Below are 57,671 nucleotides of genomic sequence, written 5' to 3'. Positions count from 1 at the left end.
TTTTGAATCTGGAGAAGAACGGGCAAAAATCAGCAAATTGAAAAGACAGCAAAATATTGAACTTATCTCTAAACTTTCATTACAAAAGCCTTGGGATTAAGAGTAAAAGGAGAGATTTATATGCTGATCGCATCAAGCATTAATGAACTGCAAAGTGCAAAAGGGGCGATCGAAACATTAAAATCGACACAGCCGGCACTATTTCAAAAGTTTATGAATTCCATTCGTTTAACACATCAATTACAGTTTGGATTTCAATATATGGGCTGCCTCATTACAGAGGAAGACTCTAGCAGCTTCCGTCCAGCGTCTCAGGATGAGTATGTGCTATCTGTCTATCAGAGAGAAATTAAAGAATTAAAGGCAGACAGTAAATTTCACGACTTGAAGCAGCTGCTAGCAAGCTATAAACAAATCAGCTACGCAAATATTTGTAAGCTGGCAATGGGAACTGACCCGAAAACATTAGTTGGGCCGACTTATATTCGGTAAAGTCGTTATAGATATAGGCATTAATTTGCAAAAAAAGCTGTCATTACACAGACATAGCTCATGTGTGATGACAGCTTTTTTTTAGTTTAAAAGTCAAAGTTATCTGGATCTGGACCAACTCGGTGATTTTGATTTAAATTATTTATTTGTTCCATATCTTCTTTTGTTAGTTCAAAATCAAATAGCATTGAGTTTTCAACAATTCGATGTTCCTTTGTAGATTTCGGAATGGTAACAACTCCATTTTGCAGATCCCATCTTAAGATGATTTGTGCAGTTGATTTGTTATACTTCCTTGCCATGTTCTCTAGAACGGGGTGATCTAATAATTGACCTTGCATTAATGCCAGATATTACACAGAAAATGTTGACTCAACAATTACGAGAGCTAGAAGCTGACGGAGTAATAAAGCGAATTGTCTATAATCAAGTTCCTCCAAAAGTAGAGAATGAGCTTAGTGAATACGGCTGGAGCTTGAAAGGAATATTAGACTCGCTATGTGCATGGGGAGAAAAACATATTACAAAAGTATACGGAGCTGCAACGGAGGAACAATTGGCATCAATACAAGAAATTACTGCTTCCTCTGCGGCGTTGGTTAAAATGGCTGAGGAACTGCAGAATATTGTTGTGCGGTTTAAAATTTAAATAGTTGAAGGATAGGCAAAACGAGATATTTTACCTATTTTTTATATTATAATAAGTTTTTCTTATCGGTTTTAATAAAAACTATTAAATTTATTTATGTTTATTGCAGGAATATACTTTTGATAAGGGGGCGTCAATATGGAGTATGTTGTTATTTTCTTTATTGGTATATGTGCAACAACCGTTGGTACGCTAGCAGGTGGTGGGGGTCTAATCAGTCTGCCGGCCATGCTGCTTATGGGAATACCTGTCCACTCAGCGATCGGTGCCAACAAAGTGTCGAATACGGTTAGTTCCTTTTCGAGTTTTTTACATCTATATAAAAAAGGTGATCTTTCACTTAAAGAATCATTATGGATCATCCCCGTAAGTGTTTGCGGCGGAATAAGCGGCGGGTTTATGGCATCAAGAATTGCAGAAGAAAATATGTATATCGTGGCGATTATCTTACTTATTTTTGCTTTTATTACTTCATTTATCGGAAAAAAGGATTTTACTGGTGATGCTCAGCTGAAAATGAATAAAATAAGTATACCAGGTCTTTATGGAATTGGTATGTACGATGGTCTTTTCGGTCCGGGTCAAGGGACATTGATGCTTTATTTATTTGGGTATTTAAATATTTCTTATATTCGAGCGGTTGGCTTGGTTCGTCTTGCTACCTTTTCAAGCTGTTTTGGCGCAGCAATCACTTATATTGCAACAGGTAAAATCATTTGGCCCTTAACACTTGCACTTCTTTTCGGTTCTGTAGCAGGTGCTCAAATTGGCGTACGCATTGCTAAAAAGCTAAAGCCGAAGTATGTAAAACCCATTTTGAGAATAGTTACCATCGCTCTTATTGTTCAAATAGTTGTAAACAATGTTTTTTAGGGGCAAAGGGAAAAAAGAAAGAGCATTTGATATTTAAAAATAGAAGATGCTCTTTCTTTTTAATTAATTTTACCAGTAAATAATTTTGCACTCATTTTCTATTCTATTAAACTGAAGAATTCTATCCTGAAAATATACTTGACGGTAAAAATCAACTATATGGCCGATAATCTACTTCGATCTTGTCTTTCTCCTGGAAGGGAGAAAGCATAAATGCAGCTTTGAAGTCTGTTGTGCCTTTGTTTATGAGATAGTGAACTTTTTTTGGTTCGACATGGATCAGGTCGCCTTTTTTGCAATGGAATATTTCGTTTTCAATATGGATTTCGAGTTCTCCTTCGAGAATGAAAAAGTTTTCCTCCATTATATTGTGATAATGAGCAGGGAAATCTTGGCCGGGTTTTAAGACGACTACGCCGAAGTTCATGCGTGGTCCGCGTAATAAATATTTGGGACCATGGTCTCCGAATCGATATTCTCTTTCTTTCTCGTTCACAATTGTCATGAGCTTCACTCCGTATCAATTATTTTAAACCAGGGGCAATCCACATATTGTCTGTAAGTTTGTTGTCTGCTAACTCGAGTTGCTTTTTATAGACTTCCTTCCATTTCAAAAACAACTCTTCATACACTTCATTATTCTCTGGGGATGGATAATACGTTTTTTCAAATGTAATTACTTTTGAGATGGCGTCATTGAAGTTTTGATAGATTTTGGCACCGACTCCTGCACAGATAGCAGCACCTAGAGCGGTTGATTCTCTTATGACTGGGATTTTTAGTGGGGTGTTTAGGACGTCGCAAACGATCTGGCACCAGAGTTCGCTTTTGGATGCGCCGCCAGCAAAGACAATGGAATCTGGAGCAGTATTTGTAATGCTATTGACCAATTCAATATTTCCTTTTGTAACAAAGGCGGCATTTTCCATAATTGCTCTATAGAAGCTTGCTTTGTTAAATTTATCGGGGTCTAGTTTAAAGTTGATAAAGCTTGGAGCTGCATGCTTCCAAGATTTATAATTCATGATGTCAGAAAATGTACAAAGCATACCATAGCTACCGACAGGGATGTTGCGCGCGCGTTTTTCCATTTGGGAATAAATGCTCTCGCCAGTTTGAGTCTGGATGTATTGTTCAAGATCACAAAAGCTATCTCGAAACCATCTCATGACTAAGCCGGGGAAGAAGGAGATGGCTTCATATTGCCATGTATTCGGGACGGCGTGGCAGTTAATTCTAACCCTGCATTCTTCATCCATTCGAACATGATTGGTTGTGTATTCATATTGCCAGAAGCTTCCCCCGAATACAGCAGCATCCCCCTCATTGATCACACCAGCGCCAATACAGCCGAGTTGGGCATCACCACCACCAGCAACAACTAATGTATTAGTACTTAGTCCTGTAAGCGCTGACATTTGTGCGGTGACATTCCCGATTACTGTCCCACTTTCATGGACAACTGGAAAAATATTATTTCTAAGATTTACTTGGTTTGCGATGTTAGTGTCCCAAACTCTTTGCTTCAGATCGAAAAGGCCCGTTGTACATCCGTTTGAAGGCTCTACTGACAACACACCAGATAAACGGTACGTAATCCAGTCATTCAGCATTGAGACATATTTAATTTGACGATAGGTCTCAGGGAGATTGTTTTTTACCCAGAGGATTCTTGGGATCGCTCCTAAGGAAAAGGTTTGACCGGAAATTTTATAAAGATTCGCTTCTAATGTGTCACTAATAAGATATAAGTTATTAACCTCATTATTGGAACGTGAATCGACGTTCGCGCATGCCCATAATTCATTACCGTTTGCATTGTATAAAACAATGGCTTCTCGCATGCTCGTAGTAGATAAGGCAATGATTTCTTTCGGATCAATATTACTAGTTGCAATCAATTCTTTAATTAAATCTGTAATGATGGTAATATTTTGAACAATGTCGAAATCCATTGAACCAGGATATCTCGGATCCTCTTTATGTGTCCATTCAGATTGCGTTACACCTAATTCCTGCCCCAAAGTATTAAATAAAATTACTCTTACACTGCCGGTTCCGGCATCAATAGCCATTAGGTATTTATCCATCATTCTCTACCCTTCGTATATTTATTTTTAAGTATAGGGGCAAAATTAACACAATATAGCGGACAGGCAAAATGATTGGTATGCAAAACTAGGGGCGTAAGTAGTGCACATGTCCGGTTGTGTTAATCATCCCTATCATAAACGAAAAGCTATTAAATCAAATTTTGAGCAACTAATTCATCTGTAATCAAGACATCGATGTATCCCCCTTTTAGCGCACCGATTATAGCATCCTTTTTGGCTAAACCTCCTGCTACGGCGACAACATTCTGTAGTGATTTTAGTACATCTATTTCTGTACTAATTAGCATACTATGAAAATCAAAATCTAGAATATTCCCATTAATGTCGTAAAACTGGCTTAATAAGTCCCCGACAGCGCCCTTTGATTTTAAAATCTCAAAATCATTGGTGTCCATGTAGCCTTCCTTAATTAATGTTGCTCGGTCATTTAAGGCGCCAATTCCGATAACGGTAATATTGGAATAGGGAATCATATCTAATATTTTTTTAACTTGCTTCTCCTCTAGTAGGTGACTGGCAATTTCTTTCGAAGATACAAGTAATGGAGAAGGTACTATGTAATGATTGTAATTTGGATTTGTATAATAGTCTGATCTTGTATCGATAGCAGTAGGCATGTAGAATTTCACACCTCCAGATAAGGATACGAATGTAACGTTATATTTAGTGGAAATTCGCAAGTGTCCTAGAGTCTTCGATACGGCTTCTCCGTAACCAATGCTAATCATTGTGTCACTTGTAATGCGATCTTCAATGTATTGAGCAGCAGCAATGGGAAGAGAGTCTGCATTGGTATCATGGGAAGTTGGGACAATGTAAATATCCTTCAAGTTGTATTTTTCTTTAATTTTATTTTGAAGCTCAATATTATCGAGGTTTTCTAAGTTGATTTTAAATTGAATGACATTATTAGTTTTTGCCTTTTCAAGGTATTTAATAACCTTCATTCTTGAAAGATTTAAAGACTCAGAGATTTCATTTTGCGTCTTTCCTTCAATATAATACTGCCACGCAATTTTTACGATTAAATCATTTTCATACATCATCATAATCACTCTTTTTATTTTATTTGTTTAACAAAATATTAATCTTAAAACATTTGTTGTTTATTAACTTTAATATATCAACAAATGTTTTGTTCGTCAATATTTGTATTTTGTAAATTCAATTAATTGAAAAAACAACGTAAATGCATGAGTAATAAGCGTTATCTTCTATTAATATATTTATATTATGTACTTAATATGAGGAAAATAAAATTGTTATAAGAATAATTAAAATATTTAAAATAAAAATAAAATGATGCTTGATTAATAAAATGTTTTAAATTATACTTTTTGTAACGTGGAGAAAGCGGTTTCAAAAATGCTGCATACATAGACAAAGTATGGAGGGTATTTTATGGGGGAAACGAAACGGTTAGTCAAATTGGATCATATTCAAAAGACATTCAACCAAAATAAGGTGTTAAAAGGTGTCTCGCTGGAAATTAACCAGTCAGAAGTTATCTCGATTATTGGTGGCAATGGAGCTGGGAAAAGTACGCTGATGAAAATACTTACAGGCGTTTATAAAGCAGATGAAGGCAGCATCGAAATCAATGGAGATAAACTAACAAATTATAATCCTTCCATCGCTCATGACAAAGGCATTTATCTCGTCCCTCAAGAACCTTTGCTATTCCCTAATATGACGATCGAACAAAACTTAACGATTGGCTTTCATAAGAAGAAGCAAGAAGTCAGAGAAGCAGCGAAAAAATTAATTGAACAATTAGGCTGGAATTTTGATTTAAGTCGATATGCCATTTCATTATCGATCGCTGAGCAGCAACAAGTTGAAATTATTAAAGGACTTTTAAGAGATTCGAAGGTTTTGATTCTAGATGAACCTACTTCTTCCTTAACCTTTGCTGAAACAGAGTCCTTATTTAAGTTAATAGAGCAGTTAAAGAATGCTGGCGTTGGAATCATCTATATTACTCATCGATTAGATGAAGTGTTTCAAATTTCAACACATGCAGTGATTTTACGAGATGGGAAAGTCACGTTGAAAGGCAAAATTAATGAATTTACAAAGGAAATGCTGATTCAAGGATTATTACCGATGGATAGTGAGAAAGATGGCAGTCATTCGTATGAGAAGTGTTCCGTCGATCGAATGAAAGAAGAAAAGATATTACGGGTGCAAGATTTGTGTGGGGACGGCTTCAAGAATATTAGCTTTGATGTATTTAAAGGAGAGGTTGTTGGGGTAGCGGGCCTCCTAGGAGCAGGGAGAACAGAAATTGCAGAGGCTATATACGGGATTACTCAAGTAAAGAGCGGAAAAGTCATTTTGAATGGGAAAGATATCACTCACTTTCGTGTTAAGGAAACAATTGAAAGTGGTATAGCCTATATTCCCGAGGATCGGTTTTTGAATGGGATTTTTTCGATCAGCTCAATCAGTAGTAATATGACGGCTCAGGTCATTAAGAAACAAAAATATTTTATTGATAAACAATTTGAAAAAAAGATTACAGATGAATATGTTAGCAGGCTAAGTATTAAAATTGGCAGCCAAGATGATGAGATTCGATCATTGTCTGGGGGAAATCAGCAGAAAGTTGTGATTGCAAGAATATTATCAATGAATCCGCAGCTGATAATTATGGATGAACCTACTAGAGGAATTGATGCTGCAGCTCGAAGTGATATTTATAACATAATTACTCAATTAAAGGAACAAGGATATTCGATATTACTTATTTCATCAGACTTAGAAGAAATTGAGCGTATAAGCGATCGAATCTATGTGATTTATCGTGGAACCTGTAATGTTTGTCTTGATTTGGAAGAGATTAATGCAACCAATGTGATGAGAGCAGCCTTTGGCACCTATAAAGGAAGTGAAAATTATGTCTAGGCTCATTAGTCTTGCAAAGCATCGGGAAATTAGAACGGTTATATTCTTAATTTTGCTATTTCTAATTGTAGGAATAGTTAATCCTGATTTTGTAACCGTAGCCAATATTGAGAATGCTGTAAAAAATAGCTTGCTATATATCGTGCTGGCTGCAGGAATAACATTTGTCTTACTAACAGGTGAGATTGATATCTCGGTTGGAGGGATATTAGGTCTGAGTGCTGCGGTTAGTGGAATGTTTTTGCGGGATGGTGGAAGTATTTTTCTAGCTATTCTCATAGCGATTGTGATTGGTGGGGTTATTGGGCTAATCAATGGCTTAGGGGTCACAAAGTTAAGAATCTCTTCCTTTATTATGACTTTAGGGATGCTGGAGATTGCTAGGGTTGTTCAAGTCATTTATACAAATGGGAAATGGGTTGAGAATCTCCCGAAAACATTTAAGGAAATATCACAGAGTAGTATTTTAGGCATTAATACACTTGGAGTCATTGTGATTATTGCTGTTATTCTCATTCACTTTTTCTTGGTAAATAGTAGAAAGGGGCGGTATTTCGCTGCTATTGGTGATAACCAGGATGGAGCAGTATTAATCGGAATACCTGTGAAGAGATACAAGGTTTTTGCTTTTGTTATTTCGGGGATTTGTGCCGCTGTTGCAGGACTGATCTTTGCGAGTCAAATTGGATTTATTTCTACAACTGCTGGCATAGGTATTGAGATGACTGTCATCGCAGCAGCAGTTCTCGGGGGAGTTTCCTTAAGTGGAGGAATCGGTTCCGTAATCGGGGCATCCGTTGGAGCAATTATTATGAGTTCGATTAATTCGGCTCTTGTATTTTTAAAGGTTCCCGCATTTTGGAATTCAGCTATTTCAGGCTTGCTCTTAATTCTGATCGTTGTGGCGGATGTCCTGATTGTACGTCGTGCGAATAAAAAGGCAAATAAAGAACGGCTAAATGCAAGAGTCTTGAACTATCAGGAGGGGGCGTAAGATAAGTATGTTGAAAAAAATACCCAAATGGAATCTCGTTCTCTTCCTTATCTTAATTGCGGAAATGATTATTTTTGGTTTAATGAATCCTAGATTTTGGAACATAAATGTTCTATTAAATAGTTTTAATGATTTCATCGGTATTGCCATTATTGCCTTTTTCGTTACATTCGTCATTATAACAGGCGGAATTGATATATCTGGTGGAGCGATTATTGGATTAACCTCTGTTGTCGTGGGGATTTTGTCACAGGTGGCAGGTTTAAATATTTGGGTTGCTGTCTTTTTAGCGATAGTAGTAGGTGGATTATGTGGTCTGTTAAATGGAATACTCATTGCCTATGCAAAAGTGCAAGCGATGGTTATTACTCTTGGAGGTATGCTTCTATACAGTGGTGTTGCACTCGTTTTGGTTGGGGTGTCAGGCGCAAGTACGTATGAAGGGATTTCAGGTTTTTCGCAAGGGTTTATTAATCTAGCGAATGGGAAGCTTTTCGGAATTCCGCATTCTGTTTTCATCTTCTTTGCCTTGTTGCTATTTGCATATATTCTGCTCCACCGGACGAGGTATGGAAGATATATCTATTTAACTGGGATTAACCAGAATTCAGCTGAGTACTCGGGGATTGATACAAGGAAAATCATTACGAGTACGTATGTATTATCAGGGCTGAGTGCAGGGGTTGCTGGGGTGATTCTTACCTCTTATTTAGGAAGTGCACGTGCGGATTTTGGCGCAGAATATTTAATGCCAATCCTCACTGCTGTTGTATTAGGAGGAACATTAATAACAGGTGGTAAAGGGGGTGTTATCGGTACTGCTCTTGCAAGCATCATCGTTGGTTTTTTAAAGCTCGGATTACAAATGGGGGGCATACAAACGCAATATATCGGATTAGCTACAGGGTTACTTTTGATTATCTCCGTTGCATTCTTAGGAGTTCCAGAATTTAAGTCCAATGTGAAACGATTAGTTACGATTAAAAAGGATAGAGGGGGCAAACTAAATGCGTAAATCAAAGTTTTTCAAAATATTAACCGGTGTGGCTCTTTCAACTCTTGTTTTAGCAGCTTGTAATAGTGAGGATGCTGGAAGCAATGCTAAAAAAGATCCTAGTGATATTGAAGTAGTATTTATCCCCAAGATGACGGGCAATGCTTTTTTCGAGTCTGGAAATGATGGTGCACAAGAAATGGCCGAAAAAGTCGGGTTTAAGGTGAAATATGATGGGGCACCTGAAGGAACCGTTGCCAACCAAGTGCAAATCATTAATAGTGCTGTAAATAGTGGGGCAGATGCGATTGCTGTTTCTTCAGTATCTTCGGACGGTCTAAATCAAGCTTTACAAAAAGCATTGGATGCGGGTATTAAAGTTGTTACATGGGATTCAGATGTGGATCCGAAATATCGAACTGTATATATAAACCAAGGGACACCAGATATTTTAGGTGCGATGCTCGTTGACATGGCTGCAGGTCAGCTTGCTAATCCGGATGATGCGCAAAAGGTTGCTTGGTTCTACTCAAGTCCAACGGTTCCTGACCAAAATTCATGGGTTGAATATGCAAACGAGTATATGAAAGAAAAATATCCAAAATGGGAAGTTGTGACAACACAATTTGGTGAAGGCAATGAGCAAAAGTCGTTACAAGTAGGGGAAAGTATTCTTGATACGTATCAAGACATTGATGTCATTATTTGTCCAGACTCTACCGCTCTTCCAGCAATGGCACAAGCAGCACAAAATAAAGGCTTAGATAAAAATGATGTCGCTATTACGGGATTTGCTTCTCCGAATTCAATGAGGCAATATATTGAAAACGATACAATCGAAAACCACGGTTTATGGGATGTAAAGGATCAAGGTGCCCTAGCGGTATATATAGCCTACCATTTAGCATTAGGCAAGGAACTGAAGGTTGGCGGCAGTGTAGAAGTGCCTGATCTTGGTGAAGTGAAGGTAGAGCCAAACTCTGTTCAGGGCTATGACTACGATGCGGAGGACTCAGGAATTATCGTACTGCCTGAACGAATTGTATTCACGAAAGCAAATACAGGAGAATATGATTTCTGATGATTATTATCTCGTTTTATTAATTTTAAAGTTTACTAGATAACTAGCGAGGAAAGGAAGATAAAAATGGCGGATAATATCGGTAACAAAGCAGCAAAAAACTTTGCAGAGAATGTCCCTTTTACGAATAATGGTAACTTCCACGTAAAGGGAGCTGCAAATTTAGATTGGGGAATGAAAGACAGATTATCGAGGATTTTTAACCCGAAAAGCGGAAAGACGGTCATGCTTGCATTTGATCATGGCTATTTTATGGGACCTACGTCTGGGCTAGAGCGCTTAGATATATTAATTCCTAAGCTAGCAAAATATGCGGATTGCTTAATGGGGACTCGCGGTGCAATTCGAAGCAGTGTACCGCCAAGCTTTAATAAATCGATTGCACTTAGAGCTTCTTCAGGTTCAAGTATATTACAAGACGATTTAAGTCGTGAATCAATGGTTGTTGATATAGAGGATGCCATTCGCATGAATGCAAGTGCAATCGCCATCCAAACATTTATTGGTGCTGCTGGACAGAAAGAAACAATTGAGCAATTAAATAAGGCGGTAAACCTTGGAACAAGATATTCAATTCCAACAATGGGTGTTGTAGCGGTAGGGAAGGAAATGGAACGTACAACTCAATTCTTCCTGTTAGCAACAAGAATGCTAGCTGAATTCGGAGCCTCCATCGTCAAAACATACTATTGTGACGATTTCGAAAAAGTTGTTTCAGCCTGTCCGGTGCCGTTAGTAGTGGCAGGAGGAAAGAAGATTCATGAAAAAGATGCGTTAACGCTAGCATATAGATCTATTCAAGGAGGCGCGGCAGGTGTAGATATGGGACGTAACATCTTCCAGTCAGAATATCCTGAAGAAATGATTCAAGCCGTAACAAAAGTCGTACACGAAGGCTTCACAGACTTAGAAGCATATGAGTATTTCTTAGATCTAACAAATGTAGGGACAGGTTCCTTGTCCCACAATTCATAATGCTGAACTAATTCATTCTAATAAAGCTTCTACTGAAATAAGGTAGAAGCTTCCCTTTTTTTAGTCTCGCAAAATTCATATTATTTAATGGAGGTATTCAAAATGGCAAAAGTTGCTTTCTTGTTAGCACCTGATTTTGAGGATTCCGAAATGAAAAATCCGTATGATGAAGTGAAAAAAGCAGGGCATGAGACGGTCATTATCGGCAATGCAAGGGGAGTGGAATGTGCTGGTAAGAAAAGAACCGTGACGTATGTAACTGAAATAGCTGCTTCTGAAGCAAATGCAGATGAGTTAGACGCTATTGTTATCCCAGGTGGGAGTGCGCCTGAAGAACTAAGAGTAAATCTGGATACCGTTCAACTTGTGAAACGTTTAAATGAAAAATCAAAGGTAATTGCAGGAATCTGCCACGGCCCACAAGTTATGATCAGTGCAGACATACTTAAAGGAAAAGAAAGCACGAGCTATATTGGTATTCGTGATGATGTTATCAATAGTGGAGCGGAATTTCTTGATGAAGAAGTCGTTGTTAGTGGGAATATCATCACATCCAGAACGCCAAAGGATGAGCCTGCTTTTATTCGAGAAATATTGAATAAATTACGTTAGGGGAGAGGACAGTGGGGACAGGTTCATTGTCCTACAACTGTCCCTTAATCTGTTAAATAGTTGTCTAGTGCCAAGCATCATCAGCACTCGGTCTAAGCTAATCCGTCTATAAGATTAACAAGCACAACTCTACAGTCGGTTCTATTTGGCCAATAGAACGGCGTCTTGTGCTTTTTTTGAATGGAGGTAACGATAAAGTGGAATTAGTTACAATGAAAGAGATGTTACACAAAGCTTTAAAGGAAGGTTATGCGGTTGGTCATTTTGACATTCATAATCTTGAGTGGACTCAAGCTGCTTTAAGTGCTGCTAAAGATGAAAACTCACCTATTATACTTGGAGTAACGGAAGAGGCAGTACGCTATTTCGGTGGATTTTCTGTAGCTGTCGCAATGGTGAGGGCATTACTATATGAAATGAATATAACTATTCCGGTTGCGCTTCACTTAGATCACGGTTCTAGCTTTGAAAACTGTAAAGCAGCTATTGATGCTGGGTTTACTTCGGTGATGATTGATGCATCCCACCATCCATTTGAAGAAAATGTAAAGATGACACAAATGGTCGTTGAATACGCTCATGAACGAGAAGTAACGGTTGAAGCTGAATTAGGCAGTATCGGAGGTTGTGAGGCAGGTGTTTCTGTTGTCTCAAAAAATTCAATTTATGCCAATTTAAATGAATGTGTGGAATTAGTAAAGCTAACGGGAATTGACGCTTTGGCTCCAGCGCTGGGTTCAGCCCATGGCCCCTACAAAGGTGACCCCAAATTAGGAATTCAAGAAATGATAGCGATTAGTGAAGCAACCCATATTCCGCTAGTTCTGCATGGCGGTTCTGGTCTTCCTGTTGAACAAATTAAGCAATCGATTGCCTCAGGTACAGCAAAAATTAATGTCAATGCAGATAACCATCTCGCGTTTACAAATACAATCCGAGATATTTTTAATCAAGATGCAGATATTTACTATTCTGACAATTATATAGCACTTGGTCGTGAAAAAGTAAAAGAAACGATCAAAAAGAAAATACACTTGTTTGGATCGGCTGGGAAGGCTTAGACGAAAAAATAAAAAGAGCATCTAATTATTAATAATAGCCAGATGCTCTTTTGAGCTGAAAAGTTATATCATAATAATTTATTATTAAATTTCTTTGCTAATTAATTCTTTAAAGAATACGATGTTTTCATCAAAATTTGGTATGGTTTTTCCATCTTCTGCTTGTTTGACTAAGCTTACGACTAAATCATTGAATGGAGTGCGTACGCTAAATTCTTTCCCTTTTGCAGATACAACGCCATTGATATAATCAATTTCAGTCTTTCTTTGCTTTTCGAGGTCTTGCAGCATGCTTGCTTTTAGAAGGGCTTGCGGCTCAAAAATTTTCTTAGCTAACCCGATGACATTTGATAGGTTGCTTTTGTCCTCATTTACTTTAAATACACCAACATGAATACCAGCTAGCTCTGTGAATTCAACACCTGATGCACTTCCTGCCTGTAATGTTTCATCAGCCAGCATTACGGCACTAGTTACAGCTGTCTCGTTTTTTAAAATGTCCCCATATGTACAGCCTAGGGCAGCTGACATGCCGCTCATTGCCACATTAACGAGTAATTTTGACCATTTGGTTCCTACTAGATTAGTAGAAATGACAGTGCCTCCAACTAAATTTAATACTTCTTTAATGTTGTGGATCCGATCCGTAATTGTTCCGTCTAATTCACCAATTTGAAAGGCATTGTTTTTAAAAGATTCCATAGCCGTTGTTAATTCAGATACACCAGGTTTTACCCAAGTCGCGCCAAATTCAACTGACCCGCCAATCACACGGTTTTTTCCTAATGAAGATACTAGTGATTCTTCTGGAACCCCGTTTTGCAGCGAAAGGACTATGCTATCCTCTGTTAAAAAGGGTTTTAAGTTAGCTAATACGTCTTTATTAAAAACTTGTTTGGTTAATAATAAAACAAGGTCGTATGCTCCGGTCATTTCTTTAGGCGTTATCGCCTGTACTGGAACATTTTCTTTAATTGTTCCAATGACGGAAGCGCCAGTTTCGTTTAGTGCCTTTACATGCTCCTCGTTTACATCGATTAATTCTACATGTTCTTTCCCTTTAGAAAGAAATGCACCAATGATTGTTCCTAAAGATCCAGCTCCCATAATTGCGATTCTCATAATTAAGTATCCTTTCTTATAAAACCTTCATTGATTATTTGTGATAATAGTACTTTTGTAATAAAAATTATATAGAAATAGAAATTATTATTTAAACAAATATTCCCTATATAGGAAATTTATATTAATATTAGATCAATACTACTATATTTTTCCTGAAAAATTGAGAGGGAGATCCTAATGAAACAACAAGATACCTATAATACACAAAGGGTGCATAAAGTAAATTTAGTGCTGTTAACAGCTCTAGTTTTTCTTATCGTCGTTCCGATTATTTTTGAAAGAGGCGTTGCTGATAGTGTAGGGATCATTATTGCAGGGGCTCTTGTTTTAATTTTATCGGCTGTAAACTACTTCTTACCAACACCTGAATATTTGAAGGGGCTTTTCTTTGCCCTGCTGCCGAACTTAGTTGTGGTAGCTCTATTTAACTTAGATGGTTTTGCTCTCAATAAGCATTATTTAATTTTATTAACGATTGCGATGGTCACTCTTTATTTAAAAAAGGAATTAATTCTTATATTTAGTTTAATCGTAAACGCAGCCTATATTTCCATGTGCATTTTCAATCCATCAGGGCTATTAGGAAGTGAACAGGGATTAAAGGCATTTATTACCGTATTTTTTATTATCAATGGAATTTTGTGTGCTTTCTTTTACATAACAAAATGGGGAAGAGAACTTATAGAGGAATCCTATAAAAAGGAACTTGAGGCAAAAAAATTATTAGAAAAATTAAAAGTTACGTTTTCTTCCATAGAAGAAGGTACAATAACATTAGAAGGCAATATCAATCATTTTAAGACAAATATAACAACGATTTATGATTCTAGTCATCATATTCTTGACTCTGTTCAGGAAATGGCTGCAGGGATTCAAGAGGAAGCGAACAATATCATTCATGTGAATGAATGGATGGGAACTTCGCTGTAAAGAGTTAATCATACGATTTCCATTTCCCAAGGGATTGTGGAAAAGTCAGATGAGATGAATGAGAAAGTCCAGGATGGCTGGAATAAGATCAGCCAAGTAACAGACCATATGGAAACAGTCAATTCTGCCATTAGCACGACTGCTTTAACAGTTACAGAACTGCAAGCAAGCCTTGAAACAGTGAATTCATTATTAGAAGGCATTAAACAGATTGCAGATCAGACCAATTTATTAGCACTCAACGCAGCCATTGAATCTGCTCGTGCAGGAGAACATGGAAAGGGCTTTGCGGTAGTAGCAGATGAGGTGCGCAAACTAGCGGAGCAAAGTGCAAATATTACTGTATCTATATCAGAAGTGACAAATACACTCTTCCATAAGTCCGAGGAAGCACAAGTAAAGTCTATTGAAGGGGAAAATGCAGTCGTGGAAGGGCAGCATTTATTACATGAGGTTTCATCCTTCTTTACTGAGATAAAAGATTCGTTCCAAGAGACAAATGCCGAACTTTCTAAGGGAATGGAAGAAATTAAATTAGCGACAGATAATTTTACCCATATTCAAGAACAAATTGAAAATACCGCTAATATTTCAGAAGAAAATTCGGCTTCCACTCAGGAAATAGTGGCAACACTAGAAGATGAACATCATCTAATTACTTCAATTAATGAAGTAGTAACCGGATTAAATCATGTAAGCTTACAATTAAAAGATATGGTAAATGGGGACAAAGGTTTTTCGGGCAATCAGTCAGGACAGTAAACTTGTCCCCTTATCCGAGAAAGGTGGATTTTGGTGGCAAAAACAATTGTAGAAAAACTAAACCTGCAAAAGTATAAAAAGGCAGCTATTTTAAATTTGCCAGAAGGAGCGGATTACTTAGCGGAATTAGCAGATTATGACAAAGAGCTTACTGATACATATGATCTTATCTTTGCATTTGTGCTGGATATGGAGTCTTTGCAGGAAGTTGTATACGACGTCATTAAAAACAATTACTTGAATAAAAATGGGTACATCTTCTTGGCTTATCCGAAAAAGGGCAATAAAGTATACCCAACCTATATCCATCGTGATGATTTGCTAGCAGGGTTAGGGGCAGATGAAGATGGCTATGTGGGCACAAGCAACATTAAATTTGCCCGTATGGTCGGGTTGGATGATGTCTTTACGGTTGTCGGCTTAAAAGAAGATTCCAAGGGTAAAAACAGTGTATCAACAAAAGCAAGCCAATGTGTGGACGATTATATTGAAATGATTCCTGAAGTAGAAAAGGATTTGCAAGATCATCCAGATTTACTTGCCTTCTATCAGTCACTCACCCCAGGATATCGAAAAGACTGGGCTCGCTATGTATATAGTGCGAAACAAGACGCAACCAAAGAAAAACGCCGTGAGGAAATGAAGCAAATTCTAGGAAAAGGCTTTAAGAGCAGGGAGTTGTATCGAGCAAATCAAAAGTAACCTACAGTTGAATAGCTTATGGAAATTACACAAAATGCTGCAAACATTAGCGGAAAGCAAATATGTCCGTTATTGTTTGCAGCTTTTTCAATTAGTAAGAACTAAAATTTATATACATAGATTCCAGAATGTGTATAATGTTACTAATTAAATATTTTTATTTTTCTAAAAATAAGGAGGGTCATATGAAAAATCAAAAGTGGATGGTATGGATTGTACTATTAATAGTGTTCTTTCTTAGTGCTTGTAATTCGAAAGAAAGTGGTTCCCAGGCAGTAGGGAGTGAAGAGGGAACAGAAAAAAATAGTCAAGAGCAAGTGCTGAAGGTAAATAATTTTACAGAGCCATCCTCTCTCAATCCTAGTTTGGCTACAGATGTTTGGTCATCCAACATCCTTCTGCAAACGTTTGAAGGGCTAACCCGTATTAACCAAAAGGGTGTGCCTGAAAATGCGATGGCAGAAGAAATTGCTGTATCTGATGATCTTCTGACATATACATTTACATTAAGAGATGATGCAAAGTGGTCAAACGGGGACCTGTTAACGATGCAAGATTTTGAATATGCTTGGAAATGGGTGTTAAATCCAGAGAATCTGTCACAATATGCTTATCAATTATTTTATATAAAAAATGCGGAGGCAGCCAATAAAGGTGAAGTATCTCTTGATGAGGTAGGAGTAAAAGCGATTGATGAAAAGACATTGGAAGTTACACTGGAAAATCCGACACCATTCTTTTTAGAGCTTACGGCTTTCTATACGTATTTTCCAGTTAACAGTAAAATCGCTGAAGGGAATCCAGATTGGGCTAAAGAGGCAAGTAAGAGTTATACCTCAAATGGACCCTTTAAGATGATGAAGTGGGAACATCAAAATCAAGTCATTCTTGAAAAAAATGAACATTATTGGGATAAGGAAAGTGTCAAATTAGAAAAAATCGAAATGGTGATGTTAAATGATTCGAATACGGAGCTTAACATGTTTAATTCTGATGAATTACATTGGGCGGGTGCTCCGACTGGCAGTTTGCCGCTTGAAGCCATCCCTGCCTTGCAGCAAGAGGGAGCTCTAGAGGCTGCACCTACAGCTGGTACGTATTGGTATGAATTTAACTTAAAGAAAAAACCCTTTAATAACGTGAAAATTAGAAAAGCGCTGTCTTATGCGATTGATCGCCAGTCTATTGTTGATAATATTACACAAAGCGCAGAAATCCCTGCAACCGCGATTGTTCCAAATTCAATGATTCCGGAAAATGAAACGGGCTATTTCAAGGATGGGGATATTGAACAAGCAAAAGCGCTTCTAGAAGAAGGGCTAAAAGAAGAAGGATATTCCGGTGTGGAGGAATTACCAGTCATTACTCTTTCTTATAATACGGATCCAGCCCAAGCCAAGATAGCGCAAGCCGTTCAAGATATGTGGAAAACAAATTTGGGAATAAATGTAGAGCTTAGTAATAAAGAATGGGCAGTTTATTATGAAGGAATCATCAATGGCGATTTCGAAGTAGCTCGAATGGGTTGGACAGGGGACTTTAATGATCCAATCAACTTCTTAGAAATATTTAAAACGGATGCTGGGAATAACCATACCGGTTGGATGAATAAAGAATATGCTTCTTTGCTAGATCAGTCGGCTCTTGAAACAGATCCAAGTAAACGAAAAGAAATATTCAAGCAAGCTGAAGCGATTATCATGGATGAAATGCCCGTTATTCCATTTTACTTCAAAACAAGTGTGTATGTGAAAAAGGATAATTTAAAGGGCGTATATGTCTCGGGATTAGGGAACGTCCAGTATAAGTGGGCATACTTTGAATAATGATCGATAAACGTTAGTTAAACATGAAAGCTGTCAGTTTGAGGGAATCCTTATTCCACTAAAGTTGGCGGCTTTTATTTATATAAAATAGGGGGTGCAAATTTGCATCCATATCATTTCAATGCGATTTCCCAACTGTAATTGCTTGGTATTTCCACAAGATATCTTCTATGAATGAAAGTTGACTTTTGGCACATTGAATGATGACGGCAACTTCAGGTATTTTTTTCGTTTTCTTCGATTGAGCTTTGCTTTTATTTGGAAAATAATATAAGGCATATCCAATGGTGAATCCAATAAGTGCACCAAGAAGACCGCAAATAATTGGTCCTAAATACAATGTAAATCCGACACTGGCACCAATAACTGCACACCCTGTAGCGCTTGCCATGCCAATTTCAAACGCATTGGAGTGGATATTTTGTGTTCTTCCTGAGATCTGAATGGGTGAAGGCTTATCGTCCATAAATACGACAAGGATTTGATCCCTAGAAATAGAGCTATTCTCTAATACAGTTAATGCTTGCTCTAATTCAATCGATTGTTCAAACATTCCAATAATGATCATAAGAATTACACCTGCTTATGGAAGATAAGAAAATCATCTTTCCTGTAACGATTTTTAAGATACTGACGTTGTGCGATACGATAAAGTTTATTGTGTTCAATCGTTGTAGTATAAGCATGAAAGATGGCTCCGCCCATTACAGAAGGCATAAATAATAACCAATGTTGCTGCAGAATTAAGTTTGATGCTTGGAGATTCCCAAGCATTAATTGTAAAAGAGACTCGTGAAGCTTTGAAAAGTATAGATAAATCCACCACCAAATCATTGCATAAAATGCTAATCCAAACCGGTGAATATATAGCTGCCCTAATCCCGGAAATAGAAAAGAATAAACAGCGCCAACGATTGGTTTTTTCCTATCTAAAAATTGAATTTCCAAAGGGAAAATGCCTATACGAGAGATTTGTTCATTTTTTAAGCAAGTTAAATCAAATACTTTATTTTGGTAAATGGCCAGGCGGTAACTATCCCAAATGGTTATCATATAAATAATCAGATAGCCAAATGCCCATTTAGGCTGAACAACTGATTGTGCAAGTTCAAACTTCCCGCAAAAGGAGTAAATCATTGCATCATTAATGTGAGCAAACGTATTAATAAAAACCTCAGATAATGATAGTAAGGTTGCTCTTATGTAGTGGTTAAGAAAATAATGCCCAAAACCAGGAAAGACAGCAGACCACCAAGCAATCATAAGGGGACTTTGCTTTTGAAGATGCGTGATTCCAAATACACTCATTCTTGCAAGAGAAGGATCGTGTTCATTTATCATTATCAGAGCACCTCTTACGGAAATTACTTTACGCAGGTATACATAACATTTTTCAATTATTTACATTTTATTCAAGATAGGATCTCATGAATAATCTTTTATTAATCAGACTCGTAAGCAGAACCAGCAATAAGGACAAACCAATATAATATAAATGATCCCACCAAACAAGGCTTTGAAGGATTCCTGCAGTTAATAGCACCTGATTGACTATAAACATCAGGAAACCTGTTAAAGCATATTTTATCCACTTTGTTTTCCAGTTGATATGAATAATTAGGCAGTAATAAAGAGAATCGATTAAAAAGAATATGTCTGCAAAAGCAACGGTATCACGTTCCAGATATTCAAACCATCCAGGATTGTATATTCGATTTGAGAAAAAAATAATTGGCAGAATGTGGGCACTGCACGAAATAGAAACAATGGCTAAATAAAGAATCAAGTTCTGTTTAAATCTCCTTGGATGATTCAAAATCCATTGATAAATAATCTTTGCAGTAGCAAAGTAGAATGGCAATCCAAGCCCTGTAAATGCTAACCGCCACCAATTATGTGAATAGATTTGCAATTCTAGAAATAACCACTCAATACCGACAAATAAACCGGCAAAAAGGAAAATCCAAATCCAATTTAGATGAAAGGTTGCAATGAAGGTTGCAATAACTGGCAAAGCAAATGCATTTGAGGCAAAGGCGCCTAAGTTACTGTCATAAAAGGGATGACCTTTAACGAATTTAGGATAATATTCATAGCTTCCTAAAAAAGTAAAGATGACCGTTTCAATTATAAAGCCGAGTCCAATCATAGCTAATAAAAGGAACAGGGTTCCTGTATTTCTTTTTTTTAAAAGATTAAAAATAAAAATGGAAATACTAAAAACAATGAGAGCTAGAAACCAATATGAATTATACACACTGATCACTCCGATAAATCGAGAATATATATAATTTGTACAAATGCCTGAATAATATTCGGCATCGGAAACTGAATGCATATTAAGTTTGCAATAGATAGTAGAGTTACAGTATGAAGTATACATAGAGATGAGGGGTTAAGAGGATGGCAAGAGAAATAACAGAACGAGTAGATATGTGTGATGAGAATGGCCGATTAGCCGAAAACAGCATCGGCTGGGCAAGGCAGCCGCTGTTTAATTGCAATGTGTCGGGAAGTTTCCTGCGGAAGAAAAAATGGAATTATTGGTGTGTAACAAGCCCAGAGTTCTTGTTTTCAGTCACAATTTCTCATTTGGATTATGCTGCTGTTTTATTTGTGTATGCGCTAGATTTACAGAGTCTTAGTTTTCAGGAGCAGACAGCCATTGTTCCATTTGGATTCGGCTGTAAAATGCCTGAAGAGGTGAATGCCTCCGTGAAATTTGAGGGAAAGCAAATGGCTATTTCATTTGAAGAAAAGGGAGATTCCACAAGTATACGTGTTCATTGTCCGCATTTTAGCGAAAAAAATCACCCGTTAGTTGCAGAAGTACAAGTTGAACGTCCACGCGGGCATGAATCGATTAATGTCGTTGTGCCGTGGAGTGAAACACGATTTCAGTTTACGTCAAAACAAACAGCACTTCCTGCAGCTGGAACAGTTCATTGGAATGGGAAGGAATACATCTTTAATAACGAAAATGCCTTTGGATGCTTGGATTTTGGCAGGGGAGTCTGGCCCTATCATTCGACATGGAATTGGGCGCAAGCTGCGGGGATTGTCAATGGAAGATCAGTTGGCCTAAATTTCGGTGGTCAATGGACGGATGGAACTGGACAGACTGAGAATGGAATTGTGGTCGGCAGAAAGCTAAGCAAAATCAATGAAGACATCAGTTGGGAATATGATAACAGTAATTATATGAAGCCTTGGACATTGAAAACAACTGAAACGGATCAAGTGTCTCTAACGTTTCAGCCATTGTTTGAGCGAAAAGCAGCAACGAATGCATGGATTATTCGTTCTGCCGTTCACCAAATGATTGGTACATTTAACGGTTATATTAGAACGAATGAAGGGGAAAAGTTAATGATTGAATCCCTTGTAGGGTGGGCAGAGGATCATAAGGCAAGCTGGTGAGTTCAACGAATCTAGTTCTTTGGTAGCAAGTGCCAATTTTGATGAGTTGACAGAATAGGCTTACTACTGTAGGATAATGAATATAATTTAATAAGACCTCATCTTTGCTGATGAGGTAGAGGCGCGGTATTTAATAGTCTGTAGTGGAGCTTGAGAAGCTAGGATGCTAGAGAGAAGGAAATATCGCCGAAGCTTGTAATATTCTCAGTATTGCTTGCTGGGTCTGCAGTTAAGAACTGCAGGACTGTCTCAATGAACTTACCCGGTTTGTTGAGTTGTGCTATCTCATTTAGGGAAAGAAGAGGGATTTTGGGGCAAACTATAAACGTTGCGACCTGAGTTCATCTCAGGTCGCTTTTTGTTTTTAGTAAAATGCCTAAAGGCAAGAGGTCAAGCATATATTAGACTATTAAATCAAATAAATAGGGGGAAAATAGCATGAAGAAAAAACTATCATTATTTTTAGCGATATCTCTTTCAGCCATTATTCTATTAGCAGGCTGTGGAACAAGCGGTGATTCAGATAAGAAGACAGAAGGATCAGGATCATCATCAGAAAAAGATACCTTTAAAGTAGGACTTGAAGCTGGCTATGCACCATTCAATTGGACACAAATGGATGATTCAAACGGTGGCGTTAAAATCGATGGCAATGCAGAATACGCAGGCGGATATGATGTAGAAATCGCTAAGAAAATTGCTGAAGGGTTAGGCAAAGAGCTAGTGATTGTGAAAACAGAATGGGATGGACTTGTACCATCGCTAACTTCAGGAAAAATCGATGCGATTATTGCTGGGATGTCACCGACAGCAGAACGTAAAGAAACCATTGATTTCTCAGTTAACTACTACAAATCGGATTTAATCATGGTTGTCAAAAAAGGCGGAAAGTATGAAGGTGCAACTTCGATCCAAGATTTCAAAGGAGCAAAGGTAACGGCACAGTTAAATACATTCCACTATTCAGTTATTGATCAAATTGATGGAGTGGAAAAAAAGCCAGCAATGGATAACTTTCCGGCTATGAGGGTAGCGCTTGAATCGGGTGTTATTGACGGATATGTTTCTGAACGTCCAGAGGGAGTTAGTGCATCAGCTGCAAATGATAACTTCGCGATGGTTGAATTCTCTGAAGGATTTAAGACGTCTGAGGATGATACGGCTATCGCAGTTGGGATTGCAAAGGATAGTGAGCTAACAGCAAAAATTAACGAAATATTAGCTGGTATTTCTGAGGAAGAACGCATCAGTATTATGGATGCTGCAATTAAAAATCAGCCAGCGGCAGAATAATGGTTTGTGAAGCCGGCTGCATCAGCACAATGTAGTCGGCTTCCACGTTTAAGGGGAGGATACGAATGGATTTAAGTTTTGAATGGATTATAAAAATTATTGAAACAAACTGGCCGATGTTTCTGCGCGGAGCTGGCGTAACCCTCTTGATTGCATTGATCGGAACTATTTTTGGGGCATTGATCGGGTTATTGGCAGGCATCATCCGCACCATTCCAATACCTGAAAGAGGAGCGAAGAAAGGCTTCTTAAAATTCATTAACATCATCCTATCCGTGTATATAGAATTTTTCCGTGGCACACCGATGATTGTACAGGCAATGGTTATCTATTATGGTTCTGCTGCAGCATTTGGCTGGCAAATGAACCCGATTATTGCAGGGGTCGTTATTGTAGCAATCAACACAGGTGCATATATGGCTGAAATTGTCCGTGGGGGAATTATTTCAGTTGATACTGGACAATATGAAGCAGCCCAAGCCATTGGAATGAATCATGTTCAAACAATGACTCATGTAGTGATGCCACAGGTTATTCGCAATATTTTACCAGCAACAGGCAATCAATTTATCATTAATATAAAAGATACAGCGGTCCTAAGTGTCATTTCTGTTACTGAGTTATTCTTCCAAACGAAAACGGTGGCAGGCAATAACTTTAGATATTTCGAAGCATTCTTTATCGTATGTATCATTTATTTCATTTTGACATATGCAGTCACTTTAATTCTGCGCTACTTTGAAAGAAAGCTTGATGGTCCGGATAATTATATAGTCGTAGGCAATCAGGCTCAGATTGAAGCTGGAGAACATAAAGGGATCGGGCAATAATGGGGAAGGAGGAGAATGGTATGGAGACAGTCATTGATATTCAGCGTTTAAGTAAATCCTTTGGAAACCATGAAGTATTAAAAGATATTCATTTCTCAGTGAATAAAGGAGAAGTCGTCTGCATCATTGGTTCCTCAGGTTCAGGGAAATCCACACTTCTTCGCTGTGTCAATCTATTAGAAAAACCGAGCGGCGGAAAAATTATTTATCATGGTGAAAATATTCTCGATGATAAGCATGATATTCATGCCTATCGAAGAAGATTAGGAATGGTATTTCAGCAATTTAACTTATTTAATAATCATAACGTACTTGGCAATTGTGTAATCGGCCAAATGAAGGTATTAAAGCGCTCGAAGGAAGAAGCGGAAAAGGTAGCGCTGAAATACTTGAAAGTGGTTGGGATGGACAGGTTTGTGAATGCGAAGCCCAGACAGCTGTCTGGGGGGCAAAAGCAGCGGGTTGCTATCGCTAGAGCCCTTTCGATGGAACCAGATGTGCTGCTGTTCGATGAACCAACTTCTGCGCTTGATCCAGAGATGGTAGGAGAAGTTCTTAAGGTCATGAAAGAGCTTGCTGAGACAGGTCTGACGATGCTAATCGTTACGCATGAAATGGAATTTGCCAAAGAAGTATCTGACAGAGTGGTCTTTATGGACAAAGGGGTTATAGCAGAAGAAGGAAGCCCTGACCAGATTTTTAATCACCCAACTGGGGAACGTACGAGGGAGTTTTTAAAACGTACTTTGAGGGCAATCTAGGTTTTTAATAAAACTTATCAAACTATGTCAAATAATGTCGATATTAGGAGAAGAAAAATCATTCAGAAATGATGATTTTTCTTCTTTTTTTAATCTAGGAGAATGGTGGGAATGAGAAAAGTCATAGTATAGTAGAATGAATTGCGGTAAGATTTAGTAAAATCTTAAACCAAGTCTATAAAAATAGGTGATTGAGTTGAAAAAATTAAAATTAGGCATGAAGATCAATATGATGGTTCTGGCTATTATACTTTCGTTATCAACGATTATAGGAGTAGTTGTTAATCAAGAAATAACAAAGGGAATTAAGGGATTTGCGCTAGAAAAGGCAAAAGCGGATCTTACTTTAGCATATAAATATATAGATGTTAAATATCCGGGAGAATGGACAATTAAGAATGGACAGCTTTACAAGGGAAAAACCCTAATAAATGAAAATGATGATATGGTCGATGAAATCGGTGGCGATACTGAAGATACAGTGACGATTTTTCTAGGCGACACACGTGTATCAACTAATGTCATTAAAGATGGGAAACGTGCAATTGGAACACAAGTATCAAAAGAGGTCTCAGATGTTGTACTAAAAAACGGGGAACATTTCTATGGTGAAGCAAATGCTGCAGGACATATTTATCAGTCAGCTTATATGCCAATTAAAGATACTAACGGTGAGATTATAGGTATTTTTTACGTGGGTGCCTCACAAAATATTATTGACAGCATCCTATCTAGTTTCTTAGTCAAATTTATTACTATTCTTTGTTTAGTCATCGTTGTGTCAGCTTTTGTTACCTATTGGTTTACAAAAAGGATGAAAAAAAGGTTAGCCAAGATCACGTCGGCTCTTGAATTAGCAAGGGATGGGGATTTCACCTCTCAAATCAAGGATCATACGGGAGATGAATTAAACGATCTTTCTACTAGTTTCAATAGAATGGCTGACAACCTTAGACAAATGATGAATGAAGTGAATATGGCTTCCGAACAGGTTGCGGCTTCTTCTGACGAGTTAACGGCTAGTGCAGAGCAAACGAGCCAGGCAACGGAACTAATTACTGACACCATACAACATGTTGCGCAAGGAGCAGAACATTCAACAATAAGTGTACAAGAAAGCGCAGTAGCTTTGGAAGAGGTTTCAAAAGGGGTGCAATCTATGGCAGAAACAGCCTCTATTATATCTGAAGCTAGTTCTCAGGCGACACAAAAAGCGAAGGACGGCGGAGTGTATGTGAACAGAACTGTTCAACAGATTAATGCAATCAGCCATTCAGTAAACGAAAGTGGAGAAGTCTTTCAATCGTTGGATCAGCGCTCAAAAGAAATTGGTGAGATTACAAAAGTCATTTCAGGCATTGCTGACCAGACAAACTTGTTGGCACTAAATGCGGCAATTGAAGCTGCTAGAGCAGGAGAACATGGAAAAGGGTTTGCTGTCGTTGCTGATGAGGTTCGGAAATTAGCAGAGCAATCGCAGCAATCGTCCGCCCAAATTTCAGGCTTAATTGTTGAAATTCAACAGGACATGCTGCAATCCAACAAATCTATTGAGCAAGTAACGATGGATGTTAAGGCTGGGCTTGAGATTGTTGGACAAACAGAGGGTAGCTTTAAAGAAATTCTGCATTTTATGGACAGTCTTGCAGCGAAGATACATGATTTGGCAGCTACCGCAGAACAGGTCTCTGCAAGTGTTGAAGAAGTATCTGCAACGGTATCTAGCATTACACACATATCAGTAGGAACTTCTGACCATTCCAAAAATGTGGCGGCATCTGCAGAAGAACAGCTTGCTTCTATGAAAGAAATATCCATATCCGCCCAATCATTATCCAAATTAGCGGAAGACTTACAAACTTTAATTAGTAAGTTTAAGATCTAGCGGAAAGTAATAATCGAATAAGATAAAAATGTGATTAGCTATCTGTTTTTATGGTTACAGGATATAGAATCACTTCTATTCAAAGAGGGGAAGAAGACACCAAATGCTGGTGAAATTCTTCTTCTTTTTGTTATGAGAAAAGTTTTTTGAATTGAAAACGCCTTCATTAAAAATCCTAATAAATATATAAGAAAACTAGAGTATAATGAGTTTTATTAAATATTAACAGGAGTAGTGACCATTGGAAAAACAAAATAGCAAATACAGATGGGCTGTCTTTGGCACAGTGTTGTTTACTTATTTTCTAATTGTTAGCCAAAGGACGGCCCCAGGACTAATTACAGATCAACTAATGAAGGACTTCGGTCTTACAGCTTCAACCATTGGATTACTGACAAGCATTCAATTTCTTGCATACGCAAGTCTGCAAATACCAATTGGGCTATTGTCTGATCGATATGGTCCTAATTTTTTCCTTATTATTGGAACCATTCTTAATGGCTTAGGGACAGTATTATATAGTTTAGCTCCAAATGAATTTTTCCTTCTCTTTGCTAGGTTATTAGTGGGACTTGGTGATGCAACCATTTGGGTCAACTTGGTTTTAATTTTAAGTCTGTGGTTTAAAGGAAATGAATTTGTTGGGTTGATTGGAATAGCTGGGATGGCGGGGAGTTTTGGATTTCTGCTGGCAACTGTGCCTTTTTCCTGGTGGATTACTTTATGGGGCTGGAGGGTTCCATTTTTATTAATAGGGATTATTCTATGTGTACTAGGAATCTTGCTTTATTTCATCCTTGTGAAAAAACCTAAACAACTCTTTAATGATTATCAGAAACAAAAGATAATCTCACCTAAAGAAGAACAAGTAAAGGAAAAGACATTATCGCTGCTACGCCGCATTCTTTCAAGCCGTCAAGCTTGGGCAACCTTCTTATGTCATTTTGGTGTTGTTGGCACATATGTTGGATTTATCGGTTCATGGGCTGTTCCATATGGGATGAATGTATATGATATGAATCGTTCAGATGCGAGCCAGCTTATTATGATCGGACTTATCGGAGCAATTATCGGCGCACCGATTACGAGCTGGATTGCAGGACGTATAGGTTCAATCAAAAAGCCTTATACAGTTATTCACTTCATTTCATTCTTATGCTGGACAGCCATTCTATTATTCGGGGGAGAGCCGCCCATTTTCATGCTTATCATTCTTTTCTTTATCATCGGATATTGCAACGGGGCAAATACGTTAACATTTGCTGTTGTCCGGCAATCATTTGATCGGAAAGAGGTTGGTCTAGCTTCTGGATTTGCGAATACAGGCGGTTTTTTAAGTGCAGTCCTTTTGCCCGGTATTTTTGGCAAAATACTCGATCATTTTCATGCTTCACCAATCCAAGTAGGCTATCATTACGCATTTATCATACCGGTTATTTTTTCTATGCTTGGTTTGGCCGGCGGGCTTTTGATTAAGGAGCAGCGCCAGGAAGAAAAGGAGTTCAATGTGTAAATTTGAATAAAATAATTTTCAATTGGAATTTCAATAATGTAGAATTTTGCTGAATCTTGTTGAATTATAAATTAGAATGAATTATCATAAGAATTAGAGGTTAAAAAGTCCTAAATAAAAAGTCCTACATAAATGAGTTTAAAGGCAAACTATTCGAAAGAATAGGACGCAAAGCTATGGGTCTAAGGTAGTGGTTTAGTGATAAGCAACTAACTATGACAGCCGGTTACCAAATTTTTGAATGGGTTATTTGAATTTTTGGCTATTCACGAATGAGGGAATAGCTTTTTTCTTTTGCCCTACTTTTTTATTTTGAGGTGATTTTTTTGAAGGTCGAGGAATTAATACAGGAAGTTAATAAAAATGTAGAACAATTAGATTTTGTCACAACCAGGAAATTAATTGAGGAGAATATAGAAGTTTTAAGCAAGCATAAGGTGCTATTGAAAAGCAATGCGAGAGAGCTGCTCAAATTGCTTACAGAACGGCTAGATGCGGGGTATGAACCTATTTCAAGGCAGGATATGGCTACGGTCATTGCCCTAAATTCATATGCAACGAAATTTGATATTCGATCCATGAAATTAATTGTAAAAGATAAAGCAAAATTGTTATTAAGAAGAGACGTTATTGAATACTTAAATAAAGATGCGAAAGTGCTATTAGAAGGTATGGGTGTGATCGAAAAAATTAGTTAAGATGACAACCCTTCAAATTAAATTGGAAGTTATCTGAGAAGCCCCTGAAATTATCTATTTTCAGGGGCTATTCTTATTTTTTCAACAATAAGTAAATAAAGTATGGCGCACCGATTAATGAAACCATAATGCCTGCTGATATCCCGTCTGGCTCAACTAAGTTACGCCCAACCGTATCAGCGAATAACAGAAGCCATCCGCCAATTAGAATGGAGATCGGGATAAATAATTGATTTCTCGGTCCTACCAAGGCTTTTGCTATATGTGGGGCCATCAGTCCGATAAATGTAATACCACCCGTCACTGAAACGGCCGCAGCGGCTAAAGCAACAGCTGTCAGAAGGAGAACGATACGCTCCTTTTCAATGGATACACCAACTCCAATGGCTACCGGTTCGTTTAATCCAAGGAGATTCAATCGGTTTGCCTTATACAAGGTAAAGGGAATGAGTATCACCAGCCAGGGAAGGATGGCCAAAATAAATGGCCAGTCAGTCCCCCAAATATTCCCTGCTAACCACTTAGCGATAAAATCGACTTTTTCCTGTTCCGCAGAAGAAATAAGGACAATCATCGCTCCAGAAAGCGCCATTGAAAATCCAACGCCAATTAAAACTAATCGGACTGGCTGGAGTCCAACTTTTCTATTATACGAAAAAATATAAATTACACTAGCAGTAATTAAAGCACCAATAAATGCGACAACAGGAAGCAGATAAACAAAGGAACCAGCATCAATCGGCAGAAATAGGAAGAAAATAGCAATCGCTACCCCTGCACCTGAATTAATTCCGATGATGCCAGGATCAGCAAGATCGTTCCGTGTAATGCCTTGCAAAATGGCTCCTGATAAAGCAAGTGCCATCCCAGCTAACAAAGTAATGATTATTCGTGGCAATCGAATGGAGAATAAGATAAACTCCTCTTTAAATGTACCCTGACCAAATAAAATAGGCATTAATCGGTTATAGGAGATGGATGAATACCCGAGCCCCATCCCAATAAAGATAGTAAGTAAAATCAGTGCAAGTAATACAAATAATAGAATTCGCTGTTTTTTTATTAATCCTGGCTGAATCATGAGAATGCTTTTCCTCCTTTACGTACAATGAACAGGAAGAAAGGTAAACCAATCATAGCAATAATGGCAATAATCGGTGTTTCATATGGTGAATTGATGGTACGACCAAGTGTATCCGCTAATAGCATAAAAGAAGCTCCGATAATCGCTGACATAGGTATAATAAACCGGTAATCCGTTCCAACTATTGCACGAACTATATGAGGAACCATTAATCCAATGAACACCATATTTCCAACAAGTGCAACAGCAGCACCGGCGAGCAGAATAATAACTATAAATAGGACAAGCTTAACCTGAGTGGTCTTTTGCCCTAATCCAACAGCTACCTCTTCATTTAGACTAAGAATCGTTAGTTGCCTTGAGAAGAAGAGAGAAACAATAATTCCTATTAAAATAAACGGAACGATTACTTGAAGCTGTGCCCAGGACGTTCCGATTAAACCACCGGCAGTCCACATGGATACATTCTTTGATATTTTAAAATATATTCCAACTCCTTCTGATACTGCATATAAAAAGGCAGATACAGCAGCCCCTGCTAATACAATGCGAAGAGGAGAGAAGCCTCCTTTTTTCATTGAGCCAATACCGAAAACCAAAATGGCCCCAATAGCTGCACCAATAAAGCAGGCGATCATGATCCCCAAGTAACTGGTTGAAGGGATGAAGGCAATCGAAATAGCTAGTGCCGCATTAGCCCCAGCTGTTAATCCAAGCAATCCTGGATCAGCAAGTGGATTTCTTGTGATCCCTTGCATAATAGCACCAGAAACAGCTAGCGCAGTACCAACAAAAACAGCTGCGATTTCACGAGGCAAGCGAATTTCACGTATGATCGAAATTTTATCACTGGTAGCATCGGAGGTTAGTGCTAACCATACATCTTTAACCGCAATATCTGCTGCGCCAAAAACACAAGCCATAACAAACATTCCTATAAAAACAAGGGTTCCAGCAGTAAGTTTAAATATAAATGGGATCGAACGTTGCTTTTCTTTCATTATTGAGTCCTCATCTTTTCTGTTCTTAGAATAAGGGAAAAGGAATTCTTTAGAAAAAGAATTCCTCAAAAAGATTTAGTTTCCTAAAAATGATTCCTTAAAGAAGGCAAGCTGTTTTTCAAGTGTAACTGGGTCAGTAAAGGAAGCACCATTCCCTTCCATTTCAAATACACGATTGTTTTTGACAGCAGGAATGTTTTTGTATGTTTCTGTTTCCTGGAATGAGCTATCGGCATCTGCATATTTACTGAAGACAATGTAGTCCCCGGCAAATTCTGGCAGTACCTCCGCTGATAATGTATAATACCCTTCTTTTAATGCCATTTCCTTTACTTTTTCAGGCATTTTTAGCTTCATAGATTGATATAAGATCTCAGTCCCACGTGCCCAGTTATCCCCAAAGACGTAAAGCTGTTTATCGTAGCCTTCGATGACAGTAACTGTTGCATCTTCACCAATTTTTGCTCGAATCTCTTCCCCAGCTGCTTCTGCTTGAGCTTTAAAGCCCTCTACCCATTCTTTTGCCTCGTTCTCTTTGTTTAAAAGCTTGCCAAGTTCTATATGCTGTGTGAGGTAATCTACTTTTCCCCATGTATATGTGACAGTAGGCGCGATTTCACTTAACTTATCGATGTTTTTACTAGTAGAACCAGCAATAATTAAATCAGGCTCTAATTCAATAATTTTCTCTAAGCTTTCATCTGAAACTTCTTCTACATCTTTTAACTCTTCTGCAAACGTTGGATTATTCTTAGACCACACGTCCACTCCAACAATGTTAACACCCAAACTAATGACATTTCCTGTGTACCCAGAAAGCAAAATAACTCTTTGTGGATTTGCAGGAACTTCGATTGGTCCATTTTCAGACTGATAAGTGATCGTGCCTGATTGTTCCTCTTTCGGTGCTTCAGCCTCTTTTTTATTTTTATCTTCTTTCACTTCAGATCCATTGCTGCAGGCACTAATAAGAAGCACCAGCAACAGTATAAACGGGACTAGTATTTTCTTCATTATTGTTTTCTCCTTTTACTAAATTATAAGTGATGCACATTGGTTTATTTGTACGAGGATCTTTTCCAATTTCAGCATCAATATTGAAAACTTGTTTAAGTACTTCATGATGAATGACATCTTCACAATGACCAGCTTTTACAACCTCGCCGTTTTTTAAGGCAATAATATAATCAGCAAATCGGGCAGCTTGATTTAAATCATGTAAAACCATGACAATTGTACGTTCCTGTTCTTTGTTTAGCTTTTGTAATAATTCTAGAACCTCTAGCTGATGGGCCATATCTAAATAGGTTGTAGGCTCATCAAGGAAGATGATTTCTGTTTCTTGTGCAAGGGCCATCGCGATCCATACACGCTGCCGTTGCCCGCCTGAAAGCGCATCCACAGGCCGGTATTTAAAGACAATCGTACCTGTCACATCAAGTGCCCAATCGATTACATCATAGTCTTTTTTGGTTAATCGGCCAAAACCTTTTTGATAAGGGAAGCGGCCATAAGAAACGAGTTCACCTACTGTTAACCCGTTTGCACTTTCGGGAGATTGGGGGAGAATGGCCATTTTCCTCGCCAGGATTTTCGTATTTTCTTTAGCAATATTTTCTCCATCCAACACAACAGTTCCTGATTGATGTGGAATAATTCTGGTTATAGCTTTTAGAAGGGTAGACTTCCCACAGCCATTTGATCCGATAATTGTTGTAATTTTTTTGTCTGGGATCTCAATGCTAAGGTTTTTTACAATTTTCTGTTCACCATAACCAATATTTATTTCATTTGTATACAGGCGAACCATTTGCCAACCTCCAATAAAATACGATAATTTTAGGATAGTGATAATGATTATCAATATCGTTTCTGAATCAAACTATAATTCTATTTTTTTTTTTTGTCAATCGTTATTTTTGTATTGCGAAAATAACGAAAAGGGGATATAGTTAAATGAGAATGATAATCAATAACATTTATGGTTTGGGGTGAGCGGAGATGGAACATCGGGAAATATACGATGTAACGGTAATTGGTGGAGGACCTGCAGGCCTTTATTCAACTTTTTATAGTGGATTGAGAGAAATGAAAACAAAGCTGATTGAATATCAGCCGCAATTAGGCGGAAAAATTCATGTATATCCAGAGAAAATGATATGGGATGTTGGAGGAATGACGCCAATTCCAGGTGCAAAGCTGATTGAACAACTTGTTGAGCAGGGGCTAACATTTAATCCAACCGTTGTTTTAAATGAAAAAGTACTCTCGATCACTCGTGATGAAGAAGAAGGCATATTCGTTTTATATGCTGCTTCAGATCAAAAGCACTATTCGAAAACAGTTATTGTTGCTGTTGGCGGGGGGATACTAAACCCGCTTAAGCTTGAGATTGAAGGGGCAGAAAGGTTTGAAGTATCAAATTTAAATTACACAATAAAGTCGTTAAAACGTTTTAAGGATAAAACAGTCATTATTTCAGGCGGAGGCAATTCAGCTGTTGATTGGGCAAATGAATTAGTGCCCATTGCGAAGAAAGTGTATGTAACCTGTAGAAAAGAGGCTTTAAAGGGGCATGAGGCACAGGTTTCCCAGTTATTGAGCAGCTCTGCTACATGTTTCTTCCATACAGAAATTACAAAGCTTATTGCTGATGCTAAGCATGAAGTAATTGAACGTGTTGAGCTTACAAATATGGAAACGGGTGAGGTCTCTTATTTGCCTATAGATGACGTCATTATTAATCATGGGTTTGAAAGAGATGCAGCATTGCTTGATAACAGTGAATTAAATATTGCCTTGGCAGATCAATATTATATATCAGGAAATTCAACTAGCGAATCTACTGTCCCAGGGCTTTATGCTGCTGGTGATATTTTAACATACGAAGGAAAAGTACATTTAATTGCAGGAGCATTCCAGGATGCAGTGAACGCAGTGAATAAAGCCAAGCAATTTATTGAACCTGATGCATATAGAGTTGGAATGGTCTCTTCGCATAATGATCTTTTTAAGAATCGCAATAAAGAACTAGTCAAGCAATTATTAAATTAATCGACTATTCATTCATATATTCTCTTCGAATAAAGTACTTCTATTAGGGAAATCTACATATGTACTTTTGATAAAAAGGAGAGATATAAATTGAAAAAGCGACAAAATGAAGTACAAGAACATGAAAAAGTAATTGCTGCACAAAACCAAGCAGGACAATTCAATCAAACAGATACTGAGTTTTCTCTGGATGAAAATGTGCAGGCAGCAGTAGCTAAAAGTATACAGAACCAAGCGAAAAATCAGCAGCCAACCTATCAGCCAAACAAACCAATATAAATGGATATAGAATCTGACACTAAGATGGTGTCAGATTTTTTTGTTGGGTTTGGCGAATATAATCAGTGTGACGGCGAATATATCATTTTTTTGTCCAATATATCGAGGTGGACGGCGAATATATTAGTGACGATGGTATAATTAGACATAAAGTGCAAGCGATATAAAGGGAGAAGAAACCATGGAATTAATTTATCTCAATGAAATGCTTAGGGGGATGGAAATGAAAGAAGCGGACGTAATTAAACAATTAAAGTCACCACATACAAGATCCAGTCTACATGAAAATTTCAAAAATCTTGGGATAGAAAAAGGGATGGTTGTTATTGTCCATTCCTCATTAAGTGCATTTGGCTGGGTTTGTGGAGGAGCCATTTCTGTTGTTCAAGCATTAATGGATACGATTGGTTCTGAGGGAACCATTGTGATGCCAACGCAGACAGCAGATGTCTCTGATCCCTCTGAATGGCAAATGCCTCCTGTACCAAAGGAGTGGTGGCCGATTATCCGTGAACATATGCCAGCATATGATCCGCAAATAACACCTACAAGGGGAATGGGGAAAATTGTTGAGGTATTTAGAACCTTTCCAGGGGTAAAAAGGAGTTCACACCCAACGTATTCCTTTGCGGCATGGGGAAAAAATGCCGAGTATATCTTATCTGAGCAGCCATTAGAAGAAGGATTTGGCCCGAAGTCTCCTTTAGCAAAACTATATGAATTAGATGGGCATATCTTGTTATTAGGTGTGGGACATGACAGCAACACCTCTTTGCATTTTGCAGAACACGCCATCCCGGATAGAGAAAAGGCTAAAAAGGGAACGGCACTTGTTGAAAATAACGTGCGTGTCTGGAAAACATATGAAGAGATTGTGTATGATTCTAATTGTTTTGCTGATCTAGGGGAGGACTTTGAGAAGACATATGCAGTGAGAAAAGCAGCTATTGGCTCAGCCGAATGCAAGCTGATGAAACAGCAGCCAATCATTGACTTTGCGCGGGAGTGGATGAAAAAGAAGGATCGTTTATGATAGAAAAAGTCCAATTCACCATGATTGGACTTTTTCTATTTATTCTTTTTTTCCCAAACCGTGCATGATAAATTGAATGGTGCGCTCCGTTTCAAGTTCATCATCCCATTCCAGATGAGGGAGCAGGACATAGCGAGATATTAAATAGCCAAGTATGGTAGTAATAGCTAGCCTCGCAACACTTTCTGGAGGCATTTCAATTAATTGTCCCTTTTCCTGATAGCCCTTAATGATAATGGAGACACGATCAAATATTTTTTTAGCAATTTGTTCTAGAAAGAGTTCTCTTAATTCTGGCTGAAAAGGGATCTCTTGAAGAAGGATTTTAATAACTGGCAGCAACTTTATTAAAACTTCTCTTCGATTTTCGATCGTCGCCTTCAAAAAGTCTTCCACCCGATCATATTGCCGGTCAAGCACTTTGTTAAAATCATTCACTACAAAAGGACCAATTAGGTTTGCCATAAGGGGGGCAACAATCGACATCAGCAGATCTTTTTTTGTCTTATAGTGCCGGAAAATCGTTCCTTCAGCTACCCCTGCCTTTTTGGCAATTTCACTCGTTGATGTGGCCGAATATCCCTTTTCTGAAAAGGATTCAATAGCGGCAACGATTATTTTTTTTTGTTTATCAGTTAATTTTTCCTCATCAAATAGCTGTTGGATCATCAATTCTTCTTCAGACATTGTTTACTCCTTTAAATTCCATTCTGCATACACTTATTTTAAATCATTTTAACGGAAATGGAAAAGTGAATAAACGGTTTAGATTTTTCGATACTTTTTTAGTGTAATGATATTTAGAATAATGAAGACAAGGGCAAAGCCTAATAGGACAAGCAAATCGAACAAGATGTCACTTAGTCCTAATCCTTTGTACATAACATCCACTAATGCATTGCCGGCGTAGTACATCGGCATTGCTTTTGCGATGATTTGAAGCCAGTCTGCCATGGCTTCGACAGGGAAGATTCCCGCGAAAAAGATTTGTGGAATGATTGCGATTGGGATAAACTGCATCATTTGAAATTCTGAATTTGCGAATGCTGATAGAAGGATGCCTAAAGACAGTGCAACTAAGGCGATTGTCAAATTAATTAAGATCACATTCCATAAGGACCCGACGAGCATGATGTCTAAAACTTTAACCGCATAAAAGACGACAATAATCGTTTGGATGATAGCAAATAATCCATATCCTAATAAATACCCAAAAACAATGTCTCTTCTTTGAATAGGTGTTGCCAGTAATCGGTCAAGAGTGCCAGTTGTCCGCTCACGCAATAGCGCAATCCCGGAAATAAGGAAGACGAAAAAGAAGACAAAGTAGCCGACTAATATCGGGCTTAACTGGTCAAAAAAGGTTGTTTCTTTATTGCCATATATATAAGCTGTATCAATCTCTGGTGCTTTTTTCTGTTCTAGCTTTTTTAGATCGCCAGGGACTTTATTCTGAATCTCTTGTATGAAAAGAGATAGTTTATTTGCCTGTTCCTTGGCGTTTTCAGCAGCAACTGCTTGTTGTACCTTCATTTTTAATACTTTTGCAGTAGAGGGATTTGCATTTAATAAGGTTAATTGAATGTCTTCATCTTCCATTTGAAGAACACCATCCAGCTCATCCTCGATCATGATTTTTTGTAAGTTATCTAGTTGGTCATACTGCAGAACAGTTACATCCATATTTCCCAATTGCTCAGTAAGTGGTTCATCGACATGATTGACACCAAGTCTTGGAGTGACCTCATTACTTGAAAGTAAATAATCGAGCAGAGTAAGAATCAGTAATGGGGCGATCATCATTAGGGCAAGCGCTCTTTTGTCACGTATCATTTGCTGGAAAATTCGCTTCACTAACGCTAATACTCTCATCCCTTTTTCCCTCCAGCTTTTAAGAATACTTCTTCTAGACTAGTAATGTTGTAATGTTCCTTTAACTCTGCTGGTGTCCCACTCGTGAGTATTTCCCCGTCCCTTACCATCGCGAGACGGTCACACTTTTCTGCTTCATCCATTACATGTGTTGTTACCAAAATCGTTTTTCCAGATGCCTTCAACCGGCGGATTTCTTTCCATATAGACTGTCTTAACTCAGGATCAATTCCAACAGTAGGTTCGTCTAATATAAGTACTTGTGGGTCTTGAATTAAAGCAACAGCGAGGGATAATCGCCGTTTCATTCCGCCTGAATAATCCTGGATTCTCTTTTTTAGATGCGGAGTTAGATTAACTAAATTTGCTGCATAAGAAATTCTCTCTTTTTGCTCTTGTTTATTTAATTTAAACAGGGAAGCAAAGAAGGCAAGGTTTTCTTCACCCGTTAAATCCGTGTATAGGGCATCGGCTTGTGCCATATAGCCAATTTTCTGCAGCAGGTTTAAGTTTGGAACAGGGGTATCTAATACATGGATATGTCCTTCTGACGGACGGTCCATTCCAACAATCAACTTCACTAAGGTTGTTTTTCCCGAACCTGAAGGGCCGATTAGACCGTATATTTGTCCGGACTCCACCGTTAAACTAATCTTATTTAATACAGCCTTCTTGCCAAAGCTTTTGCAGACATCTTTAATAACAATAGTTGAAGCCATTTGTAAGCCTCCTTTTATAAAGTGAGTGATTACTCACTTTTATTATAATCAAAACTAATTATAGGTCAATATAAGTTTGTAGGAATTATCATTCATGGCGCCCAAAATCAGGAGGGGAAAGCAAAACGGTAGCCAAGAAGTGTTCATGGCGCTCGAAAATAGGAGAAAAAATAAAACTGGTCGTCATGATCCATTCATGACGACCAAAATCAAAGGTAAAATGGCAAAACGAATTATTATAAGGCATTAGTTTGCTTCTACATGTCTCACTTTCACTCGATATACTTGATATAAAAGCAATGCAACAATCGACAGGATGATTCCAGAATAATAAGGCATCCCAATTGCTACGGAAAAGAGCCACCCGCCTAACGGAGGACCGGCGATTCTGCCGAGTGAATCGAATGAGGACAGAAGTCCGGTTGTGCTTCCATGTCCTGTTGTTGATCGTTTCGTTAACAGGGAGGAGACACTTGGGCGGATGAAGCCATTACCGATTCCAAATATCGTTAAATAAAGAGCGGCAGTTGCAAAATTATTAATGAATAGAATAAGGATAAATCCGATTGCCGAAATAATAATACCAAGCTGAATAACAAAGCCTTCGCCAAGCTTTTTAGTCAATCTTCCAACTAATCCGCCTTGTACAATCGCTGAGGCGAAGCCCATAATCATAAAAATATAGCCGAGCTTCACAGCACCTAATCCCGCCTTTTCAGAAGCGAAGTAAGCAAAGGTTGCTTCAAGGCCTGATAAGGATAAAGAAACGAACAACTGAAGGATAAACAGAATGGAAACAGGGCCATTGAAAGCCTTAAGTATGGATGTTTTCTTGCTTGTTTTACTCTTTCTATGTTCAGGTGTTAATGATTCTTTTAAAATACCCATAACAAAGAAAAATGTGAGTAAAGAGGAGGCGCCTGCGATATAGAAAGGAATATGTAAGCTTGCCTCAGAGAAGATTCCGCCTATTGCTGGACCAAAAATAAATCCAAGTCCTGTTGCAGCTCCGATGATCCCCATCCCTTTTCCGCGATCCTCTTCTGAGGTAATATCTGCCACATAAGCCATAACAGTTGGCATATTAGCAGAAGACAAGATCCCTCCAAGAATCCGGGCTACAAAAAGCATCCAAAGCTGTGTGGATACTGCCATTAAAAAGAAAGAAAGAGAAAGCCCGAAGATTCCAATCATGATGACTGGTTTTCTGCCGATTCGATCAGAAACTCGACCCCACATTGGTGCAAAGAGAAGCTGCATAAGAGAATAAACAGCCATTAATAATCCTAATTCAGTTGGTGTGGCACCAATTTCTTCCGCATAAAATGGCATGACAGGAATGATAATGCCAAAGCCCACCATGACAAGGAACATGATAGCAAACAAGATAGGCAAAGCTTTTTTCGTTTCCAAAATTAAGTTCACTCCAGTTAAATAACTTTTTTCGAATGTCATGAAAATTATACCATTAGCATCATGTTAAATAAAAACGAAGCAAACTTTTTAACGCAAGAAGCAAATAATTGATTTAATTATCTAAAAAATCAGTTAATATATTAATAAATAAAAAAATGATCGGATGATAAAAAGGGGCTGTTAAAAATGAAATATGATGCAATCGTAGTAGGAGCAGGTCTTGCTGGTTTGGTAGCGACAGCTGAGATGGCAGATGCAGGTAAAAAAGTACTGCTAGTAGACCAAGAACCTGAAAGCTCACTTGGGGGGCAAGCATGGTGGTCTTTTGGCGGATTATTTCTTGTTGATTCACCAGAGCAGCGGAGATTAGGCATAAAAGATTCAAAAGAGCTGGCATGGCAGGATTGGTTAGGAACGGCTGGTTTTGACCGAGAGGATAACGAAGATTATTGGGGGAGAAAATGGGCTGAGGCGTATGTTGGTTTTGCAGCATGGGAGAAGCGTGCATGGCTGTATGATATGGGTGTACGTTTTTTTCCAATTGTCGGCTGGGCCGAAAGGGGCGGTTATCTGGCAGAAGGACATGGGAACTCAGTACCCCGTTTCCATATTGTATGGGGGACAGGTCCAGGTCTAGTGGAACCATTTGAACGACGTGTAAAAGAGCATATGAAGAATGGGTTGGTTGAGTTTCGTCCGCGTCACCGGGTCGACCATCTATTAAATAGTGGTCCTTCAGTAGTTGGAATAAGCGGATCTGTTCTTGTGCCTAGTTCAGCAGCCCGCGGGGAAGCGAGCTCAAGAGAGGTAATCGGTGAGTTTGAATATCGTGCAAAGGCAGTGCTAATTACAAGCGGCGGTATTGGCGGGAATCATGACCTCATCCGCAAAAACTGGCCCAGCCGTCTTGGGAAGCCGCCAAAGAATATGCTGTCAGGTGTGCCTGCACATGTGGATGGCCGGATGCTGTCGATTACAGAAAAAGCAGGAGGTAGAATTGTTAACCGTGATCGCATGTGGCATTACACAGAAGGGATAAAGAATTGGGATCCTATTTGGGATAAGCATGGAATTCGAATTCTCCCAGGGCCATCGTCCATATGGCTGGATGCTAGAGGGAGGCGTTTTTCAGCCCCGAATTTTCCAGGGTTTGATACATTAGGAACTTTAGAGGCGATCCAAAAGACAGGATATAGCTATTCTTGGTTCATATTGACCCAGAGGATTATTGAACGTGAATTTGCCCTTTCTGGTTCAGAGCAAAACCCAGATTTAACAGGGAAAAGTATTAAAAAGGTATTATCTAGAGTTTTGCCTGGTGCTCCTGGTCCTGTCCAAGCATTTATGGATAAAGGAGAGGACTTCGTTATTGCCAATCATTTGTCTGATCTCATTGAAGGGATGAATAAACTAACAGACGAAAATTTGCTGGATTTTGCAGAGATTGAGCGGCAAATTAAGGCAAGAGATCGAGAAATCGATAATAAATTTACGAAGGACCTGCAAATTACTGCTCTTCGAGGTGCCCGCCAATATATAGGGGATAAATTAATTCGTGTAGCAGCTCCACATAAAATCCTTGATCCTAAAAATGGCCCTTTAATTGCTGTTCGGTTAAATATCGTTAGCCGAAAAACTTTAGGGGGGCTACAAACAGATTTATCGGGTCAAGTATTGAATGATGCAGGAGAAGCCATTCCAGGGCTGTATGCGGCAGGAGAGGTTTCTGGCTTTGGCGGAGGAGGAATTCATGGCTATCGCGCATTAGAGGGGACATTTGTCGGTGGGTGTCTTTTCTCTGGGCGGGAAGCTGGCCGCGCCATTGCATCAAAAGTGTGAAAGACAAAATAAGTCTAGTAGAAGTATAAAAAATGGGTTGTGCTGTGCGCACCACCCATTTTCTATTGTTATTTAAATTCAACGCGTGCTTCATAGCCAAGCTGTTGAAAGAAATGACTTAATACCTTTACTGCACTATCCTCTGCTTTCGTTAATAATCCGATATTTTCAGCTTCTTTTATAATCTCAGTCTGTGCTTTTGCAGCAAGGTCATACCCCTCGTCCCATTTCACTTCACTTCTAAACAGGCCTTCCTCAGAGTACGTTTGTACTTTGTCCATGTTAATAGATGGATCTTGGATCAATGCCGCATGCGGAAGAGTTAGTTTAATTTCTTTGTTTTCCTCATCAATTACAAAGTTTTCATCCGTAACTGTTTGCAGATCAACACCAGCAAGTACTGTTGCAGGAACAATGAGAAGTACCGTCCTTTTTGTACCGGGGAAATTCACACTGATTTCTTTATTAAATAGTTTATTATCTTCTTCTTTGATCACTGTTGTGACAACAGCCTGTGCGGTAGCTAAGGTTGCCAATTCTTGAACGCCTTCAACAATATTAATTGTTTCGCTTTGGTAGGTGCTGCCAGTAAACAATTTTAAATAGGTAAACGCACCTAAGCTGCCTATTAAAAAAACGATAATAGCAATCAATAAAACTCGTAACTTAAAAGACTTGCCAAATGAGGGAAATGGGATAGAAGATCTTTTTCTCGTTCCCATCGCTATGGATGCTGCTGCTTCTCTGCTTCCAGCAAGGATTTCCTCCTTGGCTGCGCTCGTATCTTTTATATGTGCCATATGGATCCTCCTTGTCGAATATTGAAAATGGGCTATATATTATATACATTCGTTTTCTATGAAAAGTTTCTACTTCATTATAATTTATTTCCTTCCAATTGTGTGGGAAATGAAATAAGTGGCAGTAGAATCAATTTACAGCAAAAGAAATATCCAAAAATTTACCGTTGCATGAATACAAGAAATCATGTAATCTGTTACTTATTCAAATAGATCGTTTATATCTTCTTATCCAGAGAGATGGAGGGACTGGCCCGATGATATCTCGGCAGCGGAACTGTAGGAAACTAGAGTTGCTGTGCCAAATCCAGCAAGCAAATGTGCTTGAGAGATAAGAGGAGTGTTTTATAAATTCGTTTATAAGGCCTCTTCTTGCTGTGGTGAGAAGAGGTCTTTTGTTATGTTCGAAGGAAAATTTTACGGAGGTGCACTTTATGGAACTGGGTAAAAAAGGGAACCCGTGGGCGCTGCTGCCTTTCGTGGTCTTTTTAATATTATTTATTGGAACAGGAATTGTGACGGGAGATTTTTATAAGTTTCCTGTCATTGTTGCCATTGCAATCTCTGGTGCAGTTGCATTAGTAATGAATCGAAAGGAAACGTTCAGTAATAAAGTAGATATTTTCTGCAAAGGGGCAGGAAACTTAAATGTGATGCTTATGGTTATCATTTTCCTCCTAGCAGGAGCGTTTTCAGAAGTGGCTAAGGGGATGGGGGCAGTTGATTCGACAGTAAACTTTGCGCTTTCAGTCATCCCGCAAAACCTATTAATGGTCGGAATATTTATTATTGCCTGCTTTATTTCTCTTTCGATGGGAACATCGATGGGGACGATTGTTGCACTTGCTCCAATTGGAGTTGGAATAAGTGAGCAAACAGATATTTCATTGGCGCTTTCCATGGCGGCCGTTATTGGCGGATCTATGTTTGGTGATAATCTTTCCTTTATATCTGATACAACAATTACTGCTGTTCGTTCACAAAATACACAAATGAAGGATAAATTTAAAGTGAACTTCTGGATTGTCTTACCGGCAGCCATTGTGACATGTGTCATCCTAGGCATTGTGACAATGGGAGAAAATGCCGAAATTACGCAACATTCCTATCACTTAGTAAAAATTCTTCCATATGTTTTAGTCATTATTTTTGCCTTAATTGGGATGAATGTTTTTCTTGTCTTGGCATTAGGAATTGGATTAGCAGGAGTTGTTGGATTGGCGGATGGAAGCTATCAAATGATGCCATTGGTTCAAAAGGTTGGAGAAGGAATGGCTGGAATGTATGAGATTTCCTTTCTAGCTATTTTGATAGCTGGTATGGTAGAGGTAATTAAGCATAATGGCGGGATCGACTTTTTGCTTCATAGAGTAACCCGAAATATCAAATCCAAAAAGGGAGCAGAGTTTGGCATTGCTGGACTTGTCGGACTAACTGATTTATCAACTGCCAATAATACGATTTCAATTTTGATTGCGGGACCGCTTGCCAAAAATATTGCCGATCAATATGAAATTGATCCGCGAAAATCGGCTAGTCTCTTAGATATTTTCTCATGCTGTGTACAGGGGTTAATTCCGTATGGAGCACAAATCCTAGTTGCTGCAGGTGTTGCTAGTATTTCACCAGTAAGCATTCTGCCTTTCTCTTATTATCCGATTCTAATAGGAATTTGTGGTGTAGCAGCCATACTCATTGGCTATCCAAATTTTAAAAAAGAAAAAAGCGTTTGATATGTTATACTATTCTGAAAAGGGGGTAGTATAATGGAGAAAAAAGTAGTAAATGCTGTTCAAGATATTTATCCGGATGATTTTGCTTGGTGCTATGGCTGCGGCCGTCTGAATGAAGATGGGCATCATTTTCGCACAGGCTGGCAAGGGGAACAAACAATGACAGTCTATACACCAGAAAAAGAACATAAGGCCATTCCTGGCTTTGTTTATGGCGGATTAATTGCTTCACTCATTGACTGCCATGGAACAGGTTCTGCTTCATTAGCGCTCCATCGTAAAAATGGACATGAAGTAGGGGATGGTGCTGAGCCACCGCGTTTTGTTACAGCATCCTTGAAGGTTGACTTTGTGAAGCCAACTCCAGATGGTGTGCCATTAACAGCGATAGGGACAGTGACAGAAATCCATCCGAAGAAATGGAAAGTCGATGTAGAGGTATTTGCCAATGATGCGGTATGTGCTCGCGGAGAAGTGGTTGCTGTAGTTATGCCAAGTTCATTTAAAAAACAAGATTAATAATAGAGAGAGTATAAAAATCTAAAGGCTGTCTAAAAAGTCACTCATTCATGAACTTTTTAGACAGCCTATTTTTGCAAACAACTTATAATAATGGTAATAATATTTCTACTCTCGTTCCATTGGAAGAGCTATCAATGTGTAGATTTCCTTTATGCTCTTCAATAATATTTTTACATATCATTAAGCCTAATCCTGTTCCTTGTTCTTTTGTTGTAAAAAAGGGTTCTCCAATTTTACTTAATAGGTGTTCTGGTATGCCGCTGCCTTGATCAACGATTTGTATCATAATCGTATCTGTGTGATGCTTACGGATTTCAATTGTTATTCTTCCGCCCTTTTCCATTGCTTCAATTGCATTTTTTAGGAAGTTGATAAACACTTGTTTTAATTGATTCTCATTGCACTTGATGAGCGGTAAGTTTGGTTCGATGCTTTTGATTAATTCAATGCTATTTAAATTGGATTGTGTTTTTAATAGTGTAATGACATGATTGATAATAACTTCTATATTCTTTCGTTCATATTTGATTTGCTGTGGTCTTGCAAGTACTAATAGCTCATTAAGAATGGTTTCAATTCGATTGATCTCTGAACTGATCACATCAAAATACATCTTACTGCCTTTCAGATCCTTCTCCATCATTTGAAAAAAACCTTTAATGGCGGTTAAAGGGTTTCTAACTTCATGAGCAATGCCCGCGGCTAATTGCCCGGCAATGGTAAGCTTTTCAGAATTAATGATTAAATCCTGCGTTTGTTTTCGTTCACTAATATCTCTCATTATGACATGAACCGCTGGATTGTCCTGGTAAATGGTAGGGATTGTTTTCAGTTCCACATCAATTACTTTCCCATCCATTCGAATAAATCGTTTTTCGATGGGTCCGATTGAACCATTATGCATATCACGCTGTTTTAAGCGTTGGTGGTCATCGGGGTGAACAAAATCATAGATGGGTCGTCCAACAATGTCACTCTTTCCCTTAAAACGAAGCATTTCAACACCTGTTTGATTAATGAAGAGGCAGCGTTCATCTCTTAAAATAATCACACCATCAGGAGACTCCTCTACAATGCGATGGTACCTATCTTCCCCTTCTCGCAGCTTTTCCTCTGTTCGCCTTCTGTTAGAAATGTCCTGAATTTGACTGATATAAAAAATGGGGTTTTGCTGTTCATCTCTTACTAAGGAGACGCTCATTAATGCCCATATTTCATACCCTTCCTTATGTATATAACGTCTTTCTGAATGGTAGGAATGCTCTTTCCCATTTAATAATAAATGAACTATATGTAAATCGTTTTCTGAGTCGTCTGGATGAGTGATATCAAATATTTTTAATTTTAGCATCTCCTGTTCTTCATAGCCAAGGATGCTGCATAGCGCTTGATTTACCTTTAATAGTTCGCCATCATTTGCTGCTATTAATGCCATTCCAATTGCAGAATTCTCAAAAGCCTGGATAAATAATTGCGGATGATCTAAAGTAATCTTTCCCAGCATTCATATGTACCCCTCATTTGTTGTTTTATGGCTATCAAAGTTAATTAGACAAGGATATGACAGATAAGCTACTATAATAAATATGTCAACTTCTATGATAGCACTTTTTCTTAGATATAAGTCAAAATTTTCAAAGTATACATATTAATTTTTAAGAGTATTTTCTCAATTATATTATTTTATAAAAATATATATTCCTTTCATAAAGGGGGGAACAACATGGCGCAAGGAAAGACAAATGCCATGCGTATTCTTGATTCAAAAAAGCTTTCCTATGAATTAATCACCTATGATAACCAGGATGGAAAAATTGATGGGCTGTCAGTGGCTGAAAAAATAAATCGGGATCCGAAATGGGTATATAAAACACTTGTTGCCTATGGAAGCAGTAACCAAGTATATGTATTTATTATTCCAGTAGGAGATGAGCTTGATTTAAAAAAGGCAGCAAAAGCTGCAGGTGAGAAGAAAATGGAAATGATCCCCGTTAAGGATATACAGAAGCTTACAGGCTATATTCGTGGAGGATGCTCACCTGTTGGGATGAAGAAGCAATATCCAGCATTTATTGCCGTACAGGCAATGACATTGGAAAGAATGGTTGTCAGTGGAGGCAGAATTGGCTTGCAAATGGAAATGAATCCTGAGGACTTAATGCAAGCTATTCAGGGAAAACAAGCAGATATTTGTAAAACTGTATAGTGAAATTTTAGTATAGGATGCCTGCAAGATTTGTAGGCATTCTTTTTTTGAATTCAATGCAAATGCTCGATAAAGTACTCAAAATGCTAGATAAACCATGAGAATAGCTCGATAAAATAATCAAAATGCTAGATAAACTAAAAAACTAGCCCGATAAAGTTGAAAAATGCTCCATATGAAATTCTATTTAATTGGGCATTCACCCATGAACCCCATTTTGCATATCGTAAAGGTGAAAGCAAATCAGCTAAATACGGGAAAGGACGTGTAAAAGTGGCTGGAAAGATAAAAAATTACTTTGCCGGCGGAAATACAGCCCGTGGTTTTTATAGCTTGTATGAATCAAATCTGCAAGGACTTAATCGCATCTTTATATTAAAAGGCGGTCCTGGAACAGGAAAGTCCTCTTTAATGAAAGCAATTGGAACGGAATGGGCGGATAAGGACTATGATATAGAATATCTTCATTGTTCTTCAGATAATGACTCCATTGATGGAGTTTTGATTCCAGAACTAAGAGTAGGCATCGTCGATGGAACAGCCCCACATGTCATAGAGCCTAAGGCGCCTGGTGCGATTGAGGAATATGTGAATCTTGGAGAGGCATGGGATTCAAAGGCACTTGCTAATCAGAAGGAAAGTATTCTTAAAATTAGCAATGAGGCTAGTAAATCATTTGAAGCTGCATATAGTACATTTGAAGAAGCATTAAAGATACATGATATTTGGGAAAATATTTATTTTGATCATATGGATTTTAGTAAGGCGGATCAGCTTACAAACAAGTTGATTGCTGATTTTTATGGAAATATCTATTTAAATAAGCAATCCGATGTGAGGCATCGATTCTTAGGAGCAGCAACACCAAAGGGTGCGGTGGACTTTGTCCCCAATTTAACAGAGGATTTGCCAAAGCGATATTTTATTAAAGGCCGAGCGGGAACAGGAAAATCAACCATGCTGAAAAAACTAGCTTCTGAGGCTGTAAATAGGGGACTGGATATTGAAATTTATCATTGTGGCTTCGATCCTCATAGCTTAGATATGTTAATTATACGTGAGCTTGGTATAGCTATATTTGATAGCACAAGCCCACATGAATATTTTCCAAGTCTGGCTGGGGACGAAATCATCGATACGTATGAGGAATTTGTCACTCCGGGAACGGATGAAATTTTTGCAGAACAAATTAATGAGATAAGCAAGCAGTATAAGGCAAGAATGAAAGAAGCGATCTCTTATCTGGCACAGGCAAAGGAACACCGTGATAAATTAGAAGCAATTTATATAGAAGCAATGGATTTTTCAGTCGTTGACCTCCTGAAAAACAATATCCGAAAAGAAATCTCCAATATGGTGCCAAGCACCGCTCTTTGACAAATGGATGATTTAATATCGTTAGGATGGACACTAAATATATATTGAAATTAAATAGAAACAGTCAAACACACAAATAGGCTACTGGCATACATTAAATGGAATGCATGAAGAGAGGAGAATAAAATCAATGGATTATCGAAACTACCCTTATTCATTTCCTTATAATGTTGAAGGTCCAATAATGGATGAAAGAATTTTCCCTGGTGGAGGAGGGGGAATGCCAGGCTTCCCACCTGGATTTCCGCCAGGATTCCCGCCAGGGCAGGGCCAACCGGGTCAACAGCAAGGAGGAGGCCAGCAGGATGGACCACCCTCTTCGCCCCCGCCATCCTTTACACCACAAATGCAGCAGCAATCATCCTTTGGTACATTTGCAGTAGACCCAGGAGCTATTAGAGGTTGTTTACGCCGTTTTACTTACATCTGGCTTGAAAACGGACGGAGTTTTTGGTTTTTCCCAACATTTGTAGGAAGAACCTCAGTAGCTGGCTGGCGCTGGAGAGGTTTCCGCTGGGTATTTTATGGAACAGATCTCAACAGAATCCGTTCCTTTCAATGCTTTTAAACAAAAAGACGGACTTCTAAGGTCCGTCTTTTTGTTATAGTCTAGGAAATTATAAAATCGAATGTTGTGGATAACTTTGGAGAAAGGAAATTGTCTAGCTCCAGCGCCTATCGCCTATCAAACTTCAGGTCTCCTCCCTACGATAAGTCAACATCGGTTCGCTCACTCACCGTGTTTCCTTTATCTCAGTCGAAGCCCTTCCAATTTGTACGGCGATGATCAAGGCGCTTGCGCTTTTCTTATTAAAAGATAATATGGGCAGCCAATACAATGACCGGCAATGTAATGATCGTTCTTTCTAAAAAGATGATAAACAGATCTTTCAATGAAACCGGGATTTTCGAACCTAGTAAAAGTCCGCCAACCTCTGACATATAAATAAGCTGTGTAACAGATACAGCAGCAATAATAAAGCGGGTCATTTCACTCTCGATGGATGCACCAATGACCGATGGAAGAAACATATCGGCAAACCCGACAATTAATGTCTCAGACGCAGCCTTTGCTTCTGGAACCTGCATAATTTCAAGCAGCGGAATAAACGGGATGCCAAGAAATTTAAATATCGGTGTATACTCTGCAAGAATTAGTGCGATTGTACCGAGTGCCATAACAATGGGGGCTACACCCATCCACATATCAAGAATATTTTTAGATCCTTGCTCGAAGAATCTTTTAATGTTTTGATTCTCTTTTGCTTTATCAACAGCTTGGACAACGCCCCAGCTAAATGCTGTGTACCCTTTTGGAACGGATTCATCCAATTCCGTTTTTTTATCTCCGATGTACGTATCTGGCTTTCTTGAAAGTGGCGGAATTCTTGGACAAATAATTGCTGCCACTAATCCTGCTAAAGTTACAGTCAAATAAAACGGACCAAATAAATGACCTAAATTAACCTGAGAAATAACCACTAGGGCAAATGTAATGGAGACGACGGAGAACGTCGTACCAATAATCGCCGCTTCCCTCTTCGTATAATACCCCTCTTCGTACTGTTTGCTCGTAAGCAAGACACCAATTGTACCATCGCCAAGCCATGAAGCAATACAATCGATAGATGATCTTCCTGGAAGCTTAAAAATTGGGCGCATGACCTTTGTTAGCATGGAACCGAAAAATTCTAGAAGACCGTAGTCTAACAATAAAGGAAGAAACAAGCCGGCAAATAAAAATACAGAGAAAAGGACAGGAAGCAAATCATTTAGCAGCAAACCGCCCGTGTTTTCTGACCAAATAAACTCAGGGCCAATTTTAAAAAATGCGGCAATCACAAATAGAGTCCCGAGTATTCTTGCTCCAAACCAGACAGTCGGCACATTAAATAAACTATTGAAAAAAGGACGATTAATGATAAATGCCGGTTTGAAGAGTTTTGCGACAACTGTACCTAACAGCGTTAAAATAATGATGACAGTCATAATTGCTGGCAGATAGGCAGCAAGTACATCTTGAATCCACCCTGAAAGAATAGCAATAGGGATGGTAATCTCATCATTATATTTTAACGGAACGATAAATAGGCTAATCCCGATAAGGGAAGGAATAAGAAATTTTAATACATCTAAAGGAGTGACTTTCTTTCTAGTTGTGTCAATCAAAACAATCACCTTTGTTAGTTATATTTATAAGACAAAATTCATTTTAATTCATATTCATAGAAATGCCAACCTTTTTTATTTAGCTTCCACTGTTTCCCTTCTTTTATTTGCAGAAAATGTCATTCACACCTAATTAAATTGAATTATGTTAAAATATTTAAAAGTCAGACAAAAAGAGGTGGGAAGGTGCCCAAATTTCACGTTTACTGGATCTTTACGAAAAAAGCCTTTCTTCGTTCAGCCGTGTACCGGTTTGATGTTTGGTCAAGGTTAGGCTCTAATCTTATTTTCCTTCTCATGTGGGGTTCGATTTGGACTGCCCTTTATGCAGGAAGGGAAGAAGCAGGCGGCATCAGCTTTCAAGCTATGCTGACTTATATTGTTGTCAGCCAATTTTTGACTGGAGTGAATGGAGCCGGTACACCTTTATGGGAAATTCAGGAGAAGGTAAGAACAGGTGACATTGCTTTAGAACTAATGAGGCCCTTTAATGTTCCGTTAAGGTACCTATTCGCTGATTTTGGCAGTGTCACTTTCTATATTGTTACAGCTCTCTTGCCTATATATGCAATTTTATTTATTTTTATGGATTTTACGCTGCCAACGGATATAATCACTTGGGTAAGTTTTATTGCTGCAGCATTCATCGGTTTTTTAATTAGGTACTGCATTGAAATGTCCTTCGGTCTGCTCTCTTTCTTTTTAGTGGAGACAGGTGGAATTGAGGATATTTTTTACTTTGCAATGTCCCTGCTCTCAGGCTCTGTTATTCCGCTATGGTTTTTCCCAGAGTGGCTGGCAAAAATAGCTGCCTATCTGCCTTTCCAAGGAATCTATTACATACCCAATGCTATTTTTATCGGGGAAATTGCCGGAGGGGAAATCTTGCTTTCTATTGGCTTGCAGATTTTCTGGTTAATTATTTGCTATTTTCTATTAAGACTTGTTTGGAATAGAGCCTCACATAAAGTTGTTGTACAGGGAGGTTAACAAATGGCTGCAATTAAATATGTGAATCTCTACTTTAAGTTAATTTCAGCAGGAATTCGTGCACAAATGCAGTACCGGTTTGCATTTATCATGAGGATTATCGGTTTAATTACTGCTTATACGGGTACGGCAGTCACGATGTGGGTGATGCTCTATCAGTTTCAGGTGCTTGGTTCATGGACCTTTTTTGAAATGCTTTTTCTTTACGCGATTGCCATCCTCTCTTGGGGCTTTTGTGTCATCCTCTTTTTACATTTTCGCAGTCTGGATACATATATTCTAAACGGAACATTCGACCGCTTTTTGGTCAGACCGATTAATCCCTTTTTCCATTTCATGGCGATGAAGTTTGATATGGCCTCATTCGGGCAGTTTATTTTTAGTCTAATTATCTTTATTTGGGTGAGTCTTGAATTACATATTGAGTGGTCCAGCGGAAAAGTGCTGTTTTTACTCGCTTCCATTATTGGAGGCATTCTCATCCAGGGTGGCATGCTCGTATTGATTTCGGCGATAGCCTTTTGGACAACGAAATCTCAGCAGTTCTACTGGGTTGTGATGTATCCGGCAAGAAATTTAACAAATTATCCGCTAGTTATATATCCGAAAATTGTGCAATGGATAGCAGCGTTTGTAGTTCCATTTGGATTTGTAAACTATTTTCCTGCGGCAGTTATTTTAGAAAAAGGAACGCCATTTTTTCCTGTGAGTATCGGCTATTTTTCCCCACTAGTAGGTCTTGTATTCTTTATGATTGCCTATTGCGTTTGGATGCTCGGATTAAGCCGGTATAAGAGTACAGGCTCATAAGATTAGGAGGAAGTAAGGATGCCGATTATTGAAGTAGAGAATGTAAGAAAGGATTTCATGATTGCAAAAAGGGAAACAGGAATGATGGGAGCTTTAAAAAGCTTAATTAAGCGGGAATATATGAGGAAAGAGGCTGTTAAAGATATTAGTTTCTCCATTAATGAAGGAGAGATTGTAGGCTATATCGGTCCAAATGGGGCCGGAAAGTCCACAACCATAAAAATGCTAACCGGAATTCTCGTCCCTAGCTCCGGGAATGTTCTAGTTAATGGGCTTGTGCCATATGAAAATAGGCAGGAGAATGCGAAAAGTATTGGCGTTGTTTTCGGGCAGCGATCACAGCTATGGTGGGATTTGCCAACGATTGAATCCTTTGAACTATTGAAAGAAATCTATCAAGTGTCCAATCAGTGCTATAAGAAGAATATGGACACGTTTACAGAAATTCTTGGTCTGGATGAGTTTCTGAACACACCTGTAAGGCAATTATCCCTTGGACAAAGGATGCGGGCTGATATCGCAGCTTCATTACTGCATGATCCGCCTATTCTATTTCTTGATGAACCGACGATTGGCCTTGATGTGGTTGCAAAAGAGAAAATGCGGACATTCATTAAAGAAATTAATCATGAACGAAAAATTACTGTTATCCTGACGACACATGATATGGAGGATATTGAAAAGTTATGTGAGCGGATGATCCTGATTGATCATGGCATGAAGGTGTACGATGGAGAAATAGCCATGATAAAGGAAAGGTTCGGGAAAATCCGCACACTTATTGTTGATTTAGAAGAGTCTCTGCATAGTTTACAGCTATTGGGTGGAGAGGTATGTAAAGAGGAAGGAAACCGCTATTGGATTAAATTTAATCGTGATGAAGTATCAGCTTCCGAATTAATCGCCCAAATTACAAAGACTCATAGTGTGAAAGATTTAACCGTGGAAGAGCCTGCGATTGAATCCATTATTAGCCGAATCTATCAGGAGGGGTATAAGGATCTTCAGGTAAGTGCGAAAGTATAATAAAGGTAGAGGATGACAGCAAAAGATCTAAATTGACTGTCACCCTCATGTGTAAGAAAAATTATTAATGCATAACTTGTTCACCAAGCTGCTGCTCTGCCAGCTTCCTATACAATTCATGTGATTCAAGCAATTCATGATGTGATCCAGTACCTGTAATACGTCCGTCCTCGATTACTGCGATTTGGTCTGCTTCAACAATCGTCGATAAACGATGGGCGATGACAAGCGTAGTCCTTCCAGCCATTAATTGCTGTAATGCCTGTTGGACGAGATGCTCTGAGGCGCTGTCAAGATTAGAGGTGGCCTCATCTAGAAGGAGGATTTTGGGGTTGCGAATTAATGCCCTAGCGATAGCAATTCTTTGCCGCTGACCACCAGAAAGCTTCATTCCTCTCTCCCCAACTTCTGTTTCAAACCCTTTCGGCAGCCGCTCGATAAATTCTGCAGCGTTGGCAAGCTCAGCTGCTTGCTGGATTTCTTTATCCGATACTTGATGTTCGATTCCATAACAGATGTTTTCTCTTATTGTTCCTGACATAAGGGGACTTTCCTGTGAAACATAGCCAATCTGGCTTCTCCAAGAGTAGAGATTAAAGGCTGTAATATTCGTTTCGCCAAGGAGGATTTCACCTGATTCAGGCTTGTAAAATCGCTCAAGCAGTGCAAATAAAGTAGTTTTGCCGCTCCCGCTCGGTCCGACAAAAGCAGTTGTTTTTCCAGATGGAACGGTTAAGTTCATATTTTTAATAATTGGATTTTCCTTATAGGCGAATGAAAGATTATGAAAAGTAAGGTCCATTGCTGAATTTTCAACAGCGCGAGTTTGCAGTGATGTCTCTTTCTCAATGCCAAGAATCTCTTGAATTCGTTCCGTTGCCCCAACAGCCTTTTGAAAAGCGGTAAAAAAGGAGGCCATCTGTGTGAAGGGAACAACAATTTGAAACATGTAGATAATAATTGCCACAAGGGAGCCTGCTGAGAGGGCACCTGATGCTACTTGAACGCCTCCATAACCGATTAAAATGACGAGCACGAGCATCATGATAAACGTCATAAAAGGTGAAATGACTGCTTGAATTTTAGCCTCTCTTAAACCGAACTGGAAAAGATGCTGGATGCCTAAATTCCCTTTTCGTTTTTCTGTATTCTCTGCATGGTAGGCCTTCACAAGGCGAATATCCGCCAAAACACGCCCAAGGTTTCCTGAGAAATCGGCCATTTCATCTTGAGTAGACTTTGAAATTTTATACATTTTTTGTCCGAGCGGCATGATGATAACGATTGAAATGGGCACGGAGATAATCATAATAAGCGTCATTTTCCAATCAATTAATAGGAGGATGATGATGGAACCGATAATGGATATGAGCCCAGTTAAAAAAGTGATTAAATGCTGCGTGATAAGATTTTTGACAATATTGGTGTCCTGTGTCACTCTGCTCATCGTTTCACCTGATTGATGCTGGTCGAAAAACGGAATAGGAAGAGATAAGACTTGCTCCCATAGCCGTTTTCTTATGGATGCAACAATTGCTTCCCCGATATAAGTCATAAAGTAGAAGGAAAACCCGGAAGAAACGGTTTGGATAATAAAAGCTGCTGCCAGCAGGATAATTAACGAGGCCTCAAGAGCCGATGCTGCCAGCTGATCAACAAGTGCCTTTGTAAAAAGCGGAACAATTAAACCTGCTCCGGTCTCGATTAAGCTTAAAAATATGGCGAGAATAAAGATCCACTTTGGCGGGTTTGCTTCCTTTAATAATTGCCAAAATGCCTTCCAATTCGTGGAGGTTATCTCTTTATTAGCTGGTTTCGTTTCCATCAAATATCACACCTTTCCTTTTTAAATAAACCTCCATTGCTTTCCCAACCCATTCTTCTTCTTCCGGTGTAAATGGAGAGGGGAATAATTTAGGATCATCTTCAATTTCAACCTGTCTATTAATCAAATCTTGAATCAGCTCTAATGATCCTCCTAATACATCTTCCGCAATGTCCATATAGTCCTGAATTAATCCTTGTACTTTGTCACTTTCAGGATTTTGCCCAACTGCTTCCTTCATTTTAGTGAAAAGAAAAGCAGTTCTTGCATTTAACTCCTGTTGTTTTTCCTCCGATATGTTATATAAAACTTCTACTTTACTCTCGGGGATAAGCCCTTTTAGCCATTCTTTATGCTCATCCTCCATTTGGATATTATTAATTAACGATATAAAGATGGAGGAGTTAACCGTTCCTTGATCCTCCATAATATGAAGAGCATGGTCCAAGGCGCGGATGACGCGTTCAATATGCTCTTTTCTTTGCACCATTTCCTGTTTTTGAAAAGCAAGCGAGTCCTTTAAATCCCAATCCTTTAAATGGAGGAACTCACTAATTTTTTCTAAGGAATAGCCCAAAAATTTCAGTGCAACAATTTTTTGCAGTTGAATGATGTCATTATTCGAATAATATCTCCTCCCAGAAGGAGAGACTAAGGTAGGTTTAAGCAAATGAATCTCATCATAATAACGAAGGGCTCGGATGGTCGTTCCTGTTTTTTTTGCAAACTCACCAATGGAATATTTTTCAGCCATGATTATGCCTCCAATCTTCTTTCTACTATTATCATAAAACCTAACGTAACGGGAGAAGCAAGAAGAAATTTACATTTCATTCATCAATATTTTCAGAAAAGTGTTATAATAAAGAAGAGGGAGTGATGATTATGTGGTTTTTAGTCATTCTTTGTGTTTCTTTGCTTGGCATCGGGTTTCTTGTAGACTGGTGGAATAAAAAGAACGGAATAAGAAATTTTGATCCTGAAGAAAATGCGAAGCATGTTTCAGAATCTGAGAGAGCCTATATCGAATCCCATATGCATAATATAAAAAATGACCATAGTAATGGGCCGTTTTAATTTATCGGGCGTGACTGCTAAAAGCGGTGATGCCTTTTCTTATTAATAATGAATGTTTTATATCGTTTCTAGGTACAATGAAGGAATATGATGAAAAAGGGGTAAGTAGTTGATGCTACACGTATTAGTCGATTTATTTGAGCAAAACAGAGATCAGGAAAAAGCGATCCCCATGCAAAATTACATGAAAAATCATTTTCCGTTTCTCGGTATTAAAACAACAGAAAGAAGAAGCTTAGTGAAACAATTTTTTGAAGAAAGTGGAATCTTAAAGAACGATTTTCAGGCGGACTTTGTTCTTGCTTTATGGAAAAAGGATGAAAGGGAATATCAGTATGCTGCATTGGATTATATCGAGAGGTCAATGAAAAAGCTGGAGAAACGACATCTTCCTTTTTTAGAGCAGCTGATTACCTCTAAATCATGGTGGGATACGGTGGATGTCCTTGCCCCTAAACCCGTTGGATCGATTGCTTCCGAGCATCCGGAGGTCATTGAAGAGAGGATAGAAAATTGGGCTTATGGTGATCATTTATGGCTGCGCCGTTCAGCTATTCTCTTTCAGCTCAAATATAAAGCTCGTACAGATGAAGAGCTTTTATACCGCTATATTGTCCAAAATAAAGAGAGCAAGGAGTTCTTTATCCAAAAAGCGATTGGCTGGGCACTGCGGGAATACTCAAAAACAAATCCCGCTTCAGTAAGAATCTTTATTGAATCAACAGCCTTGCCTAATTTAAGTGTCAGGGAAGGAAGCAAATATATTTAATCTTTAAGTTAATACATTAAAAAGAAAAAGGTGAAAACATGATTAAATGCATTGCGATTGACATGGACGGAACGCTTTTAACAGCTGCTCAGCAGATAACGCCTGAAAACCTGGAAGCGATTCGCAGGGCCCAATCCAAAGGAGTAGAGGTGGTCATTGCAACAGGAAGATCGTATACAGAAGCTAGCTTTGTCTTAGATGCGGAAGGCTTAATATGTCCGATGATTTGTGTAAATGGAGCGGAAATACGATCGGCAAATAAAGAAATTGTTGCGACCAATTCATTAGAGAAATCGACAGCAAGAAAGATTACGGCCATTCTTGACAGGTATAGACTTTATTTTGAGGTATATACAAATAAAGGTACATTTACATTGGACGAGGAAAAGGCTGTTTCCATAATGGTTGACATTTATATGAGTGCAAACCCGGAAGCGGATGTCAATGAAGTAATGAAAGTCGCAGAGAAGAGAATAACAAAAGGACTTGTACATAAAGTGGAGAGCTATGATCTGCTTTTCAATAATGATGAACATCAAATCTATAAATTATTAGCCTTCTCTTTTGAACAAGATATCTTATCTGAGGCAAAGAGGGAGCTATTAAAGGTAGAAGGGTTAGCAATCTCTTCTTCCGGAGAGGAAAACTTAGAGCTGACAAGCATAAACGCCCAAAAAGGGATAGCACTTGAAAAGTTTGCACAAGCAAATGGGATTGACATGAAAGACACAATGGCTATTGGGGATAATTACAATGATCTTTCCATGTTTAATCTGGCTGGCTTATCCGTTGCAATGGGAAATGCAGATGAGGTGATTAAGGCACAGTGTGACAAAGTTACACTTACAAATGAGGAAAGCGGGGTCGCTAAGGCGATATGGGATGCTCTAGAAGGAGTAGAGGATTGAAGCGTGTATTAACAAGCCTGATTATTTTATTTGCTATCGTTGGTGCAGGCTGTTCACAAATAGAAGAGAAAGGACAAGAGGTGGATCAAGAGGCAAGTCTTCCCTATAAGGAGCCAAAAGTGATTGCAGATGGGCTGCAAATTCCTTGGTCAATTGATCAAAGTGAGGGCATCTTCTATCTGTCTGAAAGACCAGGGCATATTGTGAAAATAGAAGAAGAGAAAGCGGAACGTCAGAAGGTGGTTCTTGAGCAGCCGCTGGCAACTGCTGCAGAAGCAGGGCTTTTAGGCTTTGTATTGTCACCTGATTTTTCCAAAACAAAAGAAGCTTTTGCATACTATACGTATACAGACGGATCAGGACAGTTTAATCGAATCGTCCTTCTAAAGCAGGACAATGGAACTTGGAAGGAAACAAGGCTTCTACTGGACCAAATACCAAGTGGTCAGTTCCATCATGGAGGAAGAATTGAGATAGGACCGGATGGCAAGCTTTATGCCACAACTGGCGATGCATCCAACGAGCCAGAGATCGCGCAGGATATTCATTCCCTAGGCGGGAAAATCTTGAGAATGAACCTTGATGGATCTATTCCAGCAGACAATCCTATCCAGGATTCATATGTGTATACCTACGGACATCGAAATCCGCAAGGTCTGGCATGG

The 57,671-nt window shown here is 38.6% G+C and carries 55 protein-coding genes, 3 pseudogenes and 3 riboswitches (2 of these 61 only partly in view); of the genes and pseudogenes, 37 read left to right on the top strand and 21 right to left on the bottom strand.

Translation table 11 applies throughout. The features are described from left to right. Positions 1–100: the 3' portion of an acyl-CoA thioesterase gene (locus AN957_RS25840; RefSeq protein WP_053478409.1), read on the top strand. Its footprint begins 416 nt before the window's first position; only the last 100 of its 516 coding nucleotides appear in the window; its start codon lies beyond the left edge, outside the window; the stop codon is at positions 98–100. Positions 101–120: 20 nt separating this feature from the next. Beyond that, positions 121–492, top strand: coding sequence for a hypothetical protein (locus AN957_RS25835; RefSeq protein WP_053478410.1), 372 nt, complete (start codon positions 121–123; stop codon positions 490–492). An 86-nt stretch (positions 493–578) separates the two neighbouring features. On the opposite strand, the pseudogene AN957_RS25830 reads toward AN957_RS25835, so the two are convergent. Continuing rightward, a pseudogene (locus tag AN957_RS25830) lies at positions 579–836 on the bottom strand (aldo/keto reductase); the annotation flags it as partial. On the opposite strand from AN957_RS25830, the pseudogene AN957_RS28720 reads away from it, so the two are divergent. Beyond that, positions 833–1,141, top strand: a pseudogene (locus AN957_RS28720) (winged helix-turn-helix transcriptional regulator); the annotation flags it as partial. The pseudogenes AN957_RS25830 and AN957_RS28720 sit on opposite strands and share 4 nt — an antisense overlap. A 138-nt stretch (positions 1,142–1,279) precedes the next feature. Then, entirely contained in the window at positions 1,280–2,014 is a 735-nt protein-coding gene (locus tag AN957_RS25820) for a sulfite exporter TauE/SafE family protein (RefSeq protein ID WP_056686917.1), read from the top strand. A gap of 151 nt (positions 2,015–2,165) precedes the next feature. Here AN957_RS25820 and AN957_RS25815 read toward each other — a convergent pair whose 3' ends face one another. The 3 genes from AN957_RS25815 to AN957_RS25805 all read right to left on the bottom strand — a co-directional run bounded on the left by AN957_RS25815 (position 2,166) and on the right by AN957_RS25805 (position 5,174). After that, on the bottom strand, positions 2,166–2,519 hold the full coding sequence (locus tag AN957_RS25815; RefSeq protein ID WP_053478412.1) for a cupin domain-containing protein: 354 nt from the start codon (positions 2,517–2,519) through the stop codon (positions 2,166–2,168). A 19-nt stretch (positions 2,520–2,538) separates the two neighbouring features. Beyond that, positions 2,539–4,107: an autoinducer-2 kinase gene (gene lsrK / locus AN957_RS25810; protein WP_053478413.1), complete on the bottom strand. Its 1,569-nt coding sequence runs from the start codon at positions 4,105–4,107 to the stop codon at positions 2,539–2,541. Positions 4,108–4,256: 149 nt separating this feature from the next. After that, complete coding sequence (locus tag AN957_RS25805; protein ID WP_053478414.1) at positions 4,257–5,174, bottom strand: sugar-binding transcriptional regulator; 918 nt, start codon at positions 5,172–5,174, stop codon at positions 4,257–4,259. 355 nt (positions 5,175–5,529) lie between these two features. On the opposite strand from AN957_RS25805, the gene AN957_RS25800 reads away from it, so the two are divergent. The 7 genes from AN957_RS25800 (at position 5,530) to fba (ending at position 12,752) form a co-directional block, all read left to right on the top strand. Beyond that, positions 5,530–7,035 (top strand): sugar ABC transporter ATP-binding protein, encoded by a 1,506-nt coding sequence (locus tag AN957_RS25800; RefSeq protein ID WP_053478415.1) that lies wholly within the window; start codon positions 5,530–5,532, stop codon positions 7,033–7,035. After that, positions 7,028–8,029 (top strand): ABC transporter permease, encoded by a 1,002-nt coding sequence (locus AN957_RS25795; RefSeq protein ID WP_053478416.1) that lies wholly within the window; start codon positions 7,028–7,030, stop codon positions 8,027–8,029. Before AN957_RS25800 ends, AN957_RS25795 begins: the two co-directional genes overlap by 8 nt. 7 nt (positions 8,030–8,036) lie before the next feature. Next, positions 8,037–9,044 carry an ABC transporter permease gene (locus tag AN957_RS25790; protein ID WP_056686914.1) on the top strand — a complete coding sequence of 336 codons (1,008 nt, stop codon included), beginning with the start codon at positions 8,037–8,039 and terminating at the stop codon, positions 9,042–9,044. Then, on the top strand, positions 9,037–10,104 hold the full coding sequence (gene lsrB / locus AN957_RS25785) for an autoinducer 2 ABC transporter substrate-binding protein LsrB (protein WP_053478418.1): 1,068 nt from the start codon (positions 9,037–9,039) through the stop codon (positions 10,102–10,104). Before AN957_RS25790 ends, lsrB begins: the two co-directional genes overlap by 8 nt. Positions 10,105–10,170: 66 nt before the next feature. Continuing rightward, a complete protein-coding gene (gene lsrF, locus AN957_RS25780) occupies positions 10,171–11,079 on the top strand; it encodes a 3-hydroxy-5-phosphonooxypentane-2,4-dione thiolase (RefSeq protein WP_053478419.1) in 909 nt (302 codons plus the stop codon). A gap of 102 nt (positions 11,080–11,181) precedes the next feature. After that, entirely contained in the window at positions 11,182–11,691 is a 510-nt protein-coding gene (locus tag AN957_RS25775) for a type 1 glutamine amidotransferase domain-containing protein (protein WP_053478420.1), read from the top strand. A gap of 197 nt (positions 11,692–11,888) precedes the next feature. Continuing rightward, entirely contained in the window at positions 11,889–12,752 is an 864-nt protein-coding gene (fba, locus tag AN957_RS25770; protein WP_056686911.1) for a class II fructose-1,6-bisphosphate aldolase, read from the top strand. Positions 12,753–12,836: 84 nt separating this feature from the next. Here the strand turns inward: fba and AN957_RS25765 are convergent, their stop codons facing one another. Further along, on the bottom strand, positions 12,837–13,874 hold the full coding sequence (locus AN957_RS25765) for a ketopantoate reductase family protein (protein ID WP_053478422.1): 1,038 nt from the start codon (positions 13,872–13,874) through the stop codon (positions 12,837–12,839). 180 nt (positions 13,875–14,054) lie between these two features. On the opposite strand from AN957_RS25765, the pseudogene AN957_RS29275 reads away from it, so the two are divergent. The 3 genes and pseudogenes from AN957_RS29275 (at position 14,055) to AN957_RS25750 (ending at position 18,097) form a co-directional block, all read left to right on the top strand. Beyond that, a pseudogene (locus tag AN957_RS29275) lies at positions 14,055–15,569 on the top strand (methyl-accepting chemotaxis protein). Between the two features lie 30 nt (positions 15,570–15,599). Next, positions 15,600–16,271 carry a YdeI/OmpD-associated family protein gene (locus AN957_RS25755; protein WP_231690175.1) on the top strand — a complete coding sequence of 224 codons (672 nt, stop codon included), beginning with the start codon at positions 15,600–15,602 and terminating at the stop codon, positions 16,269–16,271. Between the two features lie 185 nt (positions 16,272–16,456). Continuing rightward, the gene (locus AN957_RS25750) at positions 16,457–18,097 is read left to right on the top strand and encodes a peptide ABC transporter substrate-binding protein (RefSeq protein WP_053478424.1); all 1,641 of its coding nucleotides are present in this window, start codon (positions 16,457–16,459) and stop codon (positions 18,095–18,097) included. A 118-nt stretch (positions 18,098–18,215) separates the two neighbouring features. Here AN957_RS25750 and AN957_RS25745 read toward each other — a convergent pair whose 3' ends face one another. From AN957_RS25745 to AN957_RS25735, 3 genes are all read right to left on the bottom strand, one after another. Further along, on the bottom strand, positions 18,216–18,665 hold the full coding sequence (locus AN957_RS25745) for a hypothetical protein (RefSeq protein WP_053478425.1): 450 nt from the start codon (positions 18,663–18,665) through the stop codon (positions 18,216–18,218). A gap of 5 nt (positions 18,666–18,670) precedes the next feature. Then, positions 18,671–19,438 carry a hypothetical protein gene (locus AN957_RS25740; protein ID WP_053478426.1) on the bottom strand — a complete coding sequence of 256 codons (768 nt, stop codon included), beginning with the start codon at positions 19,436–19,438 and terminating at the stop codon, positions 18,671–18,673. Positions 19,439–19,505: 67 nt separating this feature from the next. Beyond that, entirely contained in the window at positions 19,506–20,354 is an 849-nt protein-coding gene (locus AN957_RS25735) for a hypothetical protein (protein ID WP_056686910.1), read from the bottom strand. Positions 20,355–20,500: 146 nt separating this feature from the next. Between AN957_RS25735 and AN957_RS25730 the strand changes: the two genes are divergently transcribed. The 7 genes from AN957_RS25730 (at position 20,501) to AN957_RS25700 (ending at position 28,497) form a co-directional block, all read left to right on the top strand. Next, a complete protein-coding gene (locus AN957_RS25730; RefSeq protein WP_056686907.1) occupies positions 20,501–21,517 on the top strand; it encodes a DUF2804 domain-containing protein in 1,017 nt (338 codons plus the stop codon). Between the two features lie 108 nt (positions 21,518–21,625). After that, a riboswitch (Lysine riboswitch) is annotated at positions 21,626–21,808 on the top strand. A gap of 147 nt (positions 21,809–21,955) precedes the next feature. Beyond that, on the top strand, positions 21,956–22,810 hold the full coding sequence (locus AN957_RS25725) for a transporter substrate-binding domain-containing protein (RefSeq protein ID WP_056686904.1): 855 nt from the start codon (positions 21,956–21,958) through the stop codon (positions 22,808–22,810). A gap of 65 nt (positions 22,811–22,875) precedes the next feature. Next, positions 22,876–23,640, top strand: a complete 765-nt coding sequence (locus tag AN957_RS25720) for an amino acid ABC transporter permease (RefSeq protein WP_056686899.1) — start codon at positions 22,876–22,878, stop codon at positions 23,638–23,640. Between the two features lie 20 nt (positions 23,641–23,660). Beyond that, the gene (locus tag AN957_RS25715) at positions 23,661–24,401 is read left to right on the top strand and encodes an amino acid ABC transporter ATP-binding protein (protein ID WP_053478431.1); all 741 of its coding nucleotides are present in this window, start codon (positions 23,661–23,663) and stop codon (positions 24,399–24,401) included. A gap of 196 nt (positions 24,402–24,597) precedes the next feature. Beyond that, complete coding sequence (locus tag AN957_RS25710) at positions 24,598–26,286, top strand: methyl-accepting chemotaxis protein (RefSeq protein WP_056686894.1); 1,689 nt, start codon at positions 24,598–24,600, stop codon at positions 26,284–26,286. 241 nt (positions 26,287–26,527) lie between these two features. After that, positions 26,528–27,799: an MFS transporter gene (locus AN957_RS25705; protein ID WP_053478433.1), complete on the top strand. Its 1,272-nt coding sequence runs from the start codon at positions 26,528–26,530 to the stop codon at positions 27,797–27,799. Positions 27,800–27,932: 133 nt separating this feature from the next. After that, positions 27,933–28,033, top strand: a riboswitch (cyclic di-GMP riboswitch). Between the two features lie 92 nt (positions 28,034–28,125). Continuing rightward, positions 28,126–28,497 (top strand): hypothetical protein, encoded by a 372-nt coding sequence (locus tag AN957_RS25700; protein WP_053478434.1) that lies wholly within the window; start codon positions 28,126–28,128, stop codon positions 28,495–28,497. A 73-nt stretch (positions 28,498–28,570) separates the two neighbouring features. Here the strand turns inward: AN957_RS25700 and AN957_RS25695 are convergent, their stop codons facing one another. From AN957_RS25695 to AN957_RS25680, 4 genes are all read right to left on the bottom strand, one after another. Next, positions 28,571–29,578 carry a FecCD family ABC transporter permease gene (locus AN957_RS25695; RefSeq protein WP_053478435.1) on the bottom strand — a complete coding sequence of 336 codons (1,008 nt, stop codon included), beginning with the start codon at positions 29,576–29,578 and terminating at the stop codon, positions 28,571–28,573. Continuing rightward, positions 29,575–30,582: a FecCD family ABC transporter permease gene (locus AN957_RS25690; RefSeq protein WP_425388936.1), complete on the bottom strand. Its 1,008-nt coding sequence runs from the start codon at positions 30,580–30,582 to the stop codon at positions 29,575–29,577. Before AN957_RS25690 ends, AN957_RS25695 begins: the two co-directional genes overlap by 4 nt. Positions 30,583–30,657: 75 nt before the next feature. Next, positions 30,658–31,596 carry an iron-hydroxamate ABC transporter substrate-binding protein gene (locus tag AN957_RS25685; protein ID WP_053478436.1) on the bottom strand — a complete coding sequence of 313 codons (939 nt, stop codon included), beginning with the start codon at positions 31,594–31,596 and terminating at the stop codon, positions 30,658–30,660. Beyond that, complete coding sequence (locus AN957_RS25680; protein WP_053478437.1) at positions 31,547–32,392, bottom strand: ABC transporter ATP-binding protein; 846 nt, start codon at positions 32,390–32,392, stop codon at positions 31,547–31,549. Before AN957_RS25680 ends, AN957_RS25685 begins: the two co-directional genes overlap by 50 nt. Before the next feature lie 191 nt (positions 32,393–32,583). Here AN957_RS25680 and AN957_RS25675 point away from each other — a divergent pair, with 191 nt between their 5' ends. From AN957_RS25675 to AN957_RS25665, 3 genes are all read left to right on the top strand, one after another. Next, the gene (locus AN957_RS25675) at positions 32,584–33,636 is read left to right on the top strand and encodes an NAD(P)/FAD-dependent oxidoreductase (protein WP_056686892.1); all 1,053 of its coding nucleotides are present in this window, start codon (positions 32,584–32,586) and stop codon (positions 33,634–33,636) included. A gap of 90 nt (positions 33,637–33,726) precedes the next feature. Next, positions 33,727–33,915, top strand: a complete 189-nt coding sequence (locus AN957_RS25670; RefSeq protein ID WP_053478439.1) for a hypothetical protein — start codon at positions 33,727–33,729, stop codon at positions 33,913–33,915. Between the two features lie 223 nt (positions 33,916–34,138). Further along, positions 34,139–34,948, top strand: coding sequence for an AAC(3) family N-acetyltransferase (locus AN957_RS25665; protein WP_056687331.1), 810 nt, complete (start codon positions 34,139–34,141; stop codon positions 34,946–34,948). Between the two features lie 39 nt (positions 34,949–34,987). Here AN957_RS25665 and AN957_RS25660 read toward each other — a convergent pair whose 3' ends face one another. The 4 genes from AN957_RS25660 to AN957_RS25645 all read right to left on the bottom strand — a co-directional run bounded on the left by AN957_RS25660 (position 34,988) and on the right by AN957_RS25645 (position 38,952). Beyond that, positions 34,988–35,635, bottom strand: coding sequence for a TetR/AcrR family transcriptional regulator (locus AN957_RS25660; protein ID WP_056686889.1), 648 nt, complete (start codon positions 35,633–35,635; stop codon positions 34,988–34,990). 78 nt (positions 35,636–35,713) lie between these two features. Beyond that, a complete protein-coding gene (locus AN957_RS25655; RefSeq protein WP_056686886.1) occupies positions 35,714–36,820 on the bottom strand; it encodes an ABC transporter permease in 1,107 nt (368 codons plus the stop codon). Continuing rightward, positions 36,817–37,539, bottom strand: coding sequence for an ABC transporter ATP-binding protein (locus tag AN957_RS25650; RefSeq protein ID WP_056686883.1), 723 nt, complete (start codon positions 37,537–37,539; stop codon positions 36,817–36,819). The genes AN957_RS25655 and AN957_RS25650 overlap by 4 nt, the downstream gene beginning before the upstream one ends. A 246-nt stretch (positions 37,540–37,785) precedes the next feature. Further along, positions 37,786–38,952: an MFS transporter gene (locus AN957_RS25645; RefSeq protein ID WP_053478443.1), complete on the bottom strand. Its 1,167-nt coding sequence runs from the start codon at positions 38,950–38,952 to the stop codon at positions 37,786–37,788. 189 nt (positions 38,953–39,141) lie between these two features. Between AN957_RS25645 and AN957_RS25640 the strand changes: the two genes are divergently transcribed. Continuing rightward, on the top strand, positions 39,142–40,794 hold the full coding sequence (locus tag AN957_RS25640) for an FAD-binding dehydrogenase (RefSeq protein ID WP_056686881.1): 1,653 nt from the start codon (positions 39,142–39,144) through the stop codon (positions 40,792–40,794). A 68-nt stretch (positions 40,795–40,862) separates the two neighbouring features. On the opposite strand, the gene AN957_RS25635 is transcribed toward AN957_RS25640, so the two are convergent. Further along, the gene (locus AN957_RS25635; protein WP_056686877.1) at positions 40,863–41,594 is read right to left on the bottom strand and encodes a DUF4230 domain-containing protein; all 732 of its coding nucleotides are present in this window, start codon (positions 41,592–41,594) and stop codon (positions 40,863–40,865) included. Positions 41,595–41,819: 225 nt separating this feature from the next. Next, a riboswitch (SAM riboswitch) is annotated at positions 41,820–41,932 on the top strand. Between the two features lie 96 nt (positions 41,933–42,028). Between AN957_RS25635 and AN957_RS25630 the strand changes: the two genes are divergently transcribed. Together AN957_RS25630 and AN957_RS25625 are read left to right on the top strand one after the other, a co-directional pair. Next, positions 42,029–43,327: a Na+/H+ antiporter NhaC family protein gene (locus AN957_RS25630; RefSeq protein WP_056686874.1), complete on the top strand. Its 1,299-nt coding sequence runs from the start codon at positions 42,029–42,031 to the stop codon at positions 43,325–43,327. Positions 43,328–43,360: 33 nt separating this feature from the next. After that, a complete protein-coding gene (locus tag AN957_RS25625) occupies positions 43,361–43,846 on the top strand; it encodes a PaaI family thioesterase (RefSeq protein ID WP_053478447.1) in 486 nt (161 codons plus the stop codon). Between the two features lie 85 nt (positions 43,847–43,931). On the opposite strand, the gene AN957_RS25620 is transcribed toward AN957_RS25625, so the two are convergent. Next, positions 43,932–45,353 carry a PAS domain S-box protein gene (locus AN957_RS25620; RefSeq protein WP_053478448.1) on the bottom strand — a complete coding sequence of 474 codons (1,422 nt, stop codon included), beginning with the start codon at positions 45,351–45,353 and terminating at the stop codon, positions 43,932–43,934. Positions 45,354–45,572: 219 nt separating this feature from the next. Here AN957_RS25620 and ybaK point away from each other — a divergent pair, with 219 nt between their 5' ends. The 3 genes from ybaK (at position 45,573) to AN957_RS25605 (ending at position 48,000) form a co-directional block, all read left to right on the top strand. Further along, a complete protein-coding gene (gene ybaK / locus AN957_RS25615) occupies positions 45,573–46,055 on the top strand; it encodes a Cys-tRNA(Pro) deacylase (RefSeq protein ID WP_056686871.1) in 483 nt (160 codons plus the stop codon). A gap of 273 nt (positions 46,056–46,328) precedes the next feature. Further along, positions 46,329–47,432: a PRK06851 family protein gene (locus AN957_RS25610; protein ID WP_053478837.1), complete on the top strand. Its 1,104-nt coding sequence runs from the start codon at positions 46,329–46,331 to the stop codon at positions 47,430–47,432. A 130-nt stretch (positions 47,433–47,562) separates the two neighbouring features. Further along, positions 47,563–48,000 carry a hypothetical protein gene (locus tag AN957_RS25605; RefSeq protein WP_053478450.1) on the top strand — a complete coding sequence of 146 codons (438 nt, stop codon included), beginning with the start codon at positions 47,563–47,565 and terminating at the stop codon, positions 47,998–48,000. 242 nt (positions 48,001–48,242) lie between these two features. Here AN957_RS25605 and AN957_RS25600 read toward each other — a convergent pair whose 3' ends face one another. Next, positions 48,243–49,598, bottom strand: a complete 1,356-nt coding sequence (locus AN957_RS25600; RefSeq protein WP_056687328.1) for a YjiH family protein — start codon at positions 49,596–49,598, stop codon at positions 48,243–48,245. A 189-nt stretch (positions 49,599–49,787) separates the two neighbouring features. Between AN957_RS25600 and AN957_RS25595 the strand changes: the two genes are divergently transcribed. From AN957_RS25595 to AN957_RS25585, 3 genes are read left to right on the top strand one after another with little or no spacing between them, the layout of a single operon-like run. Next, positions 49,788–50,591, top strand: coding sequence for an ABC transporter permease (locus AN957_RS25595; RefSeq protein ID WP_056686868.1), 804 nt, complete (start codon positions 49,788–49,790; stop codon positions 50,589–50,591). A gap of 3 nt (positions 50,592–50,594) precedes the next feature. After that, complete coding sequence (locus AN957_RS25590; RefSeq protein WP_053478452.1) at positions 50,595–51,401, top strand: ABC transporter permease; 807 nt, start codon at positions 50,595–50,597, stop codon at positions 51,399–51,401. An 18-nt stretch (positions 51,402–51,419) separates the two neighbouring features. Next, a complete protein-coding gene (locus AN957_RS25585; RefSeq protein ID WP_056686865.1) occupies positions 51,420–52,427 on the top strand; it encodes an ABC transporter ATP-binding protein in 1,008 nt (335 codons plus the stop codon). A 64-nt stretch (positions 52,428–52,491) separates the two neighbouring features. Here the strand turns inward: AN957_RS25585 and AN957_RS25580 are convergent, their stop codons facing one another. Next, positions 52,492–54,252, bottom strand: a complete 1,761-nt coding sequence (locus AN957_RS25580) for an ABC transporter ATP-binding protein (protein WP_053478454.1) — start codon at positions 54,250–54,252, stop codon at positions 52,492–52,494. Continuing rightward, positions 54,233–55,006: a MerR family transcriptional regulator gene (locus AN957_RS25575; protein WP_056686863.1), complete on the bottom strand. Its 774-nt coding sequence runs from the start codon at positions 55,004–55,006 to the stop codon at positions 54,233–54,235. The genes AN957_RS25580 and AN957_RS25575 overlap by 20 nt, the downstream gene beginning before the upstream one ends. A 125-nt stretch (positions 55,007–55,131) precedes the next feature. On the opposite strand from AN957_RS25575, the gene AN957_RS25570 reads away from it, so the two are divergent. From AN957_RS25570 to AN957_RS25555, 4 genes are all read left to right on the top strand, one after another. Further along, positions 55,132–55,329: a hypothetical protein gene (locus AN957_RS25570; protein WP_245637816.1), complete on the top strand. Its 198-nt coding sequence runs from the start codon at positions 55,132–55,134 to the stop codon at positions 55,327–55,329. Between the two features lie 112 nt (positions 55,330–55,441). Further along, the gene (locus tag AN957_RS25565) at positions 55,442–56,098 is read left to right on the top strand and encodes a DNA alkylation repair protein (protein WP_172797677.1); all 657 of its coding nucleotides are present in this window, start codon (positions 55,442–55,444) and stop codon (positions 56,096–56,098) included. 38 nt (positions 56,099–56,136) lie between these two features. Continuing rightward, positions 56,137–57,006: a Cof-type HAD-IIB family hydrolase gene (locus AN957_RS25560; RefSeq protein ID WP_053478457.1), complete on the top strand. Its 870-nt coding sequence runs from the start codon at positions 56,137–56,139 to the stop codon at positions 57,004–57,006. Beyond that, positions 57,003–57,671 carry the 5' portion of a PQQ-dependent sugar dehydrogenase gene (locus AN957_RS25555; protein WP_056686857.1) on the top strand. 408 nt of this gene lie beyond the right edge of the window, so the window shows 669 of its 1,077 coding nt (coding positions 1–669); it begins with the start codon at positions 57,003–57,005; its stop codon lies beyond the right edge, outside the window. Before AN957_RS25560 ends, AN957_RS25555 begins: the two co-directional genes overlap by 4 nt.

This window comes from Cytobacillus solani (genome assembly GCF_001420595.1).
Classification (GTDB): domain Bacteria; phylum Bacillota; class Bacilli; order Bacillales; family Cytobacillaceae; genus Cytobacillus; species Cytobacillus solani.
This window is presented reverse-complemented; position numbering and strand designations above follow the sequence as displayed.

Coding starts and splice junctions, on each gene's coding strand:
- AN957_RS25835 (WP_053478410.1), top strand. CDS start 121: ATGCTGATCGCATCAAGCATTAATGAACTGCAAAGTGCAAAAGGGGCG.
- AN957_RS25820 (WP_056686917.1), top strand. CDS start 1,280: ATGGAGTATGTTGTTATTTTCTTTATTGGTATATGTGCAACAACCGTT.
- AN957_RS25815 (WP_053478412.1), bottom strand. CDS start 2,519: ATGACAATTGTGAACGAGAAAGAAAGAGAATATCGATTCGGAGACCAT.
- lsrK (WP_053478413.1), bottom strand. CDS start 4,107: ATGATGGATAAATACCTAATGGCTATTGATGCCGGAACCGGCAGTGTA.
- AN957_RS25805 (WP_053478414.1), bottom strand. CDS start 5,174: ATGATGTATGAAAATGATTTAATCGTAAAAATTGCGTGGCAGTATTAT.
- AN957_RS25800 (WP_053478415.1), top strand. CDS start 5,530: ATGGGGGAAACGAAACGGTTAGTCAAATTGGATCATATTCAAAAGACA.
- AN957_RS25795 (WP_053478416.1), top strand. CDS start 7,028: ATGTCTAGGCTCATTAGTCTTGCAAAGCATCGGGAAATTAGAACGGTT.
- AN957_RS25790 (WP_056686914.1), top strand. CDS start 8,037: ATGTTGAAAAAAATACCCAAATGGAATCTCGTTCTCTTCCTTATCTTA.
- lsrB (WP_053478418.1), top strand. CDS start 9,037: ATGCGTAAATCAAAGTTTTTCAAAATATTAACCGGTGTGGCTCTTTCA.
- lsrF (WP_053478419.1), top strand. CDS start 10,171: ATGGCGGATAATATCGGTAACAAAGCAGCAAAAAACTTTGCAGAGAAT.
- AN957_RS25775 (WP_053478420.1), top strand. CDS start 11,182: ATGGCAAAAGTTGCTTTCTTGTTAGCACCTGATTTTGAGGATTCCGAA.
- AN957_RS25765 (WP_053478422.1), bottom strand. CDS start 13,874: ATGAGAATCGCAATTATGGGAGCTGGATCTTTAGGAACAATCATTGGT.
- AN957_RS25750 (WP_053478424.1), top strand. CDS start 16,457: ATGAAAAATCAAAAGTGGATGGTATGGATTGTACTATTAATAGTGTTC.
- AN957_RS25745 (WP_053478425.1), bottom strand. CDS start 18,665: ATGATCATTATTGGAATGTTTGAACAATCGATTGAATTAGAGCAAGCA.
- AN957_RS25740 (WP_053478426.1), bottom strand. CDS start 19,438: ATGATAAATGAACACGATCCTTCTCTTGCAAGAATGAGTGTATTTGGA.
- AN957_RS25730 (WP_056686907.1), top strand. CDS start 20,501: ATGGCAAGAGAAATAACAGAACGAGTAGATATGTGTGATGAGAATGGC.
- AN957_RS25725 (WP_056686904.1), top strand. CDS start 21,956: ATGAAGAAAAAACTATCATTATTTTTAGCGATATCTCTTTCAGCCATT.
- AN957_RS25720 (WP_056686899.1), top strand. CDS start 22,876: ATGGATTTAAGTTTTGAATGGATTATAAAAATTATTGAAACAAACTGG.
- AN957_RS25715 (WP_053478431.1), top strand. CDS start 23,661: ATGGAGACAGTCATTGATATTCAGCGTTTAAGTAAATCCTTTGGAAAC.
- AN957_RS25695 (WP_053478435.1), bottom strand. CDS start 29,578: ATGATTCAGCCAGGATTAATAAAAAAACAGCGAATTCTATTATTTGTA.
- AN957_RS25690 (WP_425388936.1), bottom strand. CDS start 30,582: ATGAAAGAAAAGCAACGTTCGATCCCATTTATATTTAAACTTACTGCT.
- AN957_RS25685 (WP_053478436.1), bottom strand. CDS start 31,596: ATGAAGAAAATACTAGTCCCGTTTATACTGTTGCTGGTGCTTCTTATT.
- AN957_RS25680 (WP_053478437.1), bottom strand. CDS start 32,392: ATGGTTCGCCTGTATACAAATGAAATAAATATTGGTTATGGTGAACAG.
- AN957_RS25675 (WP_056686892.1), top strand. CDS start 32,584: ATGGAACATCGGGAAATATACGATGTAACGGTAATTGGTGGAGGACCT.
- AN957_RS25665 (WP_056687331.1), top strand. CDS start 34,139: ATGAAAGAAGCGGACGTAATTAAACAATTAAAGTCACCACATACAAGA.
- AN957_RS25660 (WP_056686889.1), bottom strand. CDS start 35,635: ATGTCTGAAGAAGAATTGATGATCCAACAGCTATTTGATGAGGAAAAA.
- AN957_RS25655 (WP_056686886.1), bottom strand. CDS start 36,820: ATGAGAGTATTAGCGTTAGTGAAGCGAATTTTCCAGCAAATGATACGT.
- AN957_RS25650 (WP_056686883.1), bottom strand. CDS start 37,539: ATGGCTTCAACTATTGTTATTAAAGATGTCTGCAAAAGCTTTGGCAAG.
- AN957_RS25640 (WP_056686881.1), top strand. CDS start 39,142: ATGAAATATGATGCAATCGTAGTAGGAGCAGGTCTTGCTGGTTTGGTA.
- AN957_RS25635 (WP_056686877.1), bottom strand. CDS start 41,594: ATGGCACATATAAAAGATACGAGCGCAGCCAAGGAGGAAATCCTTGCT.
- AN957_RS25630 (WP_056686874.1), top strand. CDS start 42,029: ATGGAACTGGGTAAAAAAGGGAACCCGTGGGCGCTGCTGCCTTTCGTG.
- AN957_RS25625 (WP_053478447.1), top strand. CDS start 43,361: ATGGAGAAAAAAGTAGTAAATGCTGTTCAAGATATTTATCCGGATGAT.
- AN957_RS25620 (WP_053478448.1), bottom strand. CDS start 45,353: ATGCTGGGAAAGATTACTTTAGATCATCCGCAATTATTTATCCAGGCT.
- ybaK (WP_056686871.1), top strand. CDS start 45,573: ATGGCGCAAGGAAAGACAAATGCCATGCGTATTCTTGATTCAAAAAAG.
- AN957_RS25605 (WP_053478450.1), top strand. CDS start 47,563: ATGGATTATCGAAACTACCCTTATTCATTTCCTTATAATGTTGAAGGT.
- AN957_RS25590 (WP_053478452.1), top strand. CDS start 50,595: ATGGCTGCAATTAAATATGTGAATCTCTACTTTAAGTTAATTTCAGCA.
- AN957_RS25585 (WP_056686865.1), top strand. CDS start 51,420: ATGCCGATTATTGAAGTAGAGAATGTAAGAAAGGATTTCATGATTGCA.
- AN957_RS25580 (WP_053478454.1), bottom strand. CDS start 54,252: ATGGAAACGAAACCAGCTAATAAAGAGATAACCTCCACGAATTGGAAG.
- AN957_RS25575 (WP_056686863.1), bottom strand. CDS start 55,006: ATGGCTGAAAAATATTCCATTGGTGAGTTTGCAAAAAAAACAGGAACG.
- AN957_RS25570 (WP_245637816.1), top strand. CDS start 55,132: ATGATTATGTGGTTTTTAGTCATTCTTTGTGTTTCTTTGCTTGGCATC.
- AN957_RS25565 (WP_172797677.1), top strand. CDS start 55,442: ATGCTACACGTATTAGTCGATTTATTTGAGCAAAACAGAGATCAGGAA.
- AN957_RS25560 (WP_053478457.1), top strand. CDS start 56,137: ATGATTAAATGCATTGCGATTGACATGGACGGAACGCTTTTAACAGCT.